Genomic DNA, 47,614 nt, shown 5'->3' on the forward strand with positions numbered 1-47,614 from the left:
GGCTGGACCGGGTCCAGGCCAGGCCCGCGATGCAGGGCGACATCTGAGTCCGGCGCGGCGCTGGGCCTGCCGTCACCAGCCCCAGCAGGTGCCCGCCGCGGGCTTGCCGCAAGCGCGGTAATTGACCGCGAACCACAGCTTGCCGGCGCCGCGCGGCGTGAGGTCGGACGTCTTGACGTCGTCGCGCGGCAGCTCTTCGAGCGTGTCGCGCGCGGCCTTGGTGGGCGAGCCGCTGGCGGCGCCCGCAACCAGCGCGATCCGCCCCAGGCTGGCCGCATCGCGGTCTTCGAACACGATGTCGGCGTCGTTCAGCGCGCTCATCTTCAGCGACGCGTCGCGCACGGCGGCCGCATAGCTGTCGGCGGATCCGGTGGGGGCAAGGCTGCTGTTCAGCGTGCTGACGGCCAGGATCTGCGCGGGCGTGGCCGGCGCCTGCATCTTGTATTGGTCCAGCCCCTGCAGCTGGCCGGCGGCGGCCTGGCGGCGCAGCCAGTCGCCCCACAGGAACTCGGCGAATTCGGGCAGGTTGCCGTTGCTGTAGGCGATGTCCCGGGTGAAGTACACCAGCGAGCGGTAGCGGTCTTCCTGCATGCCGCCCGGCTCCTGCGCGCTGGGCAGGCCCAGGCGCGCGGGCAACTGGTCCACGGTGATGGGCTGATTCTGGCCGTCGCGCAACCAGGCGCGGCGCTCGTCGACCATGCGCTGCCAGAAGGCGGCGGCAGTCGTCAGGTCGCTGTAGTTGGCGTCCACCTTCACCCAGACCGGCAGCTTGGGACCGCCGTCGGCGATCTCGCGCAGCGACGAGAACGTGTGGTGGCCGTCGGTCAGGTACAGGTTGCCGTCCCAGCCCACGACCACCGTCTTCAGGTTGGCGGTGTTCGTGCCCGGCGCGTCCAGGCAGGTAAAGGTGTCGGGTTGGTCCAGGCGCGCGGCGCGCGCCTCCGCGATGCTCTGGAATTTCTGCGTGCGCTCGGCGCCGCCCACGTCTTCGCAGTAGTCGTCGAACTTCTTGCCGACGGTGCGGTTCAGGTAGTCCAGCTGCAGCACGGGGTCGGCGGCCCAGGTGGCGCGGTCGAAGTCGCCTTGCCAGCGGCCGAGCTTGTAGTAGATCTGGTCGTAGCCGATGGCGGCCTGGGTGGGATGCAGTTCCTCGATGCGGACCTGGATGACGTCGCCCGGCTTGGCCTGCAGGTAAGCCGTGTTGCGCGACGGCGTTTCGGGTTCGGGCGCCGGCGTTTCCGGCTGGGGGGCGGGGGTTTCCGCGACGGGCGGCTGGACATCGTCATCGTCGTCGCCGCCGCCGTTGCAGGCGGCCAGCGCCAGCGGCAGCAAGGCCAGCGCGCAAGCGCGCATCAGGCGTGAAGGGCGGACGAAGGAAGGAAGCTCGGAAGCGAAACGAGTAGGCATGGCAGTTCTTGGGGGCTGCGATCAGTAAGGGAGGCCGATCATGCCGGACGCTTGTTTCCTGCGCATTGCACTGCACCGCGGACTGGGCCGAGCTTAGGTCGGCGCGACGCCGGCCGCAAGGAGATAATGGCGGCGCGCCCGGCCGGCGGTTCGCCGCAGCGGCACGGGCATGTGGAAAATGACAAGGAGGCTGCAGGGAATGGCTTACATCAACTTCTGGCGGGCCTGCGTCGTGCTGGCGCTGTCCGCAGTCGGCTTCGGCGCCGCCGCGGGCGACCGCGCCGCCCAACTGCTCGAGGCGTCGGGCAAGGGCGACACCGCGCGCGTGCGCGAACTGCTGGCCCAGGGCGCGCCGCTGGAAGCGCGCGATGCGCAGGGCAACACGCCGCTGCTGCGCGCCACCCAGGGCAATCATGCGCAGGCCGCCGGCGCGCTCATCGAGGCCGGCGCGGACGTGAACGCCCAGAACCGCATGCAGGACAGCGCCTACCTGCTGGCGGGGGCGCAAGGCTATCTGGATATCCTGGAACTGACGCTGCGCCATGGCGCAGACCTGAAAAGCACCAATCGCTACGGCGGCACGGCGCTGATTCCCGCGTGCGAGCGGGGCCACGTCGACGTGGTGAAGCGCCTGCTGCAGGCGGGCGTGGATCCCGACCACGTCAACCGGCTGGGCTGGACGGGGTTGCTCGAGGCCATCATCCTCAGCGATGGCGGGCCGCGCCATCAGGCCATCGTGGCGCTGCTGATCGAGGGCGGGGCGGATGTGAACCTGGCCGACGGCGACGGCCGCAGCCCCTTGTTGCATGCGCGCCAGCGCGCACAGACCGAAATCGTCCGACTGCTGGAGCGCGCCCAGGCCCGCTGACAGACCTGGGCGGCAAAGCAAGCCGGCGCCGCATGGCGGGCCGGCATTGCATCCGCTTAGAACTGGTGGCGGATGCCCACGCCGGCGGCCGTGCTCTTCAGGCCGTCGATGAACGCGTAGTCCGTGCCGTACGAACCATAGGCGTACAGGTTGGTGCGCTTGGACAGGTCGTAGGTGTAGCCCACGCTGTAGACGTTCATGTTCTCATCGCCGCCCGTCAGCTTGTCGTTGGACGGGGCCACGTGCTGCCACGAGGCGAACAGGCTGCTGGAGCCGCCGACCGGCAGGGTCGCGCCCAGCATGTAGGAGTTCGCCTTGAAGCCGTCCACGAAGCGGTTGGTGCCGAACTCATCGCTGAAGGGCGTGCCGGCGGGCAGGTCCTGGCCCACGAACCAGCCGTCGGTGGTGCGGCCGTAGGCGGCGGCAAGCTTGACCACTTCCAGGTCGTAGGACACGCCCAGGGCGTACTGGCGCGGCGTGGCGCCATTGTCGATCGAGCTGCGGTTGGCGCCGTTCAACTGGTCGTAGGTCAGCGCGATGTTCAGCGGACCCTGCACGTAGCGCAGGCCGGCGGTGATGCCGCGCGTGTTGTCGGCGGTGCGAAAGCCCGTCTGGTCCGTGGTGGTGTCGTCGGCATTGAACGAATAGCCCACGCCGAGTTCGAAGCCGTTCACTGACGGGGTGCGGTACATGACCATGTTGTCCCAGCGCATGGTGTTGGCCGCGCTGAAACCCAGGCCCAGGTTGGATTGGGTGTAGCTGGTGTAGAAGGGGTCGATGTCGGCCAGGTAGTTCGAGCCGACCGTGGCCTGGCGGCCGAATTCCAGCGAGCCCCACGCGTCGTTGGCCAGGCCGATGGTGGCCTGCCGGCCGAACAGGCGGCCCGATTGGCCGCGCTGGCCGTTGGCGGAGTCGAAGCCGCTTTCCAGTTTGAAGACGGCGCGCAGGCCGTCGCCCAGATCTTCGGATCCGCGCAGGCCCCAGCGGGAGCCGGCCTGGATGCCGTTGATCATGCCGAGCTTGGAGCCGTTGTAGCCGTCGCCCTTGATCTTGTTGTAGCCGAGGCCGGTGTCGATGACACCATAAAGAGTGACTGACGGTTCTGCCTGGGCAATGCCTGCAAACGAAGCCAGCATTGCGGCGGCGAGCAGCGTCTTTTTCATCCGGGAAACTCCTGGGATATGGGTTGGAAAAAACAAAAGGAACAGCACGCCTAGCATCAATCCGGCGGTGTTCCTTGGGCTGCATTGTAGAACAATGCGTTATTTTCCGTTAACGAGCGTCAATTTCAGGCTATCTTTGATAATTCTCGTGCCTTCAATTCTGGTCGCAGGGCGTTGCCCCCTGTCTCCTCCAAACGTGCGATCCGACCGGCGGATTGACCGGCGGGCGTCATAGTGGCATCTTGCCCCGAAGCCAATCCTGTCGAACCGCCCGTGGACTTTCCCAATCCCCTCGTCACCGTCGACGCCGTCCTGCTCACCCTGCGCGACGGCGGCCTGGAGATCGCGCTGCACCAGCGCGACCGCGAGCCCTTCAAGGGCGCCATGGCGTTGCCGGGCGGCGTGGTGCATGCGGACGAGGACACGTCCACCGAAGACAGCATCCGGCGCGTGCTGCGGGACAAGACCGGGTTCGAGCCGCGTTACCTGGAGCAGCTCCAGGTGTTCTCGGGGCAGGACCGCGATCCGCGCCAGTGGTCGCTTTCCGTGGCCTATGTGGCGCTGGTGCCGGCGGCCGAACTGGAGGCGGCCAGGCGCGCGGAATTCCGCTTTGTCAGCGTGGACGCCTTGCCGCCCCTGGCGTTCGATCACGCCGCCATCGTCGGGGCGGCCGTCAAGCGCCTGCGCGGCAAATCCAGCTATTCCACGCTGCCGTTCTTCCTGCTGCCCGAAAGCTTCACGCTGACCCAGCTGCAGCACACCTATGAAGCCATCCTGCAGACCCGCCTCGAAAAATCGAACTTCCGCCGCAAGATGGAAGCCTGGGACGTGCTGGAGCCCACCGGCGGGCAGGTCGGGGGCGCCCAGCGGCCGGCGCGCCTGTACCGCCTGAAGGATTTCACCCTGTTCGACCGCAGCGTCGCCTGAGCGCGGCCGGCCGATGCGGCGAAACTCCTTAATAGTTGCAAAACAACAATAAGTAGGCTTATACTGGCGCCACTTAGTTTTGAAATGCCACTAAGGGATGACCATGTTCACCATCACTGCGCTAGTAGAAGGACAACGCCACAGCGATACGCCGGCCGCGTTCACGTTCCCGGGCGGCGAATGCCAGGTCACGATTCCGGCCGGCTTGCGGCGCCAAGCGGACGCCGCCAGCGAATTCCGCATCCACGCCCTGCTGAAGTCGGCGGACGACGTCATGCGGCTGCTGATGCTGACGGACGCGTTGCGTCGCCTGAACCCGGCCGCGCCGGTGCACCTGGACATGCCCTACGTCCCGTATGCGCGCCAGGACCGCGTCTGCAATCCCGGCGAGGCGCTGGGCGCTGCCGTGTTCTGCAAGCTGATCAATGACCAGCAATACGCCACCGTGACCATCGTGGAGCCGCACAGCGACGTCACGCCCGCGCTGCTGCAGCGCGTGCGCGTCGTCGATGCCGCCGCCTTCCTGCAAAAGGCGCTGGCCGCCCCGATGTTTGCTCGGGGCGTCACGCTGATGGCGCCGGACGCCGGCGCCCGCAAGCGGGTGCAGGCCCTGGCCCGCAAGCTCGGCGTGAGCGATGTTCGCTACGCGGAAAAAGTGCGCGACCCGCAAACCGGCCGCATCACGGAAACCCGCGTGCCCGACGATATTCCCGCGCAGCCCGTGCTGGTCGTCGACGACATCTGCGACGGTGGCCGCACGTTCCTGGAACTGGCGGCCGCCCTGCGCGACAAGACGACGCAGCCGCTGTGCCTGTACGTCACCCACGGCATCTTCAGCAAAGGCCTGGCCGAACTGAACGCCCGCTATGCCGCCGTTTTCACCGCCTGGGACTGGACCGCCGCCGAAGGCGCCGGCGCTCCCGTGCTGGTCAACTAAGAACGAAGAACTAAGAAGGAACCCGCCATGAATGCCCCCGACTCCCTGGCCCCCGCCGTCAAGAACGGCCTCAATCCCTTCCTGCAGGCGGATTTCTACAAGACCGGCCACCCGTTCCAGTATCCGGAAGGCACCAACAGGATCCTGGCCAACTTCACGCCGCGTTCGGCCCGGCTGGCGCCGGTGCTGCCGGAATTGTTCGACGACAAGATCGTCTGGTTCGGGCTGCAGGGCTTCATCAAGGAGATCCTGATCGGCCTGTTCGACCGCGAGTTCTTCGCCAGGCCGGCGGACGACGTCGTGCGCCAGTACCAGCGCCGCGTCGACAACGCGCTGGGCAAGGGCGCGGTCACGGTGGACCACTTGCGCGCCCTGCACGAGCTGGGCTACCTGCCGCTGGAAATCCGGTCGGTGCCGGAAGGCGCGCGCGTCGACATCCGGGTGCCCCCGGTCACCTTCATCAATACGCGGCCGGAATTCGCCTGGCTGGTGACCTATATAGAGACCCTGTTCAGCTGCGAGTGCTGGAAGCCGTCGACGGTTGCGACCATCGCCTTCGAATACCGCAAGCTGCTGACCTACTACGCGCGGCTGACGGGCAGTCCGATGGACTTCGTGAACTGGCAGGGCCACGACTTCTCCATGCGCGGCATGGCCGGCCTGTACGACGCGCGCAAGTGCGGCGCGGGCCACCTGCTGTCGTTCACCGGCACCGACACCATTCCCGCGATCGACTACCTGGAGGACATCTACGGCGCCGACTCCGACCGCGAACTCATCGGCGGCTCCGTGCCGGCGACCGAACACTCGGTAATGTGCCTGGGCAGCAAGGAAGGCGAGATCGAAACCATCCGCCGCCTGGTCACGCAGGTCTACCCCGCCGGTATCGTGTCGGTGGTGTCGGACACCTGGGATTTCTGGCAGGTCGTGACGGACTTCGCCGCGGCGCTCAAGGCCGAGATCCTGGGCCGCGGACCGGATGCCTACGGCAACGCCAAGGTCGTATTCCGTCCGGATTCCGGCGATCCCGTGAAGATCCTCACCGGCTACTTCTGCACCGACGTGCCCCGCGTGGCCGACCGCGCCGCGATGGCGCAGGCGCTGGAGGGCGGCTTCGAGGCCGTGCGCGATGCCGAGACCGGCGCGTACTGGCTGCTGGGCGAAGGCGCCTGCGCGGCGCAGGCGCTGCGGCCCGAAGAAGTGAAGGGCGCGGTCCAATGCCTGTGGGACACCTTCGGCGGGACCGAGACGGAGCGCGGCTACAAGCTGCTGGATTCGCACGTCGGCCTGATCTACGGCGACTCGATCACCCTGACCCGGGCGCGCGACATCCTGGTGCGCCTGGCGCGCAAGGGGTTCGCCTCGGGCAACGTGGTGCTGGGCATCGGCTCCTACACCTATCAATACCTGACCCGCGACACCTTCGGCTGGGCCCTGAAGGCCACCTATGCCGAGGTCAACGGCGAACCGCAGGAATTGGTGAAGGACCCGGTCACGGATTCGGGCGTGAAGCGTTCGGCCAAGGGCCTGTTGCGGGTGGACGAGACGCCGGCCGGCTATGTGCTGCGCGATCAGCAGACGCCCGAACAGGCGGCGGGCGGGGCGCTGGTGCCGGTGTTCCGCGACGGCTGCCTGCTGGTCGAGCAGAACCTGGCCCAGATCCGCGAACGGCTGCAGGGATCCTGGGTGTGCCCGGAACCCGGCAGCATCCGCTGGCCGGGCCAGTAAGGCGGGCCGCTCCCGCCGGCTGCAAAAAAATGCGGCGCCCGAAGGGGCGCCGCATTTCTTCAACCCGGCCGGACCGGTTCAGGGCTTGTTGCGCGCGCGCTTTTCCTCGCGCACGAAAACCGCCACGCCCACGATCACCATCAGCGCCAGCGCGTACCAGGTGATGGCGTAGACCAGGTGGTTGTTCGGAAAGCTGAGCACCGTCAGCCCCCCGACGGGCGCCTTGGCCGGATTGCGTTCCGGGCTGGACGCCGCATCGGCATCGATGAAGAACGGCGCCACATCGGTCAGGCCGCGCGCGGTGGCGATGGCCGGAAGATCGCGTGAATACCAGAGGTTGGCGGCGGGGTCGTTGTTGCGCAGGAAGCCGCTGCCGGGTTCGCCCATGCGCAGCAGGCCGGTGACCTGCCCGGGCGCGGGCGGCTGGGCGATCTGCGCCTGGGCCTTGCGCCATTCCGGCAGCACGAAGCCGCGGTTGACCAGCACCGTGCCGCCATCGGGCAGTTCCAGGGGCGTCATGACCCAGTAGCCGCTGCCCAGTTCGGTGGCGGCCTGCACCAGCGTCTGCTGGTCGAACTTGTAGGTGCCGGACGCCGACACGTGGCGGTATTCGGCGTTGTCGGACGTGAGCGCGGGCCAGTTGGCCTTGGCCGGAGCCGGCGTGGCCGGCGCGTGGGCGCGCTGGTCGACCTGCGCGATCAGGGCGCGTTTCCAGGCCAGCCGGTGCACCTGCCAGGTACCCAGGGCGCAAAGCCCGGCGAACACGGCGGCAGCAAGCAGCCCCAGGATGACCAGGGTTGCCTTGCTGCGCGGATTACGGGAGGTGTCGCGTGAAGAAGTGTCTTTTACTGCTGACATCAGGGCATTTTCCGCATGTCGTGGGTGGACATGGGCATCATGTTGGAGTTCAGGTGATACATGATCCAGATGGATCCGCTGAGCGTGATTACGACCAGCACCAGCGTGAATATTAACGCCAACATATTCCAGCCGCTTTCGGACTTGGTGTCCATGTGCAGGAAATAGATGATGTGGACCACGATCTGCACCACGGCGAAGGCCAGGATCACCAGCCCGGTGACGCGCGAGCTGTCGATCACCCGGTCCATGACCAGCCAGAACGGGATGGCGGTCAGGATGGCCGCCAGCACGAAGCCGGTCAGGTAGCTCTTGAGGGTGCCGTGGGCGGCGCCGTCGTCATCGTCGTGGTGGTCGTGGCCATGATGCCCGCCGTGCCCGGTGTCGGCCAGATTGTCCATGTGCGAGCTCATGGCAGCACTCCCATCAGATACACGAAGGTGAACACGCCCACCCAGATCAGGTCCAGAAAGTGCCAGAACATCGACAGGCACATCAGGCGGCGGCGGTTTTCGGGGATGAGGCCGTGCATGCGCACCTGAAGCATCAACGTCACCAGCCAGACGATGCCGAACGTGACGTGCAGCCCGTGCGTGCCGACCAGCGTGAAGAAGGCCGACAGGAAGGCGCTGCGCTGCGGTCCGGCGCCCTGGTGGATCAGGTGCGAGAACTCGTACAGTTCCAGCGACAGGAAGCCCACCCCCAGGATGCCGGTCACGGCAAGCCAGGCCTGGGTGGCGCCGATGCGGTTGCGCCGCATCTCCAGCATGGCGAAGCCATAGGTGATGGACGACAGCAGCAGCAGCGCCGTGTTCACCGCCACGAGCTGCAGGTCGAACAGGTCGGCGCCGGACGGGCCGGCGGCGAAGTTGCGGCCCAGCACGCCATAGACCGCGAACAGGCAGGCGAAGATGAGGCAGTCGCTCATCAGGTAGACCCAGAACCCGAGCAGCGTGCCGTTCTTGGGATGGTGTTCGCCAGGAACGTAGAAGACGGGCTCGTGGGACGGCGCGGCGCCGCCGGGCAGGGTGGGGGCGTAGGTATCAGACATGTTGCGCTAGCAGCCTCGTGCGGGCGTCTTCCGTGGCCACGACCTCTTCGGTCGGGACGTAGTAGTCGCGCTTGTAGTTGAAGGTATGGATGATCGACACCAGGATCAGCGCCGCGAACGCCAGCACGGTCAGCGGCCACATGTGCCAGATCAGCGCAAAGCCCATCACCACGCTGATTCCCGCCAGCACGATGCCCGCCCAGGTGTTGCGGGGCATGTGGATCGGAATGAAGCCCAGGCGCGGGCGCTGGTAGCCGTGCTGCTTCATCTGCCACCAGGCGTCCAGGTCATGCACGCGCGGCGTGAACGCGAAGTTGTAGTTGGGCGGCGGCGACGACGTGGACCATTCCAGCGTGCGGCCGTCCCAGGGGTCGCCCGTGGTGTCGCGAAGCTGGTCGCGGCGGCGGTAGCTGACCACGAGCTGGATGATGAAGCTGGCGATGCCGCAGGCGATGAGCAGCGCGCCGAACGCCGCCACCTGGAACCAGATCTGCAGCGACATGTCTTCAAAGTGGTTCACGCGGCGCGTCACGCCCATCAGCCCCAGCACATAAAGCGGCATGAAGGCCACGTAGAAACCCACCAGCCAGAACCAGAACGAACACTTGCCCCAGAACGGATCCAGCTTGTAGCCAAAGGCCTTGGGAAACCAGTAGGTGATGCCGGCCATCAGCCCGAACAGCACGCCGCCGATGATCACGTTGTGGAAGTGGGCGATCAGGAACAGGCTGTTGTGCAGCGCGAAGTCGGCGGGCGGCACCGCCAGCAGCACCCCGGTCATGCCGCCGATCACGAAGGTGACCATGAAGCCCAGGGTCCACAGCATGGGGACCTCGAAGCGGATGCGCCCGCGGTACATGGTGAACAGCCAGTTGAAGATCTTGGCGCCCGTTGGTATCGAAATGATCATTGTCGTGATCCCGAAGAACGAGTTCACGCTGGCGCCGGACCCCATGGTGAAGAAGTGATGCAGCCAGACCAGGTACGACAGCACCGTGATCACGACGGTCGCGTAGACCATGGACGCATAGCCGAATAGGCGCTTTCGGCAGTACGTGGACACCACTTCCGAGAAAATGCCGAAGGCCGGCAGGATCAGGATGTAGACCTCGGGGTGGCCCCAGATCCAGATCAGGTTTACGTACATCATGGCGTTGCCGCCGAAGTCCGCGGTGAAGAAGTTCGTGCCCACGTAGCGGTCCATGGACAACAGCGCCAGCACCGCGGTCAGGACGGGGAAGGCCGCCACGATGAGCACGTTGGTGCACAGGGCGGTCCAGGTGAAGATGGGCATGCGCATCATGGTCATGCCGGGGGCGCGCATCTTCACGATGGTGACCAGCAGGTTGATGCCGGACAGCAGCGTGCCCACCCCCGCTATCTGCAAGGCCCAGATGTAGTAGTCCACCCCGACGTCAGGACTGTGCGCAATGCCCGATAAAGGCGGATACGCCAGCCAGCCGGTGCGCGCGAACTCGCCCACGAACAGCGACATCATCACGAGGATCACGCCGCCCGTGGTCATCCAGAAGCTGAAGTTGTTCAGGAAGGGGAAGGCGACGTCGCGCGCTCCGATCTGCAGCGGCACGATGTAGTTCATCAGCCCCGTGACCAGCGGCATGGCCACGAAGAAGATCATGATCACGCCGTGCGCGGTGAAGATCTGGTCATAGTGGTGCGGGGGCAGGTAGCCGGCGGAGTCGCCGAACGCCACCGCCTGCTGCAGGCGCATCATGATGGCGTCGGCGAAGCCGCGCAGCAGCATCACGATGCCCAGGATGACGTACATGATGCCGATCTTCTTGTGGTCGATGCTGGTGAACCATTCGTGCCACAGGTAGCCCCACTTCTTGTAGTAGGTAATGGAGCCCAGCACCACGATGCCGCCGGCCGCCACCATGAAGAACGTGATCAGCAGGATGGGCTCGTGGAAGGGAATGGCGTCCCAGGTCAGGCGGCCGAAGATCAGCTTGGTGAGGTCAGGTTGATCAGGCATCTCGATTCCCGCAAAAAGACCGCGATTTCATGAGGCCCGTGGCGTGCCGCACGGGCCGCCCGTGCTACAGCACCAGCCCTTCGGTGGCCGTGCACATGGCGCCCACGTACTTGCGCGGCGGCGTTCCCGTCAGCCCCAGGCGCTCGCGCATCTGGGGGTCCATGGTGGCGATGTTGCGCGCGCCCGGGATGCCGGCGCCGCCTTGCGCGTCGATGGCCATCGCAACGCGCATGCACATGCGGTTGGGTTCGACGCAGCGGTTGACGATGGCGTCGAACAGGCCGGGCGCGACCGACGCGAAGTGCTGGACCGGATTGCGCTCGCTGGGCTGCTCGAGCTTCAGGTAGGTTTCGCGGCTGAGCGCGGACGCGGACTTGCGCGCCTGCGCGACCCAGTTATCGAAGCCCTGCTGGTCCAGTCCATGAAACTTGAAGCGCATGCCGGAAAAGCCCGAGCCACTGTAGTTGGCGGACAGGCCCTCGTATTCGCCGGGGTGGTTGATCACGGCGTGCAGCGTGGTCTGCATGCCGGGCATGGCGTAGATCTGGCCGGCCAGCGCGGGCACGAAGAAGGAATTCATCACCGACGACGAGGTGATCTTGAACTGGATGGGGCGGTCGACGGGCGCGGCCATTTCGTTCACGGCCGCGACGCCCTGCTCGGGGTAGAGGAACAGCCATTTCCAGTCGAGCGCGACCACTTCGACCACCAGCGGCTTGGTGCCCGCGGGCACCTCGCGGCCTTCGGACAGGCGCGCCAGCGGACGGTAGGGATCGAGCTGGTGGGTGCTGACCCAGGTGAGCGCGCCCAGCGCGATGATGATCAGCAGCGGGGCGGCCCAGATCAGGAGCTCCAGCATGGTGGAGTGGTTCCAGTCGGGGTCGTAGTGCGCTTCCTTGTTGCTGGCGCGGTAGCGCCATGCGAACAGCAGCGTGAGGATGATCACCGGCACGATGATGATGAGCATCAAGCCGGTGGAAATGATGATCAGGTTGCGCTGCTGCACGGCCACGTCGCCTGATGGCGAGAGCAGGACCGCATTGCACCCCGCAAGCAATGGCAGGGCGGCAAACAGGATCAATCCGCGGAGCCTTGGGAAGGACGACATGGTCATACCCCGAAACGTAACCGTGGGAAGTAAACGAAACACTACGCTGGAAGCCGCGAAAAATCTAGGGTAAAAAGAGCAAAAGTATGCACGGGAACGCGTGCGGGGCAGTCCTGGGCTTTGGGGCTTGCGGCTCCCGGCGTTATGGGCGTACCGTGGCACAGGTGTGTTGCAAGATCGTAGACAAGGCGTATCCAGAACCTTCTTTTGCGAGCGAACCCATGTCGACCACCACGCAATATCCCGGTCATCCCTCTCCCTTGCCGGGGCCCGGGGCGATCAGCGGCGGGGCCAGCCATGCCAAGGTGGCTCCTGGTGAAATCGCGGTGGGCGTGGTGGTGGGACGCGCCTCCGAATACTTCGATTTCTTCGTCTTCGGCATCGCTTGCGTGCTGGTTTTTCCGAAGGTGTTCTTTCCCTTCGAAGCACCATTGGAAGGCACGCTCTGGGCCTTCGTCATCTTTTCCTTCGCGTTCATCATGCGCCCGATCGGCACCGCCCTGTCCATGGCGATCCAGCGGCGCTTCGGCCGCGCGACCAAACTGACCGTCGCGCTGTTCGTGCTTGGAACGGCCACGGTGGGCATGGCGTTCCTGCCCGGCTATTCCTCCATCGGCGTGCACGCCATCACCTTGCTGGCGGTGTTCCGCTGCCTGCAGGGGCTGGCGTTCGGCGGTTCGTGGGACGGCCTGCCTTCGCTGCTGGCGCTGAATGCGCCGCCCAACCGCCGCGGCTGGTATTCAATGATGGGCCAGCTGGGCGCGCCCGTGGGCTTCATGGTGGCCAGCGCGCTGTTCCTGTACCTGCACCTGACGTTGACGCAGGCCGACTTCCTGGATTGGGGCTGGCGCTATCCGTTCTTTGTGGCGTTCGCCATCAACGTGGTGGCGCTGTTCGCGCGCCTGCGCCTGGTGGTCACCGAGGAATACACCCAGCTCCTGGAAGAGGGCGAACTGGAACCCATCAGCATCCGCGAAATCGTCAGCCAGCAGGGCTACAACCTGTTCATCGGCGCCTTTGCGGCGCTGGCCAGCTACGCGCTGTTCCACCTGGTGACGGTGTTTCCGCTGTCATGGATCGCGGTCAGCGGCACGCAGCAGATTTCCGACGTGCTGATCGTGCAGATCATCGGCGCGGTGCTGGGCATCCTGGGCACCATCGCGTCGGGCTGGCTGGCCGACCGCATCGGCCGGCGCACCACGCTGGGCCTGCTGGCGTTGCTGATCGGCATATTCGCGGTGGTGGCTCCGTGGCTGCTGGGCGGCGGCCCCAAGGCGCAAGACGCGTTCATCCTGATCGGTTTCGCGCTGCTTGGCCTGTCGTACGGACAGGCGTCCGGCACGGTCACGGCCAACTTCACGCGCCGCTTCCGCTATACCGGCGCCGCGCTGACGTCCGACATGGCGTGGCTGGTCGGCGCGGCGTTCGCGCCGCTGGTGGCGCTGGGCCTGTCGGCGCGCTTCGGGCTGGTGGCCGTCAGCGTCTACCTGTTGTCCGGCGTGGCGTGCACGCTGCTGGCGCTGCGCATCAACAAGGTGCTGGAAACGCGCGACTGACCCGTTGCACGGCGCTCAGCCCGCGTAGCCTTCCAGCACGTTCGCCACGTTGATGCCGACGTCGGCGACGGCGTAGCCGCCTTCCATCGTGAACACCGCGGGCAGGCCCAGGCCTGCCAGCATGCGTCCGACCTGAAGATAGTCCACGCTTTTCAGCTTGAACTTCGAGATCGGGTCGCCTTCGTAGGTATCCACGCCCAGCGCGATCACCAGCGCGTCCGCCTTGAAGGCGCGGACCGCGTCCAACCCCTGTTCCAGCGCCTGCGTCCAGGCGGCGAAATCGCTGCCCGCGACCAGCGGCAGGTTCAGGTTGCAGCCCTGGCCCGCGCCCTGGCCGCGTTCGTCGGCATAGCCCAGGTAGAAGGGGTACTCGGTCGTCGGATCGCCATGCACCGATACGGTCAGCACGTCGCCGCGTTCGTAGAAGATGCTTTGCGTGCCGTTGCCGTGGTGATAGTCCACGTCCAGCACGGCAACGCGCTGCGCGCCCGCGTCGCGCAGCGCTTGCGCCGCGAGCGCGGCATTGTTCAGGAAGCAGTAGCCGCCGAAGAAGTCCGCGCCGGCGTGATGGCCGGGCGGGCGCGTCAGCGCCATGGCGGCGCGCGGCCCGTGGCCGCCTGAAAGGGCGCGCGCCGCTTCGATGGCGCACGCGGCCCCGGCGGTGGCCGCTTCCCAGGTGCCGGCGGTCAGCGGACAGCCGCTGTCGAACGAGAACAGGCCGACGCGCGCGGCGAAGTTGGTGGGTTCCACGTCGTGGCGAAAGCCGCGTACGGGCCAGATCGAGGGCAGCACGTCCAGTTCGGCATTGGCGGGGTCCAGCGCGATCCATTCACGCCAGGCGCTTTCCAGGAAGTCCACATAGCGCGGGGTGTGCACACGCTTGATCAGATCCATGTCCGGCGCCGAGGGCGCGCGCAGTTCGCCGATGCCGCGCTGGTCCAGCGCTTGCAGCACGTACTCCAGGCGCGCCGGCGTTTCGTGGCACGGCACCAGTTTGCCGCGGAACATCTCCTGGCGGCCGCTGTGTTTGTCATGGACGGGGTTGTGGAAGATCAGCACGATGGATGGGTCCTGGAATGGTCTGTGCGGTTTGCGAAAGGCGCGGCTACAGCGGCCGGAAAATATACAGCGTCACGGCGGGCGGTTCGCGGAAGGCTGGCTAGTTCCGCTTCGGAAAGGGAAAGTCGAACTCGACCTGGTTCGAGTAAAGCGGTTCCCGAAGATTGCCAGGATCGGTCACGACGGCGGTCATGCGGTAATGGCCCGCCGCAAGATCGGGGACGACAGGGACGTAGTCCGCCTCGTTGATCCGGATCATGTAGGCAGGCTTGCCGTCGTCGTCCGTACGCCACAGCACCGGCGCGTCCACCAGTCCGATGCCGCTGTCCGGGGCCTGCGACCCCGCCCGTCCCAGCGTGATGGCGTCGGCCTGGAGCAGGGGGTGGACGATGCGGTCGCCCTGCGCGTTGATCAGCAGCAGCCAGATCCGCGGCGTCGGAAGTTCGACCGGCGCGGTACCGTGATTGTCCAGGCCCAGCGTGAAGCGGCCGCCGGATTCTTCGTCGTCCCAGGCGTCCAGATAGTTGAACAGGTTGAGTTCCAGTCCATTTTCGTTCGGTGGCGCGGACTGGTAGCGGTGCTTGTCGACGCGCAGCTCGCCGTAGCGCGCCCATTTCAACGCGCCGCCGCCGGTGCGCACCTGCAGCCAGCCGCGAGGTTGCAGCGCAACCACCGCCAGGCGCTCGCCCTCGGATACGGTCATGGAGGGTCGTCCGTTGACGTCGGGCGCGTCGTAGAGATCCAGCTTGCCGACCTGCACGATGCCGCCTTCCAGCGGCGAGCCTTCGCCCTCGATGTCGATGCTGTCGAGCGAGCCGTCCTCGCGGAAGCGCCAGGTCAGTTCAGCCTGCGCGGTTTCCAGGGGGAACAGCGCTTGCTTGGTCCATGAGGTGGCGCGGGCCGTGCCGTCCGGGCGCAGCACGTATTCCTCGACACCGTTGCTGCCGGCGCCATAGCGGCAGCCGACGCTGAAGGCGGGAAGCGTGGCGTCGAAGGCCGGATTGACGAAGCCGTGGCAGGGGCTGGCGTCCCCGCCGGGATGCGGAATTTCCTGGAAGCCGCCATGGGCGGGGCGGTACAGGAACAGCCGGCTCACGACCTGCGAGCCGCCGCCGCTCTGGCCCAGGACCAGGTCCTGGTAGCCGTCGTGGTCGATGTCGACGGCCTGCATCTGGTCGATTTCCTCGTCGAATTCGCCCAGCAGCTGCGCGGGGCCGTTGCCCACGCGCACGGTGGCGCGCTCCGGGGCGCCGCCGCTGGTCGTCACGGTGGCGGGCAGGCCCGCCTTGATCGGGTAGGGAAAATCGCGCGCCCAGGCGCTTTGTCCCAGCGTCGCCAGCATGGCGGCAAGCAGAATGCCTTTCACCCGTTCATCCTCCCAGTCGGATCAGGCAGGCATTATGCCCCACGGGTTTGCGGGTAAACGAGCAGTGCGCGGCCGCGGACGCTCGGTCATCCTGGTTAGAATCCGTAGACAGGCATTGCCCGCGCTATCGTGTCCCGCGCACCGTCCCCATGAACGTCCCGTTTCCCATCCGCCAAGAATGCCCGCCCGGCGCCTGTGTGTGCGACCGCGAGCGGCTGCTGGCCAATCCGGCCTCGGACCTGCGCGTCCTGCGATTGACCCGGGACGAGGAAAAGCGCCTGGTGGCGCGGCTGGAGAATCTGTCCAGCCTGGAAGACCTGCGGGCGATGCAGGGGCGCATCCAGGCGCAGTTGGGCATCGTGATCCACATCGTCCCCAGCGACAACGAAGTGCGCACCTCGCGCGGCATCGCCATCCAGCTCGAAGAACTGCCCGGTCTGTGCCGCAAGACGCGGGCGTCGCTGCCCGCTGCGATCCGGCGCGGCTTCGACAACCGGCCCGAGATCGTCTATGCGCTGCTCAACGAGCGCGACCTGCTGAGCGGAACCTGAGCGCGTTCAGGATTTCCTGCCGGCGGGCGGGCAGGGGGCCAGCGGCACGACGTCCGCGGGCGAGCGTCCGGCTTCCGGCCGGGTGGCGTCGCGTTTCTTGGCCGCGCGCGCGGGATAGATCAGCAGCACGGCGCTGCCTTGCTCCAGCCTGGGGCTTTGCGCGGTGCCATAGGCTACCGTCCAGCCGCGCAGGGCCAGTGGCGCCAGCGTGTACTGCAGCGCTGATCCGGGCGACACGTGCGCGACCTTGCCCGCGTACAGCTCCTGCTGCGGCGTGTCCACCCCGTTGATCTTCCGGTAGGTCGCGATGCTGACGAGCGCGGCCGATTCGCCGTGGCGCGCCAGCACGGCCGTCTTGTACTTGCCGGGAGGAATGTCGGTCAGGCTGACGTCGATGCTGCCGCTGCCCTGGCCGCTGGCGCTCAGCTGCACGCCGACGACATCGGCCTGTGAAAGAGGCGCCGAGCCCGTGTTGCGCACGCGCACGCTGTACTGTCCCGACGTGCCCGTCACCGTGCAGACGTCCACCCCGTAGGCCGCCGGCGACGCCTGCGCGTTGGCCATCGCGGCGCCGGCTATCAGCGCCGCCAGGGGAAGAAATAGGGCACGGGGAGATCGAGAAGGCACGGCACGCTCCTGTTGAGGGCAGCGTGCCGGAGCTGGCGCGTCGCCAGCCCCTTTTTTACACCACCTGGCGGCCGGGGGCCGCGTCGCGCTCGCGCTTGCCCGCGAGCCAGTGCAGGATGAGCGCCAGCACCAGCAGGCCGGCCATGATGAATCCCCAGCAGATCCAGCCCAGCACGGAGATCAGCGTGCCGAGGCTGCCGGCAAAGGGCAGCACCTGGTTCAGGCCCTGCGCCGCCCAGACCAGGCCCGCCTGCAGCGATTGCAGCCACGCGGGATCGACCCAGGCGGCCGCCCAGGCGGGGGCGACCCACTGCGAGGTGTCGATCGCGCTGCCCGGCACCTGGGCCGTGGCGATGGTGGCCAGCACCCAGTCGGTCAGCTGCAGCGTCAGCGCCACCAGCCCGGTCCAGAGCGCCGCGAGGACGGCGAAAGCGAGCCAGATGATTTTCTTCATTGAAGTGGTACTCCGATATTCCGAAAAAAAAGAATAGCCACGATAAAGCGGATTTTATTTCTGAAAAACCAGAGTGGATGTGACAAACATTAAGATAAAACCGAAGCTTTAACCTGCGCCAGGATTTGCCGGACCAGCGGATGGTGCTGGCCGCGGCGGTTGCGGATGGCGTGGATTTCCTCGTGGACGTCATCGCAGCGGGCCAGGGGCCGCAGTCCGCGCAGCAGCGCGATGTCGTCCCCGCCCAGCCGGCTGAGGGGGAAGACCCCCAGTCCGCGGGCGGCGAACACCGACATCAGCGCGCTGTCCTCGAATTCGCCCACCACGTTCGGATACACGCCTTGCTCGCCGAACCAGCGGTCCAGGGTCTGGCGCAGCACGGAATGGCCGGTGGGCAGCAGAACGGGCAGGCGTTCCAGGCAGCGGGGAAAGACCAGCGTATCCGATTTGCGCACGAGCTTGGCGGGGCCATACCAGTCGACCGGGGACGAAACCAGGCGGTCGCTGGTGAGCCGCAGGTTGGGGTTGGCCGGGGCGCCCTGGCCGGCCAGCACCAGGTCCAGGTGATGCCGCGCCAGTTCTCCCAGCAATTCCTCGACCTCGCCTTCGTGGCAGGTCAGGTGCAGGTCCGGGGTGTGGAGCACGGGGCCCAGCAGGGCATGCGCCGCGAGCTTCGAGATGCCGTCGGACAGCCCCACCGACAGCCGTACGACGGGCTTGGTGGCGGCGGCGCGCACTTCCTGGGGCAGAACCTGCCCGATCTGGAATATTTCCTCGGCGCGGGCGAAGGCGGCCTCGCCCGCATCGGTCAGCGCCACCCCCCGTCCGGCCGGCTTGAGCAGCTGGTGGCCCAGGTTCTTCTCCAGTTCGCGCACCTGGGCGCTGATGGTCTGGATGGCCATGTCCAGGCGCTCGGCGGCGCGGGAAAACCCGCCCTCCTTGGCGACCATCCAGAAGTAATACAGGTGGCGGTAGTTCAGCATCGGTGTCGGCTCACTTCGGTTTTTTCGAACCTTAACTCACTTTCAGGCTGATTTCTCCATCCGGGCGGGATCCGGATCATGGGCACCTTCGAATCTAGCGGGGCACTCATGGACACTTTGATCACCTTCTTCAACGCCGATTTCCTCGGCACGCCAGCCTGGAGCTGGCTGCTGTTCATCGGCATCGTCGTCAGCCTGCTGGCCTTTGACCTGGGCGTGCTGCACAAGGAAGACCGCGAGATCGGCGTGCGCGAGAGCCTGCTGCTTTCCGCCGGCTACATCACGGCGGCCGTGCTGTTCGGCGGCTGGGTCTGGTGGCACATGGGCCCGGCCAGCGGCATGGCCTATTACACGGGCTTCATGATCGAGAAGTCGCTGTCGATGGACAACGTCTTCGTGATCGCCCTGATCTTCAGCTTCTTCGCGATTCCGCGCCAGTACCAGCACCGCGTGCTGTTCTGGGGCATCCTGGGCGTGATTGTGCTGCGCGCCACCATGATCGGCCTGGGCGCCGCGCTGGTCAGCAACTTCGGCTGGCTGCTGTACCTGTTCGGCGCGTTCCTGGTGTTCACGGGCATCAAGATGTGGATGATCGCGGACCAGACGCCGGACATCGCCACCAACCCGATCCTGAAGTTCCTCAAGCGCCACATGCGCGTCACGGAAGGGCTGCGCGGCAATGCCTTCATGGTGACCGAGACCGATCCGGCGACGTCGAAGAAGGTGCGTTTCGCGACGCCGCTGCTGCTGGCGCTGGTGCTGATCGAGTTCGTGGACCTGGTGTTCGCGGTGGATTCGGTCCCGGCCATCTTCGCCATCACGACGGATCCGTTCATCGTCTACACCAGCAACATCTTCGCGATCCTGGGCCTGCGTGCGCTGTACTTCGCGCTGGCGGCGATGATCCACCGCTTCCACTACCTGAAGTACGCGCTGGCCCTGGTCCTGGTGTTCATCGGCACGAAGATCTTCCTGGTCGGTTTCATCGGCAAGGTGCCCCCGGCGATTTCGCTGGGCGTGACCTTCAGCCTGATTCTTGGCGGCGTGCTGTTTTCGCTGTGGAAAACCCGCTCGGATGAATTGAAGCCCCAGTAACCCCCGGCGTTTGCCGTGACCGCCCGCCCTTCGGCATCCGCCTGGGGCGGGCGAATCGTTTGGGGCTTGCCATATCTCCAGGATATGGATGGGTGGCTGGATATGAATTTGTCATATGAATGCGCCAGGCGTACAGTCGGCGGCTATCACGTCGCCACGCAAGGAACAAACATGACAAGCTGGTCCGCCAAGCAGTACACCGCCTTTGAAAACGAACGCACCCGTCCGGTGCGGGATCTGGTCGCCGCGCTGCCGAACCAGGACGTCAGGCGCGCGGTGGACCTGGGCTGCGGCCCCGGCAATTCCACCGAGGTGCTGGCCAGCCGCTACCCGGATGCGGAAGTCACCGGCATGGACAGTTCCGAGGACATGATCGCGGCCGCGCGCAAGCGCCTGCCGGCACTTTCCTTCGAGCTGGCCGACATCGCCACCTGGAATCCCGCGCAGCCCTATGACGTGATCCTGGCCAACGCCGCGCTGCAATGGGTGCCCGACCACGAAACCCTGTATCCGTCGCTGGTGGCCAAGCTGGCTCCCGGCGGCAGCCTGGCGGTGCAGACGCCGGACAACCTGGAAGAACCCGCGCACCGCCTGGCGCGCCAGGTCGCGGGCGAGGCGCCCTGGGCCGCCAAGACGGGCGAGGTCAAGCATCCCCCGCGCCACAGCGCCGCCTGGTACTACGAACTGCTCAAGCCGCATTGCGGGACGCTGGACGTGTGGCGCACGACCTATCACCATCCGCTGGCCGGCGCGGCGGCGGTGGTGGAGTGGTTCAAGGGGACGGCGCTGCGACCCTACCTGGACAGGCTGGACGCGGACGAACAGGCCGGTTTCCTGGCGCGCTACCAGTCGCTGATCGAAGCGGCCTATCCGGCGCTGGCGGACGGCACGGTGCTGCTGCCGTTCCCGCGGCTGTTCATCGTGGCCGGGCCGAAGTGACGGCGCCAGCCGGGGCGCGTCATGGCGCGGCGGACTGCCCGTCCGACTTGTCCGCGAAGTAGCGGGCGGGCGTCTTGCCCAGCGTCTTCTTGAACATGGTGATGAAGGCGCTGACGGATTCGTAGCCCAGGTCTTCGGCGGTGCGCTGCACGGAAACGCCCGCGGAAAGCCGCTGCAAGGCCAGGATGATGTGCAGTTGCTGGCGCCAGCGGCCGAAGCTCATGCCGACCTCCTGCTGCACCAGCCGCGCCAGCGTGCGCTCGCTCATTGCGACGCGCTTGCCCCACTGCGCCACGGTGCTGCGGTCGGCCGGATCCGCATTCAGCGCGCCGGCGATCTCGCGCAGCCGCGGGTGGTCGGAGATCGGCAGGTGCAGATGCTCGGTGGGCATGTGCGCCAGCTGTTCGACCAGCACCTCGGCAAGCTTGCGGTTGGCGGGGGTCGCGCTGTCCGCCGGCGGCAGGTCGGCCAGATGCGTCACCAGCTCGCGCACCAGCGGCGTGATCGCCAGCGTGCAGCAGGCGGCGGGCAGGCGCGGCGCGTCGGCCGGAACGAACAGGAAGCAGACGCGCCCGTTGGCGGTGACGCGATTGCTGTGCGGCACGCCGCCCGGAATCCAGACCGCGCACTGCGGCGGCACCATCCACAGCCCCTGCGGCACCGAGCAGGTCACCGCGCCCCGCAGCGACAGCACGAGCTGGCCCATGTGGTGGCGGTGCGTCGGGGACTCGCTGTCGCGTTCGGCCGCATGCACGGGCATGGCAAAGGTCCATTGCGCCGGCGAGTCGGGGTCCAAGGGCGCGGGCGGGGTGTGGGGCGTGAGCATGCAGGTGGCCTCACCGCGGCATCGCGGCAGGCAGTTTGGCCGAATTCAGGGATAGTTTGTCATTGTCTCGAAAGTCGGTAAAGCGCGGCCTGCATAAGCTTATGGTCGATGGAATGCCGCTTGCGTGCGTTCCCGAACTGATTCTGCAGGTTGCCTTCCATGTCGCATGTCCCGTCTTCCAACCCGTCCGGCAGCCGCCCGCTGCTGCTGATCGCGGGCATCCTGTGCATCGCCATGGCCTTGCGCGCGCCGTTTACCGGCGTGCCGCCGCTCATCGGCATGATCCGCGAGCAGCTGGGGCTGTCGTCGGCCGCCGCAGGCATGCTGATCACCTTGCCGCTGCTGGCGTTCGCGGTGGTGTCGCTGTTCGCGGCGGGGCTGGCGCGCCGTTTCGGGCTGGAACGCACGCTGTTCGCGGCGATGCTGCTGGTCGCCGCCGGCATCGTCGTGCGCACGCTGGGCGGGGCCGCCGGGCTGTATGCGGGCACGGCCATCGTCGGCGCGGGCATCGCCCTGGGCAACGTGCTGCTGCCCAGCCTGCTCAAGCGCGATTTTCCCCAGCGCGTGGCGAGCCTGACCTCCGCCTACGTGCTGACCATGGGCCTGGCGGCGGGCCTGGCGTCGGCCATCGCGATTCCGCTGGCCAATCTGGCTGGCGGCGGCTGGCGGTTCTCTACCCTGTGCATGCTGGCCCTGCCGCTCGTCAGCCTGCTGTTGTGGCTGCCGCAGCTGGCCAACCATACGCCGCCGGCGTCGACCACCGCGCACGCGCCGCACGGCGTGCGCCTGTGGCGTTCTCCGCTGGCCTGGCAGGTCACGCTGTACCTGGGCATCAATTCTTTCGTGTTCTATGTCGGGGTCAGCTGGCTGCCCGCCATTCTGCGCGACGCGGGCTTTTCGGCCGAGCGCGCGGGATCGCTGCACGGGCTGATGCAGCTGACATCGGCGGCGCCCGCGCTGTTCCTGGCGCCGATGTTGCGCCGCCTGAAGGACCAGCGGGCCGCGGCCTTCTGCGCGGCGGCGGCTTCCTTCGTGGCCTACGCGGGCCTGATCGCCGCGCCCGCGTGGGGCACGCTGTGGATCATGCTGCTGGGGCTGGGCACGGGCGCGGGCATCATCCTGGGCCTGGCGTTCGTGGGTCTGCGCGCCAGCCACGCGCAACAGGCCGCGGCGCTGTCGGGCATGGCGCAGTGCGTCGGCTACCTCTTTGCCGCGACGGGGCCCGCGCTGGTGGGCGCGCTGCACGACCGGTCGGACGGCTGGGGCATTGCGCTGGGCGTGTGCGCCGCGCTGTGCCTGGCGATGGCGGTGGCGGGCCTGTATGCCGGACGGTCTATCCAGATTGGCCGGCCTGGCTCTTCCACAGGCGGACCAGGGTATCCGGCGCATCCGCCTCGGGCACGTCAAAGCTGATCTGCGTCGTTTCCGCGCCTTCGTAAATGACTTCCACGTGGAAGTAGCGCTGGTCGCCGCCGCCGTCGGCGGCAGGAACGGCCTTGGGCGCCGCGTGCCGCAGGGCGTCGCAGACTTCCTGGCGCACACCCGGCGGGCAGGTATTCAGGTCGATGCGGCGGGGCTCGGCCAGGCCGGGCAGATAGGCCAGGCCGCCCTCGCGGGTCAGGCGCACGAGCTGAGCCAGGTCGAGCGAAGGCAGTTCTATCATGGCAGCACTCCCACGGCTTTCCAGGCCTGTTCGACCGCGCGGCGCACGGCCGCGTCGGCATTGGCGCCCGCGACCTCCAGGGTCAGGCTGGCGAACGCCTTGAAGTCGGCGTCGTGGCGCAGGCGCTTGTCGCACAGTGTGTCGTACCAGACGCGTCCCGCGCCGTTCCAGGCGTTGCCTTCCAGGGCGGTGGCCGCCAGATAAAAGGCCCGGTTCGGAATGCCCGAATTGATGTGCACGCCGCCGTTGTCCCGCGGCGTGTCGACATAGGCCTTCATGTGCGCGGGCTGCGGGTCCTTGCCCAGCACGGGGTCGTCGTAGGCGGTGCCCGGTTCGGCCATGGAGCGCAGGGCGCGGGCCTTCACCTTGGGCGTGAACAGGCCCTGGCCCACCAGCCAGTCGGCCTCGCGGGCCGTCTGCCCCAGCGAATACTGCTTGACCAGCGCGCCGAACACGTCGCACAGCGATTCATTCAGCGCGCCGGACTGGCCCTGGTAGAGCAGCGCGGCCTCGGTGTCGATCACGCCGTGGGTGAGTTCGTGGCCGATGATGTCGACGGCGATGGTGAAGCGGTTGAACACCTGGCCATCGCCGTCGCCAAATACCATCTGCGCGCCGTTCCAGAAGGCGTTTTCGTAGTCCTCTCCGTAGTGCACGGTGCCCACCAGGGGCAGTCCGTGGGCGTCGATGGAATGGCGCTTGTACACGTTCCAGAACAGCTTGTAGGTGGAGCCCAGATGCGCGTAGGCCTCGTCCACCGCGGCGTCGCCGCTGGCGCGCGCACCTTCGGCCCTTATCAGCTTGCCGGGCAGGGTCGTGCTGTTGGCGGCGTCGTGGATGGCGCGCTGGGGTGAACCTGGCGGCGCCGCGTGCTGCGCGGGCGCAAGCGTGGCGCGCGGCGGCTGTTCGGCCATCTCGCGCAGGCTGCGCTGCTGCTGATCGATGATCAACGTCTTGACGGCGGGCATGCTGACGCGCGCATCGGCGTGTTGCGCCAGGCGGTCCAGCATGTACGGCGGGACCACTCCGATCAGGGGAGCGGACTCGGAAGGACGTGGCATGGTCGGTCTCCGTCGTGGGCGCCGGATGCAAGCCTCGGCGCAAGGCCTGGTTAAGGTAGCAGAAGGGCGTTGGGGCCCGGGTAACAGGATGCGGCGCGATGCGGCCGCCGGCCCGGGCGCCTCGACAGCAGGACGCCGTTCCGGTAGTTTCGTGCGCTTTCCATTTTCCGCCGGACCGCCGCATGACGCCCGTTGACTACCGCATCGCCTCCATCGCGCTGAACGACACGCACCTCATCCTGACGCTGGCCGATGGCCGGCGGATCGAGGAACCGATCAGGCGCCACATCCGCCTGCACGAGGCGTCGCCGGCCCAGCGCGAACAATGGCAACTGGTGGACGACGGACATGGCGTGGTGTGGCCCGCCTTGCTGGCGCCTTCGGCGCAGGGCATGCTGAACGTGCACGACCTGCTGTGGGACCAGCGTTATGAGCAGGCCATGGCGGCGCTGCAGGCCGCCGACTGGAAGCTTGACCGCCTGTCGGGCACGGACCGCGAGCTGGTGGCGCTGTGGCGCATGGAAGCCGACATCAACAACGGCGGCTTCATGCAGTTTCTCTGCAACTGGGGGGACGAGACCTGCCAACTGGCCCTGCGGGCGCTGCGCAGGATCGGGGCGGTGCACATGCTGGACGTGCTGTCGCGCATGCGCGGATTGATCGACCGGTTCGAGGCCTCGCCCGAGGTGGTCCAGCTGAACGATATCTACGGCGCGATGACCGAGGAAGAGCAGCAGGAAATGGAGGAGCTGGACCACGCATTCTGGGAGTATCCGGACGCCTTGTCGCGCCTGGGACTGCGCTGCTACGGCGCCTGATTCTCCCGAATTCCGCTCCGTCGAAACGTCCGGAAACGTATCGGAACATTCCGTCGGCAAGCGCGCGCCGCGGGCCTGGCCGTGCGGGATAGAATCCGGACCTTCTTTCCCGGGGGGGACGCGCGATGAGGTATTTCCTGATCTTGGTGGGGGCGGCCGTGGTCGCCTATCTGCTGGCTCGCGGCATCGCGGCGGTGCTCTCGGACCGTAAACGAACAAGAACAGACAGGGATTCGAAATGAAGCCGACGGACATCCAGATGGTCAAGACAATCGGCGCGGTCAAGCCGCGCAGCATCAAGGTCGCCGTCGGCACCGGGATACTGTTTCTCCTGATCCTGTTCATCGCCTTCGGCTCGTGGTTCCAGGTCGACCAGGGCGAGCGCGGCGTGGTGCTGCGCAACGGCAAGCTGGTGCGCGTGTCCGAGCCGGGCCTGGACTTCAAGACGCCTTTCATCGACAACGTGATGACGGTGTCCGTGCGCGACCACACCTTCGTGTTTGAAAAGCTCGAGGCCTACAGCTACGACCAGCAGCCCGCGACGCTGCGCGTGTCCGTCACGTACCGCGTGCCGCCCGAGCACGTGGCCGAGCTCTATTCCGAATACGGCACCATCTCCAATCTGCAAATGCGCGTGCTGGAGCGCAAGACGCCGGACGCGGTGAAGAACGTGTTCGGGCAGTACACCGCCGTGCGCGCCATCCAGGAACGCCAGAAGCTGGGCCTGGACGTGAACAACGCGGTGCTCAAGACGATGGAAGGCGCGCCGGTGCAGGTGGTGGGCGTGCAGATCGAGGAAGTGGGCTTCTCGCAGGCCTACGAGCATTCGATCGAACAGCGCATGCTGGCTCAGGTGCAGATCGAGACCACGCGCCAGCAGAAGGAAACGGCGATGATCAACGCCGAGATCCAGGTGGTCAAGGCCAAGGCCGAAGCCGACGCGCGCCGCCAGCAGTTCACGGCCGAGGCCGACGGCATCCGCATGCGCGGCGAGGCGGAAGCGGCGTCCATCCGCGCCAAGGCCGAGGCGCTGGCCGCCAACACCAACCTGGTGAGCCTGAACGCCGTCGAAAAGTGGGACGGCGTGCTGCCGGCCACGCAAGTGCCTGGCGCGGCGATGCCGTTCATCGGCATCAAGTAGCCGCGGCGCCCGCGGGATGCGCCGGCGCGGCAGGCATCTGCTGCCGCCGCCGCGCGAATTCCACGATGTGTTCGCCGGGTATCGCCTTGCTGTAGTACCAGCCCTGCACGATGATCTCGGCGCTGGACGCCAGCGCCGACAGCTGCCCGTCCGTTTCCACGCCTTCGACGATGATCTGCAGGTTCAGCGCCTCGCAGAACCGCAGCAGGCCGCTCATGACCAGCGCGCCCCGGTCGTGGCTCTGCGCCAGCACGAAACTGCGGTCGATCTTGACGGCGTCGATCTGGAACTGGTGCAGGTAGCTCAGCGCCGAATAGCCCGTGCCGAAGTCGTCGATGTACACGCGCGCGCCGATGCCGTGCAAGCGGGAAAACGCCGTGTGCAGCACCTGCGCGTCCTCGACCAGCGCGTCTTCCGTGAGTTCCACCGAAACCTGGCCCTGCGCCTGCGCCAGGATATCGATCAGCTTGTCCAGGAAGGACGGCGTGGTCAGCGTGCCGCTGGTGACGTTGATGGTCATCGGCAGGGTGAAGCCCTGCGCGCGCCACGCCAGGCATTGGCGCACCGCCTGCCGGGCGACCCACAGGTCCACTTCGCGCATCAGGTCCGCCTGCGCCAGCCAGCGCAGGAATTCCAGCGGCGCCTGCTGCGTGCCTTCCGGGCCGGTTGCCCGCAGCAGGGCCTCGCAGCCGGTGCACAGGCCGGTCCTCAGCGACACCTGCGGCTGGAATTCCAGGTAGAAGTCGTATTCGCTGATGGCGCGGATGCGAGAGACCTCGGCCCGCCGCCGCGCGCGGTTCGCGTACGACGTCGCCAGGGGGTCGTGCGCATACAGCAGGGATTCTTCCTGGAGCTGCGGGAAGGTGGTGTCCAGCGACCTGAAATGGATCGTGGCGTCGGCCTTGCGCTGGCGTTCCAGCGCGATCACGCAGGGCGAGTACAGGCAGGCCCCCAGCGCCACCAGCATCAGCTGCAGCACGATGCCGCCCAGGTGTTCGCCGGCGCCGATGTAGGCATTGAACAGCACGGGAGACGTCAGCGGCAGCGCGACCGTCGCCGGTTGGAGCCAGCCAAGCTGCACGACCGCGACGGCGATGAGGACATTGGCGACCGGCGCAAGCACGAACGGGAGCAGCAGCCGAGGATTGAGGATCAGCGGCAGGCCGAACAGCAGCATCTCGTTGACGTTCAGCAGCGATACCGGAATGCTGGCCAGCGCCAGCAGCCGCAGCGATTCGCTGCGCGAAAAGAGCAGGATGGCCGCGACCAGGGAAAGCGTGGCGCCCGATCCGCCGATGAAGGCAAACGCGCCCAGCAGGGTGCCGTTCAGCGCGTAGACGCTTTCATAGCCGGCCGCCGCGGTGGTCGCGTTGAGCTGGGTGGCCTGGTCCAGCACATCCATGATGGGCGCCATGGCCTGGGCGCCATGGATGCCGAAGAACCACAGCAGGGAGTTCAATGCGGCGATCAGGGCGCCGGACGCGAACGGGTTGTCCAGCGACGCGACGCTGAGCGGGATGTCGAACTGTGCGACGGCGGGGATGCGCAGGGCGCAGGAAAGCAGCGCGATGACCAGGCCCGCCGTCAGCAGGCCGGGCACGATCATGTTCAGCGAGTCCCGGACGTTTTCGCCAATGAGTCCGTCCGGCGCAAGCTGGGTCCAGCGGCGGCGATGCAGCCACGCCATCAGCGGCACGGTCGCCAGCGGCGAGACGATGGCGATGAAGAGCATCAGGGTGGACGCCGCCCGCGGATAGGGCGCCAGCAGGCTTTCGGCGATGACCACGTACGACAGGCAGAGCAGCGCCGTGGGCAGGTGAGGCAGGCGGTGGCGGATGGACAGCATGTAGCCGATCGACATGCCGGCAAGCAGCGGCATGATGGCCGAGAGCTTGCGGTGCGCGCCCGCCAGCAGGTCGGCGATGTCGTCGGGAAGGCCCAGCAGCCGGGCACAGACGGACAGGATGAGGAACAGCGCCGAGACCAGCAGGCAGGGCAGGGTCCACAGCAGGCCTTCGCGGATCGCGCGCAGGGCATTGGCGCTTGCCAGGGCGGCCAGCCGATCTTTCGGGTATCGCAGGAAGACCGATTTCGGCATGGCCGTCGCATTCCCGGTTGGCCGGCGCATTGCTCCGCCTCCTGGGGTTGAAAAAAACGTTGCCGCATCCTAGCGCCTGCAATCGTGCTTTAGCAATCCGGGTTGCCAGGGATGCTTAGGGATTCCCCTCTGTCAAGAATCAAAAATACCGACGGTTTGAGGCAGGACAACCGGATCGGGACGCTATACGATCAGGCATACATAACGCCGCCCCTGCGCGGATGGCGCGCGCAAGAGCATAAGCTTCACCAAGAAGGAGACACGGATGTCTCAGTTGGATTGGACGCCCGGCGATACCGCGCCGGACCGTCAGGGCTATTACGAAACGCGGCTGGATACGGGCCACACCGCGATATCGCTCTACAGCGTGCTGGGCTGGATGCCGGTCAAGACACCGGGCAATCTCGTCAGTTGGCGCGCACTGCCGCCCGCCCTGGAACGCGAAGAGGCCGAACGCCACCTGCAGGAGATCCGGACCGCGCAAAGCCATGTCCCAATGGACTATTAGCGTCCGGCGGCACGCAGCGTCCTCCCGGCGCGGCGCCTTGCAAAGACAAAAACCGCATCTATAATTGCGAATCATTTTCATTTTGTCTTGATCTCTGGCGGCGACGCCGGGCCGGGTCGTCATGCCATCCTCTTTCATCGCCTCTCGCGCAGAGGTGCAGTCCGTCTATCTGGCTCATCACCATTGGCTGCGCGGCCTGCTGCAACGCAAGCTCGGAAATGCCTCCGACGCGGCGGACCTGGCGCACGACACGTTCGAGCGGCTGATCCGCGCCAACGTCCGCGAACCGCTGAACGAACCCCGCGCCTATCTGCGCACCATCGCCACGCGCCTCTTGATCGGCCGGGCGCGGCGCGCGGCGCTCGAGGCCGCCTATGCCGAGACGCTGGCGCTGCAGCCGGCGCCCACCGAGCCTTCCGTGGAAGCGCGCGCCTTGATCCTGGAAGCGCTGGAACAGGTCTGCGAGCTGCTCGACGCCTTGCCGATGACCAGCCGCAGGATCTTCCTGATGGCCCAGATCGACGGCCTGTCCTACGCCGAGATCGGCCAGCAGCTGGGCCTGACGCCCAACGCCGTGCAAAAGTCGCTGGCGCGGGCGCTGGTGCACTGCTACACGGCCGTGTACGGCTGAGCCGACGCTTCATGGACAACGCCAAGCTGCTGCGGCCGCACGCGCCTGAAGCCGGCGCCATCGACCCCAAGGTGATCCGGCAGGCCGCCGACTGGTGGGCGCGCCTGCGCGAGGACGCAAGCCCCGCCGCGCGGGATCGTTTCGAACGATGGCGGCGGGAGGAACCCGCGCACGAGCTGGCGTGGCAGCGTCTTGGCGCATTGACGCGCGACGTGGCTGCGGGGGTGGCGCAGGCCGGGCCGGCGGTGGCTTCGCGAACCCTGCTGCAGGCGCCGCTGATCCAGTCGCGGCGCGCTGCGATCCGGCTGATGGCGGCGGCGGTCGGCGTGGGCCTGGGCGCATGGGCGGTGGGCGAGCGCGACATGATCCGCCGCCTGTCGGCGGACCTGCGCACCGGCACCGGCGAACGCCGGTCGCTGACGCTGCCCGACGGCACGCAAGTGGCGCTGAATGCCGGCAGCGCGGTGGATCTGCGCTATACCGCCAGCCTGCGCGAACTGGTGTTGCTGCAAGGCGAGATCCTGGTCACGACCGCCCGCGACCCCATGGGGCGGCCGTTTGCCGTGCGCACACGCGGCGGCGTGCTGACGCCGGTGGGCACGCGCTTTCTGGTGCGCGATCTGGAAGCGGGCCGCATGCGCGTGGCGGTGCTCGAGGGCGCGGTGGACGTGCGTGGCCTTGCGCAGGATGCCGTGCCGCGACGCGTGCAGGCCGGCGAGCAGGCGGAATTCACCCTTGGCGGCGGATTCGTCGCGGCGCCCTTGCAGGCGGGCGTATCGGCCTGGCTGGAGGGCATGCTGATCGCCGACGAAATGCCCTTGTCGGACTTTTTGGACGAACTGGGACGCTACCGCCCCGGCGTGCTGAACTGCACCGGCGCGGCGGCCGGCCTGCGTGTGGTGGGCGCCTTCCCGCTGGCCGACACCGACAAGGTGCTGGCCATGCTTCAGGAGATCCTGCCCGTGCGGGTGCGTCGCTACACCCGCTACTGGGTGACCGTGGGCCTCGCCTGATCGCTGCCGGCCCCGCCGCCGGCCTTTTTTGTAACAGCAACGGCGGATATCCCGATCTCGCGCTTCATGTAGAAAAAGCAGCCCGGCCTCGAGGCTGCTCCGACCTTCATGAGCCTGGGAACCCTTTCATGTCATCTCGTCCTGTCCGCGCCGCGAGCGCCGCGGTGTTTGCCCGCCTTCCCCTGCGCCGCACGGCGTTGAGCGCCGCATTGCGTTGCGCCGCGCCCCTGGCCATGGCTTCCCTGCTGTGGCCGGCCGCGGTGCATGCCCAGGCGCAGGCGCCGCGCGCCGTCGCCTTCAGCATTCCCGCCGGGCCCCTCAGCGCGGCGCTGGGCGCATTCGGTGTGCAGGCTGGCGTGATGGTGGCATCCGATCCCGCTCTGACGGCCGGCGCCACGACCCGCGGCGTGTCGGGCACCCATACCGTCGATGCGGCGCTTGAGCGCCTGCTTGCGGGCACGGGCCTGCAGGCCGTGGCGCGCGCCGAGGGCGGATACCGCCTGCGGCAGGCGTCCGCCGACCAGGCCGCGACGCTGGCGCCCGTCACGGTGACGGGCAGCTACCAGACCACGACCGAAGGCACGGGTTCGTACACGTCGCCGGCGGTCACCATCGGCAAGACGCCGCAGGCGCTGAAGGACATTCCGCAATCCATCACCGTCCTGACGCGCCAGCGCATGGACGATCAGGACATGACCAGCCTGCCCGATGCCGTCAACAACACGGTCGGCATGGTGGGCGTGCAGGGCGTGGGCGCCGGCGTGGCGATCAATTCGCGCGGCTTCCCCGTGGATCTGCTGCAGTACGACGGCGTGTCCCTGCTGCGCAACAGCTATAGCCTGGGCAACTGGGAACAGGATTCGCTGGTGTTCTATGACCGCGTGGAAATCCTGCGCGGCGCGGCCGGCCTGCTGCAAGGCGCGGGCAGCCCGGGGGGCGCGATCAATCTGGTGCGCAAGCGGGGTGGGGCGGAGCCGTCCGTGGTGGTGACGGGCAAGGCCGGGTCCTGGGATCACTACGGCCTGACGCTGGACGCCGGCGGTCCCTTGAACGAAGCGGGCACGCTGCGCGGACGCATGGTGCTGGATGAGGACCAAAGCCATTCCTTCATCGACTATGTGTGGGACAAGACCCGCAACATGTACGCCGCGCTGGACTATGACATCACCGATAACACCACGGTGGGCCTGGGCATCAGCAACCGGTACAGCCGCTCGCGGCCCATGTTCGTGGGCTATCCCCGCTTTGAAGACGGTGGCAGCATCGACCTGCCCCGATCGACCTACACGGGCTCCACCTGGAACCGCGCGAAGAATGACCAGACCATCTTCAACGCGGACGTGACGCATCGCTTCAACGAGGCCTGGCGCTTCAGGCTGGCCGGCGTCGCGATGAACGAGAAGAATACGACCGTGCACCAGCGCGTCACCGGCCCGGTGCAGCGTGACGGCAGCGAGATTTCCTACGGCAATTTTGGCGTCGACTTCAAGAGCAAGCAGCGCGGACTGGATATGTCGGTCGCCGGCAACTTCACCGGCTGGGGCATGGAGCAGGAAGTGGTGGTGGGCGCCAATTATTCCAAGCTGACCACGAGCGACCGCTTCACGCGCGCCTGGGAGGACGGCGGCAATATCTTCGACATCGACCATCACCGCCCCTGGCAGGACATCGATTCCATCGCCGCGGCCAGCGGCTACGATTCGCGCAGTTCCTACGACATCCGGCAGAAGGGCATCTACGGCACGTGGCGCGTCAAGCCCACCGAGTCCCTGGCGCTGATCGGCGGCGGACGCCTGGGCTGGTACGACTACAGCTATAGCGGCGGCGGCAGCACCACGACGTCCACCACCACGGGCCGCTTCATCCCCTACGCCGGCATCGTGTATTCGGTGAACGAAAACTGGTCGGTCTACACCAGCTACACCACGGTGTTCGAACCGCAGACCGAGCGCACCGTGTCGGGCAGCCTGCTCAAGCCGATCGAGGGCAACAATTACGAGGTGGGCGTCAAGGGCGAGCTGGCGGACGGCCGCGTCAATACCACGCTGGCCGTGTTCCGCTACGACCACAAGAACCGCGCCGTCAATGACTACGACGCGGGCTTTGCATGCGGCGGTTGGTATTGCTCGCGCGCGGCCGGCAAGGTGCGCAGCCAGGGTGTGGAAGCCGAGATTTCCGGCGAGGTGGTCAGGGGCCTGGAGCTGTATGCCGGCTACACCTACAACACGACCAAATTCCTGCAGGATCCCGACAACCAGGGCCAGGTCTTCAATACCTGGACGCCCAAGCACATGCTGCGCCTGTGGGCCAATTACAGGCTGCCGGGCGCGTGGAACCGCCTGAGCGTGGGCGCCGGCGTCAATGCGCAGACGCAGACGATCAGCTCGGACCGTGAATTCAAGCTGGCCGGGTTCACGATCTGGAACGCGCGCGTGGGCTATCAGGCCACGCCGGAACTGAGCTTCGCGCTGAACCTGAACAACGTGTTCGACAAGAAGTACTACGTGCCGTCCTACAACACGCTATCCAGCAACAACTACTACGGCGAGCCCCGCAATGTGATGCTCACCGTGCGCTACGCGCCCAAGCTGTAGGGCGGCTCGTGTATAAATTCCCCAACGGCGCCGCCGACGCGCGCCGTCTGGGGAGATGAACTTGCGGGAGTTCGTGACGACATTTCTGGACGCGGGCGTGCTGGTGCTGGCGGTGCTGGCTTTCCTGCTGCCGGCGCTGTCCGCGCTGGCGCTGCTGCTGCGCGCCAGGCCCCGCAAATTCCCGCGCTGGAACACGCCCGGCTGGCGTCGGACCGGCATCGCGGTGCTATGGCTGCCGTTTTTCGTCATGGCGGTATATGGGGGCACCGCATGGTGGGCGGCCAGCGCCTATGACCGGTATTATTTCTTTGGCCTCTTGATCTGTTTTGTCTATTTGCTGTTCGCCATGCTGGTGTCCGGGGCTGGCCTGTTCTGGATCTGGGCGTCGGGGCGCGGGCCGGACAGCTGAGCGCGCAACAGCGCATGCACGTGACGCGCGAGGTCCTCGAGGGCGTAGGGTTTGGGCAACACCGGATCGGCGGCGTCCGCTCCGTTGGCGCCTTGCGCATTGGCGCCATAGCCTGAAATGAACAGCACCTTCAGCCCGGGCCGCAGCGCCTGGGCCGCTTCGGCCACCTGGCGCCCGTTCATGCCACCGGGCAGGCCCAGGTCGCAGATCAGCAGATCCAGCCTGATGTCGCTGGAAATCCGCTTCAGGGCGCTGGCGCCGTCCGCGGCCTCGATGACCGCATAACCCAATTCCCTGAGCGCTTCGGCGGTGACGGCGCGAACCGAGGGTTCGTCTTCCGCAACCAGCACGGTCTGTCCCAATTCGGCGCGCGGCGGTTCGTTGCGGGCCGCGGATTCGGTCGCGCTTACTTTGCCGCGATGCCGGGGAAAGTAGAGCGTCATGACCGTGCCTTTGCCTGGCTGCGACTGCACCTGCACCTGTCCGCCGGACTGGCGCACGAAGCCGTAGAGTATCGAGAGGCCGAGCCCGGTTCCCTGGCCCGCCGATTTGGTCGTGAAGAAAGGATCGAAGATGCGTTGCGCCGTTTCCGGCGACATGCCGCAGCCCGTGTCCGTGACGCGCAGCAGCAGATAGTCGCCGGCGTCCAGTCCGCGCTCGCGGGCCGGGCCGGCGGGCAGGCTGAGGTTGCGCGTTTCGATGCCCAGCGTGCCGTGGGAGGCCATGGCATCCGTGGCATTCAGGCACAGGTTGAGCAGGGCGTTTTCCAGTTGATGGGGGTCTACCCAGGCTGGCCAGAGGTCCGGCGCGCATGCGATGTCCAGCGTGACGGCGGGGCCGGCGCTGCGGCGGATCAGGTCCTCCATGCCGCGGATCAGCTGATTGATGTCGACGGCCTTGGGGTCCAGGGGCTGGCGGCGCGCAAACTCGAGCAGTCGGCGGGTGAGGGCGGCTGCCTTGTTGGTCCCGCCCTGCGCCGCATCGATGTGCCGCTGCAGGTTGTCGTGGCGTTTTTGCGCCAGGCGCCGGTTCAGCAGTTCCAGGCTTCCGGAAATGCCCATGAGCAGGTTGTTGAAGTCGTGCGCCAAACCGCCCGCCAACTGGCCCACGGCTTCCATCTTCTGGCTTTGCCGCAGCGTGTCTTCGGCCTGGCGCAGGGCCTCGGCCTGGGCGCGCTCGGCGCTGACTCTCGCCGTGGTCTCGATGACCGTGTCGATCATGCCCGCGACGTTTCCGTGCTCGTCGCGCACCGGGCTGTAGCAGAAGGTGAAGTTCGCCATTTCCGCGCGGCCGTAGCGGTGGATTTCCAGCGGAAAGTCTTCGATGAAGGTCGCCTCGCCGGCGTATGCGCGCGCGGCGATGGGACCGATCTGCGGCCAGGCTTCGCTCCAGATGTGGCTGAAGGATCGGCCCAGGGCGTCCGGCTTGGCGCCCAGGATGGGCGCGAAGGCGTCGTTGTAGATGGTGATCAGTCCGGGACCCCAGACCAGGCAGCAGGGGAACCGGGACGACAGCACCATGCTGGCGGCGATGCGCAGCGCGGCGGGCCATGCGTCGATGGGACCCAGCGGCGTGGCCGCCCAATCGTGGCGCGCCACCCGCGCAGCCATGTCGCCGCCGCCGGCTAGAAACAGGGGCACGGACGGATCATTCTGCATGGTGGTCGGGGAGGTAGCCGGAGACGATCGATTCTATCCCGGCGCCTTGGCCGTGGTAATCGGGCGGCGCTTGCGGCTCCCCGGCCGGAGTTCATATAAAATAATAACAATTCCTATTTGCAATAGATCTCGAGGTGCGCCTTGCCTGCGCCGGAATCTCCCCCCGCGGACACCGTCACGACGCTATATCGTGAACACCATGGCTGGCTGTCGATGTGGCTGCGCAAGAAGCTGGGCAGCTCCTTCGACGCCGCCGACCTGGCGCACGACACCTTCGTGCGGCTGATGGCCGGCCGCCGCCGCGAGCACGCGGGCGCCGAGCCGCGCGCGCTGCTTGCGCACATCGCGAAGGGCCTGGTGGTGGACCATTGGCGCCGCCGCGCGCTGGAAGACGCCTACCTGGCCGCCATCGCGCAGCTGCCCGCGGCCGAGGCGCCGTCGCCGGAGGCGCGGGCGCTGATCCTGGAGACGCTGCACGCCATCGATGCCGCCCTGCGGTCGCTGCCCGCCAGGACGCGCGAGATCTTCGTGCTGTCGCAGTTCGACGGCCTGGGCTATGACGACATCGCGCTGCGCCAGCGCGTGTCGCTGTCCACCGTCAAGCGCCACATGCAGGCCGCGCTGACCGCCTGCCTGATGGCCTACCAGGCCGACGCGCCGTGAGCGCCGCCATCGATCCGGCCATCCTGAAGGAAGCCGCCGGCTGGCTGGTCCGCTTCCAGTCCGAGGCCCTGTCGGCGTCGGACCGGGCGGCGTTTGACGGCTGGCGCGGCCGCAGCGCCGCGCACGAGGCCGCCTGGCGGCGCGCCGAGGAAATGCTGCGCGGGTTCGGGCAGGTGCCGCCCGCCGTCGGGGGCCAGGCGTTGCGCCGGGCGGACCGCGCCGGACGCCTGCAGGCCCTGCTCGGGCTGGCCGGACTGCTGGCGCTGGGGCCGGCCGCGTGGCTGGGCTGGCGCGAGCTGCCCTGGCGCGAGTGGAGCGCGGACCTGCGCACCGCGACCGGCGAGCAGCGCCGCATGGCGCTGGCCGACGGCACGCAGCTGGTGCTGAACACGTCCAGCGCCGTCGACATCGACTACACGCCGCAGCAGCGCCTGCTGTGGTTGCGGGCCGGCGAGATCCTGCTGACGACGGGACGCGACCCCGCGCCGGTCTATCGTCCGTTCATCGTCCGGACCACGCACGGATCCCTGCGCGCGCTGGGCACACGTTTCATGGTGCGCGACGAGGGCGGCAGCGTGCGCATCGCGGTATTCGACGGCGCGGTCGAGGTCCGGCCCGCGGTGCAAGGCGCCGCGCCGCTGGTGCTGCAGGCGGGGCAGCAGACCGTCTTCACGTCGCGCGAAGCGGCGCCGCCGGCCGCCGCCGATGCGTCGTCGGCCTCCTGGGCGGACGGCATGCTTGCCGCGCGGAACTGGCGCCTGGCGGACCTGGTGGATGAGCTGGGCCGGTACCGGCGCGGCGTGCTGCGCTGCGACCCCGCCGTCGCCGGGCTGCGGGTGTCGGGCGCGTTCCCGCTGAACGACATCGACGCCAGCCTGCATCTCCTGGAAAAGACCCTGCCGGTGCGGGTGAGCCGGGTGACGCCGTTGTGGACCGCCATCCTGCCGCGCGCCGCGGTTACAAATTAATCGCGGACCGGCTGACACTTTTTTCCGCTTCGTCCGGTGTACCGGGTGAACCGTCGCGACATGCGCGCGCCACCCAGACTCCAACGAAGGATCGTTTCATGGTTTCCCGACTCTCCCGTTCGCCGCGCCCGTCCCGTGGCATCGCCGCCGTGTTGCCCGTCGCGGCGCTGGTCCGCGCCGCGGGCCTGGGCCTGCCGTTGCTGGCCCAGGCAGCCGTCCCGGGGCTGGCCGCCGCCGCCGAAGTGGTCGAAGCCGGCGCGCGCAAGCCCTACGCCATCGCGGGCGGTCCGCTGGGCGACGTGCTGGCCGGCTTTGCCGCGGCCGCCGGCGTGCCGCTGTCATTCGATCCGGCCATGGTGCAGGGACGCCACAGCGACGGGTTGAATGGCGCCTACACGGTGCGCGAGGGGTTTGATCGCCTGCTCGCCGGCTCGGGCTATGCCCTGTCGGAACAGGGCGGCGGCGCCTATACGCTGCGCAAGCTGCCGTCCGCGTCCGGCGACGCCACGACCGTGCTGCCGGCGGTGACCGTCGACGGCGCCGGCGTGAGCCCGTCGGCGCTGCCGCCGGTGTTCGCCGGCGGACAGGTGGCAAGCGGCGCGCGGCTGGGCCTCTTGGGCAACCGCGACGTGATGGATACGCCGTTCAACGTCACCAGCTATACGTCCGAGCTGCTGCAAAACCGGCAGGCGGTGACGCTGGCCGATGCGCTGAACGTCGAGCCGTCGGTACGCTTCACCGGCCAGATCGGCGGCGTGACGGATTCGTTCTACATCCGCGGCTTTCCCATCGGCGAAGGCAACCTGGGCGAGATCGCGTTCGACGGGGTCTATGGCGTGGCGCCCAACTACCACGTCTTCACGGACTACATCGAGCGGGTCGAGGTACTGAAGGGGCCGGCGGCGCTGCTGTACGGCATGTCGCCCAACAGCGGCGTGGGCGGGGTGATCAACATGGTGCCCAAGCGGTCGCTGCCCGAAGACCTGACCCGCCTGTCGGCCGACTATGTGGGCGATTCGCAGTTCGGCGGCCGGGTGGACCTGAGCCGCCGGTTCGGCAACGAGGGCGAATGGGGCGTGCGGATCAACGGCATGCACCGGCAGGGCGACACGCCGCTGGACAACATGTATTCGCGCACGGACATCGGCGCGCTGTCGCTGGACTACCAGGGCGAACGGCTGCGCGCGTCGCTGGACCTGCTGACCCAGAACGAAAAGATCGATGCGCCGACGCGGCCCTTCCTGGTTGCGGCGGGCATCGACGTGCCCCGCGCGCCCGACGGCCGCCGCAACGCCACGCAGCCGTGGGGCTGGTGGAAGTCGGACGGCCAGTCCGCGCTGCTGCGCGTGGAATACGACATCAGCGACCGCCTGACGGTGTTCGCGGACGCGGGCGGCTCGGACACGTCCGTCTCGCGCCTGTCCGACCAGACGCCCACCATCGTCAACGAAGCCGGCGACACGGTCGTGACGCCGAACAATTTCAGGTTCGAGGTCAACCGCGCCACCTACAACGCGGGATTGCGCGCGAAGCTGGACACCGGGCCGGTGCGCCATTCGGTGAACTTCATGGGCAGCCTGTACAGCGACCGCAATCTGCAGGCCAGCGTGAACGGCACGCCGCTGACGTCCAACATCTACCGGCCGATCACGCGGCCGGAGCAGCACATCCCGGCGCCGGCCAATGTGCCCAAGGTGTCGTCGTCCGACCTGTCGGGGCTGGCGCTGGCCGACACGATGAGCATCCTGGACGACCGCGCGCAGCTTACGCTGGGCGTGCGCCACCAGCGCATCGAGTCGCGCAACTTCAACGGCACGACCGGGGTGCGCACCGTCAGCTACGACGAAAGCGCGACCACGCCGCTGGCGGGTCTGGTGGTCAAGCCGTGGAGCAACGTGTCGTTCTACGCGAACTACATCGAAGGCCTGAGCAAGGGCGACGTGGCGCCGGCCACCGCGTCCAACGCGGGCGAGGTCTTCAAGCCGTACAAGGCCAAACAGAAGGAAGTGGGCGTGAAGGTGGAGCTGGACAACGCCATGGTGACCCTGAGCGCGTTCGAGATCACCAAGCCCAGCGGTCAGCTGACCAACGGCGTGTACGGCGCGGACAGCGAACAGCGCAACCGCGGGCTGGAGCTGAACGTGTCGGGCGAGCCGCTGCGCGGCCTGCGCCTGTTGGGCGGCGTGACCTTCCTGGACGCGGAGCTTACGCGCACCAACAGCCGCGCCACGCTGGGCAACCGGCCCGTGGGCGTGCCCAAGGTGTCGGTCAACCTGGGGGCGGAATGGGATACGCCGTGGGTGCCGGGGCTGACGCTGACGGGCGGCATGGTCCACACCGGCAGCGAATACATCAACCAGGCCAACACGCAGTCCGTGCCGTCGTGGACGACGTTCGACGTGGGCGCGCGCTACGCGGTCAAGGTGCAGGGCAAGGACGTCGTGCTGCGCGCCAATGTCGTGAACGTGACCAATCGCGCCTACTGGTCGGGCGTGGCGTCCTACGGCACGATTTCGCAGGGCGTGCCGCGCACGCTGATGCTGTCGGCGTCGATGGATTTCTGACGCCGGCGCTCAGGCCTGGCGGCGGGCGAACACCATGCACACCGGGCTGCCGATGCGCAGTTCGTAGCCGTCGCGCACCAGCGTGCCGTCGGCCGGGTTGACGTGGAAGCGCTGCAGGGTGTCGCTGTCTTCGTTCAGCGCGAAGAGGAAACGGCCGTCGGGCGACAGCGTGAAAAACCGGGGCGTCTTGCCGTGGGTGTGGACGTGCTGCAGCGGGGCCAGCCTGCCGCTGGCCGGATCCACGCGGAATACGGCGATGCTGTCGTCGCCGCGGTTCGACGCATAGAGGTGCAGGCCGTGCCGGTCCATGGCGATGCCGGCGGCCCGGCTGTTGCCGGTACAGGTGTCGGGCAGGGTGGTCAGCACCTGGAAGGGGCGCAGCGCGCCTGCCTCCAGCGTGTAGGCGGCGACGGTGTTGTCCAGTTCATTGACCACGTACAGCCAGCGCCCCGAAGGGTGGAAGGCGGCGTGGCGCGGCCCCGCGCCCTCGCGCGTGGCTGCGACGCAGGCTGGTTCCGCGCTGACGCCGTCCGCGTCCAGCCCATACAGGAAGACGCGATCCAGGCCCTTGTCCGGCACCACCACGTAGCGGCCGGATGGATCGACCAGGTTGTAGTGCGGCTTGGCGTGAGGCTGTTCCTTGCGGTGCGGGCCGGGTTCGCCGGCCAGCGCGACCGTCTGCGACACGGGCGCGAGCGAGCCGTCGGGGGCGACGGGCAGCACGGCCAGGGCGCCGGTCAGGTGGTTGGACACCATCAGGTAGCGGGCCGAGGGTCCGAGCGCCAGGTGCACCGGATTGCGGCCCTCGCAGGCCTGCATGCGCCACGGCTTCAGGGCGCCGTCGCGCATGTCGCGATGCAGCGCGCTGACTTCGCCGCTGTCGCCGTGCACGGTGTACAGCACGGGCAGCGTCGGGTGAGGCAGCAGATAGGACGGGTTGAGCAGGCCGCCCACCACCTGCCTGAGCGTCAGCGACCCGGTGTCGGGCGCGTAGTCGAACACGCTGATGCCGTCGCCGCGGGCGTTGCGTTCCCGGGTGGTGCGGGAGCCGATGTAGACGTGCATGGCGCAAACCTCTTCTTGTCGATGGGGAAAAGGCCGCGTCGCGCGGCCTAGGAAGCCAGGATGCCGCTGATGCGGGCCAGGTTGTCCAGCGTGCTGCGCAGATGGCTGGCCAGCGCCTCGGCCGCCTCTTCGTTGCGCTCGCGTTCCAGTAGGTCAAGGATGGCCAGATGCTGGTCGCAATGCTGCTTGTAGCGGCTGCGATCCTGCATGGACCGGTATGACAGCAGGCGGCGCACGCGGTTGACGCGCTTGATCGTGTCGATGAAGAACGGATTGCCGGACGCTTCCACCAGCGACTCGTGGAAGCGCACGCCGCGGTCGTGGAGCTGATCGGCCGTATCGGTGGCGATGCCGCCTTCCAGCAGGTGCATTTCCGCCGCGCGGCAGCGCGCCAGCACGTGCTTTTCGATGCGGAATCCCGGTTCGAGCAGCGCGGCCGGTTCCAGCGCCAGGCGCAGCCGATAGGACTGCAGCAGGCTGTCGGGCGTGGTCATCATGGACGAGAATTCCCAGCCGTAGCCGGGCCGTCGCTGCGCCCAGCCTTCGTTCGAGATGCGCGCGAGCAGGGCCTGGGCCTGCGCGTTGGTCAGCGCGTAGCGCGTCCGCAGCTGGGCTTCGCTGCATTGCATGGGCAGCGCGCCACGCAGCAGCTCGTCGGCCAGCCTGAAATAGCTTTGCGTCACGATGTCGTCCGCCGCCGGGGGCGCGAGGTCGGCGGGGGCCTGATCCATCGCGTCGAAATCCCGCAGCAGGAAATAGCCGCGATTGGGCTTGCGCGCCACGACGCCGTGCTGCTCCAGGATGCCCAGCGCATCATTGACCGGCGAGCGCGACAGCCGCAGCCGGTCGGCGATCTGCTGCGCCCGGAGGTGGGCGCCTTCGGGCAGGCGGTCTTCCTGGATCAGCTCGAGGATTTTCGTGACGGTATTGGTTTGCGCGCTCATGGGCGATGGACGGCCGAGGACAGGGTGTCCGACAGGATAGCGGGAATGACGCCGCCCATCCGCAACAGCCGGATCTCCAGACCTGTCTCGACGGCGGCGGTCGCGCTCAGCGCCTCGATGCCGCCGGCGGCGCGCAGGATGCGCACCGGCACCCCGGCGCGGGGAGTCAGCGCCGCGGCCTGGGCATCGATCTCGATCCGGTCGCCCGGAGCCAGCTGCAAGGTGGCGGGCGTGACGCCGGCCGGCAGGCGCAGCGGCAGGATGCCCATGCCGATCAGGTTGGACCGGTGGATGCGTTCGAAGCTGACCGCCAGCACCGCGCGGATGCCCAGCAGGCGCTGGCCCTTGGCCGCCCAGTCGCGCGACGAGCCGGTGCCGAAGCGTTCGCCGGCCACCAGCACGACGGGTTGCGACGCCTGGGCATAGTGCGCCGCGGCTTCCCAGATCGGCTCCAGCGCGCCGCTGGGCGCGTGCAGCGTGTGGCCCACGGGGGCGTCCGGGCACAGCAGGTTGCGCAGGCTCTTGCTGTAGAAGGCGGCGCGCATCATGACCTGCCAGTTGCCGCGGCGCGACGCGAACACGTTCAGGTCGTTGCGGTCGTCGCCGCGCTCGACCAGGAAGTCCGCGATCAGGCTGTCGGGCGGAATGGCGCTGGCGGGCGAGAGGTGGTCGGTGGTCACGTCGTCGCCCAGCACCAGCAGCGGATGCGCGACGTAGCGGCCAAGCTGGCTGCCCGCGTCGATGCTGGCGAACGGCGGCCGGCGCAGGGCGGTGGACGCGTCGTCCCACGGAAACCGCGCCGAGTCCGGGGATTGCAAGGCCTGCCATGCGGGGTTGGCGCTGGCGATCTTGAAGGCCGCGCGGTAATCGCCGGGCCGCAGCCCCGCCGCCAGCGCCGCGTCGATGTCCGCGTCGGCGGGCCACAGGTCGCTCAGGTAGACGGCGCGGCCGTCGGGGGCGACCTGCACCGGCTCGCGGCTCAGGTCCTTTTCGGCGTCGCCGGCCAGCGCGAAGGCGACCACCAGGGGCGGCGACATCAGGAAGCCCAGGTCCAGGTCGGGGTGGATGCGCCCGGTGAAGTTGCGGTTGCCGGAAAGCACCGCGACGGGGTGGACGGCCCCGGCGGCCATGGCGTCGCGCACGGCGTCGGGCAGCGGCCCCGAATTGCCGATGCAGGTGGTGCAGCCGTACCCAACGATATCGAAGCCCACCGCGGCCAGGTCGTCCAGGAGGCCGGCGCGCGCCAGGTAATCGGCGGCGGCCGGCGAACCGGGACCCAGCGAGGTCTTGACCCATGGCGCCGCCCGCAGGCCCGCCTGGCGCGCGTTGCGGGCAAGCAGCCCGGCCGCCATCAGCAGGCGCGGGTCGGACGTGTTGGTGCAGCTGGTGATCGCGGCGATGGCGATGGCGTGCCGGGGCAGCGCGCAGGGCGTGCGGGGCGTGAAGGCGAGGCCTGCCAGGATGGAACGGGTGTCGCCGTACGGATGCAGGTCCTGCGGCCGCCGGGGGCCGGCCACGTGCATCTGCACCGCGTCCAGCGCGATGTCGACCACGCGGCTGTAGCGGGGTTCGGCGGCCGGGTCCAGGGCGATGCCGGTCCGCGCGGCGTAGGCCTGGACCCGCGCGATGTGCGCCTCGGGCCTGCCCGTCTGGCGCAGGTAGGCCAGGGTTTCGCCGTCGATCGGGAAGTAGCCGGTGGTGGCCCCGTATTCGGGCGCCATGTTGGCCACCACGCAGCGGCTGCCCGCCGGCAGCGTGGCGGCGCCGGGGCCGAAGAACTCCACGAACTCGCCCGCTACCTGGATGGCGCGCAGGCGCTGCGTCACGGTCAGGGCCAGGTCGGTCGCGGTGACGCCCGGCCCGAGCGCACCGGTCAGCCGGACGCCGATGACGTCCGGGATGCGCAGCATCGTGGGCATGCCGAACATGACGGTCTGCGCTTCCAGGCCGCCCACGCCCCAGCCCAGCACGCCGACGCCGTTGATCATCGGCGTATGGCTGTCGGTGCCGATCATCATGTCGGGATAGAGGGCGACGCCGTCGGGGCCGGGCTGCTGGCAGACCAGCGTGGCCAGCTGCTCGAGGTTGATGGTGTGCATGATGCCGGTGCCCGGCGGATGGATGCGCACGTTGGTCAGGGCCTTGGACGCCCAGCGCAGGAAGCGGTAGCGCTCGGTGTTGCGGCGCAGTTCCAGGTCCAGGTTGAGGGACGCCGCGTCGGCGCGGGCATAGGTCTCGACCGCCAGCGAATGGTCCACCGACACGTCCACCGGCAGCACGGGATTGAGGACTGCCGGGTCCACGCCGGCCTCGGCCAGCGCGTCGCGCATCGCGGCGATGTCGACCAGCGCGGGCGTGCTGGTGGTGTCGTGCATCAGCACGCGCCCCGGCTGGAACGCGATCTCGGCTTCGCTGGTGCCGTGCTCCAGCCAGCCGAACAGCGCGGCGACGGCCGCGTCGCGCTCCGCGCCCCGCATGTTGCGCAGGGCGTTTTCCAGCAGCAGGCGCAGCACGACGGGCAGCCGGAAATAGTCCGCGCCGTACCGGGCGGGCAGGTCCGGACAGGTGTAGCGCACGCCGTCCAGGACGAAGCTGGCGCGGGGCAGCGGGGCATTGGTGTTTTCCATAGCTGCCAGTTTTGCATATTGCATCTATAAAATGCAATTAAGTAAAAACCCGGCCGTCAACGAAACCGGCCGCACTGGAGAGAGACATGTCCCCCATCCGTACCCTCGCCGCCGCCGCGGTCCTGGCGCTTGCCGCTTCCCCGCTCTATGCCGCGGACCCGCCTTCGGGCCGCCCCGTCACCCTGATCGTGCCCTTTGCCGCCGGCGGCGGCGTGGACGGCATGGGCCGGCTGCTGGCCGAGCGCCTGCGCGGTGAACTGCCGCAGGGCGTGGTGGTGGAGAACAAGCCGGGCGCCAGCGGCATGCTGGGCGCGCAGGCGGTCGTACGGTCGGCGCCGGACGGCGCGACGCTGCTGCTGGGCTCCGCCGGCGAAACGGCCATCAACCCCCTGGTCTTCAAGGGCAAGATGCAGTACCAGCCGGACAAGGACCTGGCGCCGATCGCGCTGATCGCCCGCGTGCCCAATGTGCTGGTCGCCAATCCCAAGCTGCCGGTGGCCAATGTGGAGCAGCTGGTGGCCTATGGCCGCGCCAATCCGGACAAGCTGACCTACGCGACCAGCGGCGTGGGCAATCCGCAGCACCTGAACGGCGAACTGCTGCAGTCCCTGGCCGGGATCAAGATGGTGCACGTGCCGTACAAGGGCGCATCGGCCCAGCTGGTTGATGTGGCCGCGGGCAGCGTGGACCTGACCTTCGTCAGCCTGGCGGGCGCCTTGCCGTTCATCAAGAGCGGGAAGGTCAAGCCGCTGGCGGTCACGTCCGCAAAGCGCGCCTCGTTCGCGCCGGACATCCCGGCCCTGGCGGAGTACGCGCCGCTCAAGGACTATGCGCTGGAGAACTGGTTTGGCGTGTTCGTGCCGGCGGCGACCCCGGCCGACGTGCAGCAGAAGCTGGCCGCGGCGATCGGGCGCAGCCTGAAGGACGAGAAGTTCGTGGCCAGCATCCGCGAACTGGGCGGCGAAGTGCAGCCCATGAGCCAGGATGAGTTCCGCGCCTTCATCAAGGCGCAGACGGACGTCTTCGCCAAGGTCGTGGCCGACGGCCACATCACGGCGGAAAACTGATCGGGGCGCTGGCGCTACGGGCCGTCATGCAGCATCAATTCCAGCCCGACGCGCTCGCCGCCGCGCACGCGGCTGACCGCCTGGCGGTCTGTCACGCGATACAGGCCTTGCGCGCCCTGGACGGGCCGGTGCGATGTCGCGATCACCGCCGCATCGCCCAATTGCAGGGGCAGGACCATCGGGCGCGATTGCATGCGCGGGCGTTGCTCGGTCATCACGACCTCGCCGCCCGTGTAGTCCTGGCCGGGTTCCGACAGCAGGGCGATCAGCCGCAGCGGAAACACGCAGTCGCCGTCGGCGTGCATCAGCAGGGGCTGGTAATCGTCGGCGCGCAGCCGTTGGATGGCGGACAGCGCGCGGCGTTGGCCTGCCTGGATGTTCCATTGCGTGTAGGTGTCGAGGTCGTCGGGATAGGACGTGTCCGCACCCAGCGCCTTCGCCCAGGCCCTTGCGACCGGAAGCAGGCGGCGGTACAGGTCGGCGCGCACCTGACGCAGCGGCGCGGGCAGGGGATCGGGCAGCGCGTAATGGTCGCCGTGGCCCGCCTGCGCGGGCGCCCGGCGCGCGGCGGCAATCGCGTCCCGCGCCCAGCGGCGCGCCTCGCGGGGGTCGATCAGGCCGGGCAGCAACGCCCAGCCCTGGGCATCCAGCTCGTGCGCGATGCGGGGCCAGTCATAGGTGTCCAGCGGCTGGAAGGAGAGCGTGGCCATGGTCAAGGTGCGAAATGCGCGGCCTTGCAGCCTAGCGCAAGGCCGCGCGCCGCCGCACTCCGCTGCTTGCTGCCGGACCGCCTGTCCGCCAGGGGCGGCAGCGGGCTTGAAGTATGCTTGTCCGCTTCATGGATATTCCCGATGCTTCCCGCAATGACTGATTTTCCCTTTGACGCCGTGCTGTTCGACTGCGACGGCGTCCTGGTCGATTCCGAACCCATCACCAGCCGCGTGCTGACCGACATGCTCAACGAATTGGGCTGGGCCATCACGCACACGGAGACCATGCAGATTTTCACCGGAAAGGCGGTCAAGGATGAGCTGCCCCTGATCGAGGCGCGCACCGGCGCCACGATCACGCAGGACTGGTTCGACCAGTTCCGCCAGCGCCGCAACGATGCGCTGGACCGCGACCTGCTTGAAATCCCCGGCGCGCCGGACGCCGTGCGCGCCCTGCACGAGGTGCTGGACGGCCGCATCGCGGTGGCCTCGGGCGCCGACCGCCGCAAGGTGGAACTGCAGCTGGCCAAGGTGGGCATCGCCGACTGCTTCGGCGGCCGGGTGTTCAGCGGCCACGAAATGCCGCGCAGCAAGCCGTTCCCGGACGTGTACCTGGCCGCCGCGCAGGCGCTGGGCGTGGATCCGCGGCGCTGCGCCATCGTCGAAGACACGGTGACCGGCGCCACGGCGGGCGTGGCGGCGGGCGCGACGGTGTTCGGCTACAGCCCGGACGCCAATGGCCACAGCGGCGCGCAGGCGCTGCGCAGCGTGGGCGTGTCGCACGTCTTTACCGACATGCGCCAGTTGCCGGCGCTGCTGGCGGGCTGGCAGGCGGCCGCCGCCTGACGCCAGCCGGCCGCCGCGGGCGTCAGCGCCCGTGCGCGGCGTATTGCTCGCCGCCGTCGTGGTCGATCTCGGTGCCGCTCAGGTAGGCGGCGCGCGGCGCCGAGCCCGCCATGCCGATGATGTTGGCGATGACGCCGCCGCCGGCTTCGCGCATCTTCGGGTAGTAGTGGCGCGCCAGGCTGATGTAGCCGTGCACCTTCAGTTCCCATCCGGCGCGCCAGCGCTCGTCCTGCACCTGGTCCAGCGCGCCGCCTGGCACGGCGCCTGCGTTGTTCACCAGGATGTCGACGGGGCCGGCCTGCTTGCACAGGCGTTCGGCGGCGCCGGGCTGCGCCAGGTCCAGCGTGACGGCGTCGGCCTCGCGGCCGGTCTGTTAGCGGATCGCCGCCGTGGCGCCGTGCAGCGCCGCGTCGTCGCGCGCCACCAGGATCGGCTCGGCGCCTTCGCGCGCGAAGGCGACCGCGCAGGCCAGGCCTATACCCTTGGAAGCGCCCGTGATGAGCACGCGTTTACCCGTCAACTGCAAGTCCATGTGGAGCTCCTGTCGATGCGCGCCGGATGGCGCGGGCCTATCCAGGTTTGTAAACCAGATGGCCCGCGCCGTGCGGCGCGAGATGCGACAGAATCAGACAGGCGCGACGTCGACGCGATGGCCGCGCGAGCTCGGGGCGTGGCGGATGGACACGGGCAGGAACCGTTCGATGACGCTGGCATTGGTGAGCGTGTGGCCCGTGAGCTCGCTGCACGTGAAGTGCGCGGGCGCGCCGCTGTCGCGCACGGCCAGGGCCAGCAGCAGCAGCCACTGGTCGGCCAGGTGCGGCCCCAGCGCGCCGTCGCTGCCGAGATACTCGCGCACTTCGCGGGCCAGGCTGCGCGCCACGGTTTCCGCGGTGACGCCCTTGGCGCCGAAGGCGGTGAAGACTTCGGTCAGCTCCGCGTATTCCAGCACGGCCGCCAGCGCGTTGCCGGGGCCTTCGTTCTGGCGGCCGTCCACGATGCGCAGCTGCGCGGGCGCCCAGCCCAGCGCATCCCCCAGCGTGTCCAGCTCGCGGCGGGCCACGCTGCGC

General features: G+C 68.0%; 43 protein-coding genes and 1 pseudogene. 21 read left to right on the forward strand and 23 right to left on the reverse strand.

Annotated elements, in window-relative coordinates; all coding sequences use genetic code 11:
* Positions 1-72 precede the first annotated feature (72 nt).
* Positions 73-1,407, reverse strand: a complete 1,335-nt coding sequence (locus ABE485_RS23445) for a ParB/Srx family N-terminal domain-containing protein (RefSeq protein ID WP_346517645.1) — start codon at positions 1,405-1,407, stop codon at positions 73-75.
* Between the two features lie 199 nt (positions 1,408-1,606).
* Here ABE485_RS23445 and ABE485_RS23450 point away from each other — a divergent pair, with 199 nt between their 5' ends.
* On the forward strand, positions 1,607-2,275 hold the full coding sequence (locus ABE485_RS23450) for an ankyrin repeat domain-containing protein (protein ID WP_346517646.1): 669 nt from the start codon (positions 1,607-1,609) through the stop codon (positions 2,273-2,275).
* Between the two features lie 56 nt (positions 2,276-2,331).
* On the opposite strand, the gene ABE485_RS23455 is transcribed toward ABE485_RS23450, so the two are convergent.
* Entirely contained in the window at positions 2,332-3,438 is a 1,107-nt protein-coding gene (locus ABE485_RS23455; protein WP_346517647.1) for a porin, read from the reverse strand.
* Positions 3,439-3,711: 273 nt separating this feature from the next.
* On the opposite strand from ABE485_RS23455, the gene ABE485_RS23460 reads away from it, so the two are divergent.
* The 3 genes from ABE485_RS23460 (at position 3,712) to ABE485_RS23470 (ending at position 7,030) form a co-directional block, all read left to right on the forward strand.
* Entirely contained in the window at positions 3,712-4,365 is a 654-nt protein-coding gene (locus ABE485_RS23460; RefSeq protein ID WP_346517648.1) for an NUDIX hydrolase, read from the forward strand.
* Between the two features lie 103 nt (positions 4,366-4,468).
* The gene (gene prs, locus ABE485_RS23465; protein WP_346517649.1) at positions 4,469-5,302 is read left to right on the forward strand and encodes a ribose-phosphate diphosphokinase; all 834 of its coding nucleotides are present in this window, start codon (positions 4,469-4,471) and stop codon (positions 5,300-5,302) included.
* 27 nt (positions 5,303-5,329) lie between these two features.
* Positions 5,330-7,030 (forward strand): nicotinate phosphoribosyltransferase, encoded by a 1,701-nt coding sequence (locus ABE485_RS23470; RefSeq protein ID WP_346517650.1) that lies wholly within the window; start codon positions 5,330-5,332, stop codon positions 7,028-7,030.
* Positions 7,031-7,108: 78 nt separating this feature from the next.
* Here ABE485_RS23470 and ABE485_RS23475 read toward each other — a convergent pair whose 3' ends face one another.
* The 5 genes from ABE485_RS23475 to cyoA form a co-directional block, all read right to left on the reverse strand.
* Entirely contained in the window at positions 7,109-7,888 is a 780-nt protein-coding gene (locus tag ABE485_RS23475) for an SURF1 family protein (RefSeq protein ID WP_346517651.1), read from the reverse strand.
* The gene (gene cyoD / locus ABE485_RS23480; protein WP_346517652.1) at positions 7,888-8,301 is read right to left on the reverse strand and encodes a cytochrome o ubiquinol oxidase subunit IV; all 414 of its coding nucleotides are present in this window, start codon (positions 8,299-8,301) and stop codon (positions 7,888-7,890) included. The genes ABE485_RS23475 and cyoD overlap by 1 nt, the downstream gene beginning before the upstream one ends.
* Positions 8,298-8,939 (reverse strand): cytochrome o ubiquinol oxidase subunit III, encoded by a 642-nt coding sequence (gene cyoC / locus ABE485_RS23485; RefSeq protein WP_346517653.1) that lies wholly within the window; start codon positions 8,937-8,939, stop codon positions 8,298-8,300. Before cyoC ends, cyoD begins: the two co-directional genes overlap by 4 nt.
* Positions 8,932-10,935: a cytochrome o ubiquinol oxidase subunit I gene (gene cyoB, locus ABE485_RS23490; RefSeq protein ID WP_346517654.1), complete on the reverse strand. Its 2,004-nt coding sequence runs from the start codon at positions 10,933-10,935 to the stop codon at positions 8,932-8,934. Before cyoB ends, cyoC begins: the two co-directional genes overlap by 8 nt.
* Positions 10,936-10,999: 64 nt before the next feature.
* On the reverse strand, positions 11,000-12,043 hold the full coding sequence (gene cyoA, locus ABE485_RS23495; protein WP_346517655.1) for a ubiquinol oxidase subunit II: 1,044 nt from the start codon (positions 12,041-12,043) through the stop codon (positions 11,000-11,002).
* 221 nt (positions 12,044-12,264) lie between these two features.
* Between cyoA and ABE485_RS23500 the strand changes: the two genes are divergently transcribed.
* The gene (locus ABE485_RS23500; protein WP_346517656.1) at positions 12,265-13,599 is read left to right on the forward strand and encodes an MFS transporter; all 1,335 of its coding nucleotides are present in this window, start codon (positions 12,265-12,267) and stop codon (positions 13,597-13,599) included.
* A gap of 15 nt (positions 13,600-13,614) precedes the next feature.
* On the opposite strand, the gene ABE485_RS23505 is transcribed toward ABE485_RS23500, so the two are convergent.
* Together ABE485_RS23505 and ABE485_RS23510 are read right to left on the reverse strand one after the other, a co-directional pair.
* Positions 13,615-14,658 (reverse strand): histone deacetylase family protein, encoded by a 1,044-nt coding sequence (locus tag ABE485_RS23505; RefSeq protein ID WP_346517657.1) that lies wholly within the window; start codon positions 14,656-14,658, stop codon positions 13,615-13,617.
* A 100-nt stretch (positions 14,659-14,758) separates the two neighbouring features.
* The gene (locus tag ABE485_RS23510) at positions 14,759-16,024 is read right to left on the reverse strand and encodes an SH3 domain-containing protein (protein WP_346517658.1); all 1,266 of its coding nucleotides are present in this window, start codon (positions 16,022-16,024) and stop codon (positions 14,759-14,761) included.
* Between the two features lie 149 nt (positions 16,025-16,173).
* Here ABE485_RS23510 and ABE485_RS23515 point away from each other — a divergent pair, with 149 nt between their 5' ends.
* Positions 16,174-16,575, forward strand: a complete 402-nt coding sequence (locus tag ABE485_RS23515) for a hypothetical protein (RefSeq protein WP_346517659.1) — start codon at positions 16,174-16,176, stop codon at positions 16,573-16,575.
* A 6-nt stretch (positions 16,576-16,581) separates the two neighbouring features.
* Here the strand turns inward: ABE485_RS23515 and ABE485_RS23520 are convergent, their stop codons facing one another.
* From ABE485_RS23520 to ABE485_RS23530, 3 genes are all read right to left on the reverse strand, one after another.
* Positions 16,582-17,202: a hypothetical protein gene (locus ABE485_RS23520; RefSeq protein WP_346517660.1), complete on the reverse strand. Its 621-nt coding sequence runs from the start codon at positions 17,200-17,202 to the stop codon at positions 16,582-16,584.
* A gap of 55 nt (positions 17,203-17,257) precedes the next feature.
* Positions 17,258-17,656, reverse strand: a complete 399-nt coding sequence (locus ABE485_RS23525) for a hypothetical protein (RefSeq protein ID WP_346517661.1) — start codon at positions 17,654-17,656, stop codon at positions 17,258-17,260.
* A gap of 89 nt (positions 17,657-17,745) precedes the next feature.
* Positions 17,746-18,639 carry a LysR family transcriptional regulator gene (locus ABE485_RS23530; protein ID WP_346517662.1) on the reverse strand — a complete coding sequence of 298 codons (894 nt, stop codon included), beginning with the start codon at positions 18,637-18,639 and terminating at the stop codon, positions 17,746-17,748.
* Between the two features lie 108 nt (positions 18,640-18,747).
* Here ABE485_RS23530 and ABE485_RS23535 point away from each other — a divergent pair, with 108 nt between their 5' ends.
* On the forward strand, positions 18,748-19,734 hold the full coding sequence (locus ABE485_RS23535) for a TerC family protein (protein WP_346517663.1): 987 nt from the start codon (positions 18,748-18,750) through the stop codon (positions 19,732-19,734).
* A 171-nt stretch (positions 19,735-19,905) separates the two neighbouring features.
* On the forward strand, positions 19,906-20,673 hold the full coding sequence (gene tam / locus ABE485_RS23540; protein ID WP_346517664.1) for a trans-aconitate 2-methyltransferase: 768 nt from the start codon (positions 19,906-19,908) through the stop codon (positions 20,671-20,673).
* Between the two features lie 19 nt (positions 20,674-20,692).
* On the opposite strand, the gene ABE485_RS23545 is transcribed toward tam, so the two are convergent.
* A complete protein-coding gene (locus tag ABE485_RS23545) occupies positions 20,693-21,499 on the reverse strand; it encodes an AraC family transcriptional regulator (RefSeq protein ID WP_346517665.1) in 807 nt (268 codons plus the stop codon).
* Positions 21,500-21,658: 159 nt separating this feature from the next.
* On the opposite strand from ABE485_RS23545, the gene ABE485_RS23550 reads away from it, so the two are divergent.
* Positions 21,659-22,912 (forward strand): MFS transporter, encoded by a 1,254-nt coding sequence (locus ABE485_RS23550; protein ID WP_346517666.1) that lies wholly within the window; start codon positions 21,659-21,661, stop codon positions 22,910-22,912.
* Here ABE485_RS23550 and ABE485_RS23555 read toward each other — a convergent pair.
* Positions 22,833-23,162, reverse strand: coding sequence for a protealysin inhibitor emfourin (locus tag ABE485_RS23555; RefSeq protein ID WP_346517667.1), 330 nt, complete (start codon positions 23,160-23,162; stop codon positions 22,833-22,835). The two genes, ABE485_RS23550 and ABE485_RS23555, sit on opposite strands and share 80 nt — an antisense overlap.
* Positions 23,159-24,223 carry a M4 family metallopeptidase gene (locus ABE485_RS23560; protein ID WP_346517668.1) on the reverse strand — a complete coding sequence of 355 codons (1,065 nt, stop codon included), beginning with the start codon at positions 24,221-24,223 and terminating at the stop codon, positions 23,159-23,161. The genes ABE485_RS23555 and ABE485_RS23560 overlap by 4 nt, the downstream gene beginning before the upstream one ends.
* 182 nt (positions 24,224-24,405) lie before the next feature.
* Between ABE485_RS23560 and ABE485_RS23565 the strand changes: the two genes are divergently transcribed.
* The gene (locus tag ABE485_RS23565) at positions 24,406-25,041 is read left to right on the forward strand and encodes a DMP19 family protein (protein WP_346517669.1); all 636 of its coding nucleotides are present in this window, start codon (positions 24,406-24,408) and stop codon (positions 25,039-25,041) included.
* Positions 25,042-25,279: 238 nt separating this feature from the next.
* Positions 25,280-26,182: a prohibitin family protein gene (locus ABE485_RS23570; RefSeq protein WP_346517670.1), complete on the forward strand. Its 903-nt coding sequence runs from the start codon at positions 25,280-25,282 to the stop codon at positions 26,180-26,182.
* Here the strand turns inward: ABE485_RS23570 and ABE485_RS23575 are convergent.
* The gene (locus tag ABE485_RS23575) at positions 26,175-28,280 is read right to left on the reverse strand and encodes a PTS sugar transporter subunit IIC/EAL domain-containing protein (protein WP_346517671.1); all 2,106 of its coding nucleotides are present in this window, start codon (positions 28,278-28,280) and stop codon (positions 26,175-26,177) included. The two genes, ABE485_RS23570 and ABE485_RS23575, sit on opposite strands and share 8 nt — an antisense overlap.
* A gap of 265 nt (positions 28,281-28,545) precedes the next feature.
* Between ABE485_RS23575 and ABE485_RS23580 the strand changes: the two genes are divergently transcribed.
* From ABE485_RS23580 to ABE485_RS23600, 5 genes are all read left to right on the forward strand, one after another.
* On the forward strand, positions 28,546-28,788 hold the full coding sequence (locus ABE485_RS23580) for a hypothetical protein (protein ID WP_346517672.1): 243 nt from the start codon (positions 28,546-28,548) through the stop codon (positions 28,786-28,788).
* 121 nt (positions 28,789-28,909) lie between these two features.
* On the forward strand, positions 28,910-29,419 hold the full coding sequence (locus tag ABE485_RS23585) for a sigma-70 family RNA polymerase sigma factor (protein ID WP_346517673.1): 510 nt from the start codon (positions 28,910-28,912) through the stop codon (positions 29,417-29,419).
* An 11-nt stretch (positions 29,420-29,430) separates the two neighbouring features.
* On the forward strand, positions 29,431-30,432 hold the full coding sequence (locus ABE485_RS23590; protein WP_346517674.1) for a FecR domain-containing protein: 1,002 nt from the start codon (positions 29,431-29,433) through the stop codon (positions 30,430-30,432).
* A gap of 128 nt (positions 30,433-30,560) precedes the next feature.
* A complete protein-coding gene (locus tag ABE485_RS23595; protein ID WP_346517675.1) occupies positions 30,561-33,026 on the forward strand; it encodes a TonB-dependent siderophore receptor in 2,466 nt (821 codons plus the stop codon).
* Between the two features lie 73 nt (positions 33,027-33,099).
* Complete coding sequence (locus ABE485_RS23600) at positions 33,100-33,435, forward strand: hypothetical protein (protein WP_346517676.1); 336 nt, start codon at positions 33,100-33,102, stop codon at positions 33,433-33,435.
* Here the strand turns inward: ABE485_RS23600 and ABE485_RS23605 are convergent.
* Positions 33,357-35,075, reverse strand: coding sequence for an ATP-binding protein (locus ABE485_RS23605; RefSeq protein WP_346517677.1), 1,719 nt, complete (start codon positions 35,073-35,075; stop codon positions 33,357-33,359). The two genes, ABE485_RS23600 and ABE485_RS23605, sit on opposite strands and share 79 nt — an antisense overlap.
* A gap of 159 nt (positions 35,076-35,234) precedes the next feature.
* Here ABE485_RS23605 and ABE485_RS23610 point away from each other — a divergent pair, with 159 nt between their 5' ends.
* From ABE485_RS23610 to ABE485_RS23620, 3 genes are all read left to right on the forward strand, one after another.
* On the forward strand, positions 35,235-35,756 hold the full coding sequence (locus ABE485_RS23610; protein WP_346517678.1) for a sigma-70 family RNA polymerase sigma factor: 522 nt from the start codon (positions 35,235-35,237) through the stop codon (positions 35,754-35,756).
* Positions 35,753-36,724 carry a FecR domain-containing protein gene (locus tag ABE485_RS23615; RefSeq protein ID WP_346517679.1) on the forward strand — a complete coding sequence of 324 codons (972 nt, stop codon included), beginning with the start codon at positions 35,753-35,755 and terminating at the stop codon, positions 36,722-36,724. The genes ABE485_RS23610 and ABE485_RS23615 overlap by 4 nt, the downstream gene beginning before the upstream one ends.
* Positions 36,725-36,822: 98 nt before the next feature.
* Positions 36,823-39,288 (forward strand): TonB-dependent receptor, encoded by a 2,466-nt coding sequence (locus tag ABE485_RS23620; RefSeq protein ID WP_346517680.1) that lies wholly within the window; start codon positions 36,823-36,825, stop codon positions 39,286-39,288.
* Between the two features lie 9 nt (positions 39,289-39,297).
* Here the strand turns inward: ABE485_RS23620 and ABE485_RS23625 are convergent, their stop codons facing one another.
* Genes ABE485_RS23625 through acnA form a run of 3 tightly spaced genes read right to left on the reverse strand, consistent with a single transcriptional unit; the run spans position 39,298 to position 43,924 of the window.
* On the reverse strand, positions 39,298-40,353 hold the full coding sequence (locus ABE485_RS23625; protein ID WP_346517681.1) for a lactonase family protein: 1,056 nt from the start codon (positions 40,351-40,353) through the stop codon (positions 39,298-39,300).
* Between the two features lie 47 nt (positions 40,354-40,400).
* Complete coding sequence (locus ABE485_RS23630) at positions 40,401-41,297, reverse strand: GntR family transcriptional regulator (RefSeq protein ID WP_346517682.1); 897 nt, start codon at positions 41,295-41,297, stop codon at positions 40,401-40,403.
* Positions 41,294-43,924, reverse strand: coding sequence for an aconitate hydratase AcnA (gene acnA / locus ABE485_RS23635; RefSeq protein WP_346517683.1), 2,631 nt, complete (start codon positions 43,922-43,924; stop codon positions 41,294-41,296). The genes ABE485_RS23630 and acnA overlap by 4 nt, the downstream gene beginning before the upstream one ends.
* Before the next feature lie 86 nt (positions 43,925-44,010).
* On the opposite strand from acnA, the gene ABE485_RS23640 reads away from it, so the two are divergent.
* Positions 44,011-44,991 (forward strand): Bug family tripartite tricarboxylate transporter substrate binding protein, encoded by a 981-nt coding sequence (locus ABE485_RS23640; protein ID WP_346517684.1) that lies wholly within the window; start codon positions 44,011-44,013, stop codon positions 44,989-44,991.
* A gap of 14 nt (positions 44,992-45,005) precedes the next feature.
* Here the strand turns inward: ABE485_RS23640 and ABE485_RS23645 are convergent, their stop codons facing one another.
* Entirely contained in the window at positions 45,006-45,701 is a 696-nt protein-coding gene (locus ABE485_RS23645; protein WP_346517685.1) for a 2OG-Fe(II) oxygenase, read from the reverse strand.
* 153 nt (positions 45,702-45,854) lie between these two features.
* On the opposite strand from ABE485_RS23645, the gene ABE485_RS23650 reads away from it, so the two are divergent.
* Positions 45,855-46,547, forward strand: a complete 693-nt coding sequence (locus ABE485_RS23650; protein WP_346517686.1) for an HAD family hydrolase — start codon at positions 45,855-45,857, stop codon at positions 46,545-46,547.
* 73 nt (positions 46,548-46,620) lie between these two features.
* Here ABE485_RS23650 and ABE485_RS23655 read toward each other — a convergent pair.
* A pseudogene (locus ABE485_RS23655) lies at positions 46,621-47,079 on the reverse strand (SDR family NAD(P)-dependent oxidoreductase); the annotation flags it as partial.
* Positions 47,080-47,172: 93 nt separating this feature from the next.
* Positions 47,173-47,614: RNA 3'-terminal phosphate cyclase (locus ABE485_RS23660; protein WP_346517687.1), on the reverse strand; the 442-nt coding region annotated here is incomplete at its 5' end.

Source organism: Achromobacter spanius (assembly GCF_039673305.1).
GTDB lineage: Bacteria > Pseudomonadota > Gammaproteobacteria > Burkholderiales > Burkholderiaceae_B > Achromobacter > Achromobacter spanius_F.

Bases quoted from the DNA above. Each gene is read 5' to 3' on its own strand.
- ABE485_RS23445 (WP_346517645.1), bottom strand. From the start codon at position 1,407: ATGCCTACTCGTTTCGCTTCCGAGCTTCCTTCCTTCGTCCGCCCTTCA.
- ABE485_RS23450 (WP_346517646.1), top strand. From the start codon at position 1,607: ATGGCTTACATCAACTTCTGGCGGGCCTGCGTCGTGCTGGCGCTGTCC.
- ABE485_RS23455 (WP_346517647.1), bottom strand. From the start codon at position 3,438: ATGAAAAAGACGCTGCTCGCCGCCGCAATGCTGGCTTCGTTTGCAGGC.
- prs (WP_346517649.1), top strand. From the start codon at position 4,469: ATGTTCACCATCACTGCGCTAGTAGAAGGACAACGCCACAGCGATACG.
- ABE485_RS23470 (WP_346517650.1), top strand. From the start codon at position 5,330: ATGAATGCCCCCGACTCCCTGGCCCCCGCCGTCAAGAACGGCCTCAAT.
- ABE485_RS23475 (WP_346517651.1), bottom strand. From the start codon at position 7,888: ATGTCAGCAGTAAAAGACACTTCTTCACGCGACACCTCCCGTAATCCG.
- cyoD (WP_346517652.1), bottom strand. From the start codon at position 8,301: ATGAGCTCGCACATGGACAATCTGGCCGACACCGGGCACGGCGGGCAT.
- cyoC (WP_346517653.1), bottom strand. From the start codon at position 8,939: ATGTCTGATACCTACGCCCCCACCCTGCCCGGCGGCGCCGCGCCGTCC.
- cyoB (WP_346517654.1), bottom strand. From the start codon at position 10,935: ATGCCTGATCAACCTGACCTCACCAAGCTGATCTTCGGCCGCCTGACC.
- cyoA (WP_346517655.1), bottom strand. From the start codon at position 12,043: ATGTCGTCCTTCCCAAGGCTCCGCGGATTGATCCTGTTTGCCGCCCTG.
- ABE485_RS23500 (WP_346517656.1), top strand. From the start codon at position 12,265: ATGTCGACCACCACGCAATATCCCGGTCATCCCTCTCCCTTGCCGGGG.
- ABE485_RS23515 (WP_346517659.1), top strand. From the start codon at position 16,174: ATGAACGTCCCGTTTCCCATCCGCCAAGAATGCCCGCCCGGCGCCTGT.
- ABE485_RS23525 (WP_346517661.1), bottom strand. From the start codon at position 17,656: ATGAAGAAAATCATCTGGCTCGCTTTCGCCGTCCTCGCGGCGCTCTGG.
- ABE485_RS23530 (WP_346517662.1), bottom strand. From the start codon at position 18,639: ATGCTGAACTACCGCCACCTGTATTACTTCTGGATGGTCGCCAAGGAG.
- ABE485_RS23535 (WP_346517663.1), top strand. From the start codon at position 18,748: ATGGACACTTTGATCACCTTCTTCAACGCCGATTTCCTCGGCACGCCA.
- tam (WP_346517664.1), top strand. From the start codon at position 19,906: ATGACAAGCTGGTCCGCCAAGCAGTACACCGCCTTTGAAAACGAACGC.
- ABE485_RS23545 (WP_346517665.1), bottom strand. From the start codon at position 21,499: ATGCTCACGCCCCACACCCCGCCCGCGCCCTTGGACCCCGACTCGCCG.
- ABE485_RS23550 (WP_346517666.1), top strand. From the start codon at position 21,659: ATGTCGCATGTCCCGTCTTCCAACCCGTCCGGCAGCCGCCCGCTGCTG.
- ABE485_RS23555 (WP_346517667.1), bottom strand. From the start codon at position 23,162: ATGATAGAACTGCCTTCGCTCGACCTGGCTCAGCTCGTGCGCCTGACC.
- ABE485_RS23560 (WP_346517668.1), bottom strand. From the start codon at position 24,223: ATGCCACGTCCTTCCGAGTCCGCTCCCCTGATCGGAGTGGTCCCGCCG.
- ABE485_RS23565 (WP_346517669.1), top strand. From the start codon at position 24,406: ATGACGCCCGTTGACTACCGCATCGCCTCCATCGCGCTGAACGACACG.
- ABE485_RS23570 (WP_346517670.1), top strand. From the start codon at position 25,280: ATGAAGCCGACGGACATCCAGATGGTCAAGACAATCGGCGCGGTCAAG.
- ABE485_RS23575 (WP_346517671.1), bottom strand. From the start codon at position 28,280: ATGCCGAAATCGGTCTTCCTGCGATACCCGAAAGATCGGCTGGCCGCC.
- ABE485_RS23580 (WP_346517672.1), top strand. From the start codon at position 28,546: ATGTCTCAGTTGGATTGGACGCCCGGCGATACCGCGCCGGACCGTCAG.
- ABE485_RS23585 (WP_346517673.1), top strand. From the start codon at position 28,910: ATGCCATCCTCTTTCATCGCCTCTCGCGCAGAGGTGCAGTCCGTCTAT.
- ABE485_RS23590 (WP_346517674.1), top strand. From the start codon at position 29,431: ATGGACAACGCCAAGCTGCTGCGGCCGCACGCGCCTGAAGCCGGCGCC.
- ABE485_RS23595 (WP_346517675.1), top strand. From the start codon at position 30,561: ATGTCATCTCGTCCTGTCCGCGCCGCGAGCGCCGCGGTGTTTGCCCGC.
- ABE485_RS23620 (WP_346517680.1), top strand. From the start codon at position 36,823: ATGGTTTCCCGACTCTCCCGTTCGCCGCGCCCGTCCCGTGGCATCGCC.
- ABE485_RS23625 (WP_346517681.1), bottom strand. From the start codon at position 40,353: ATGCACGTCTACATCGGCTCCCGCACCACCCGGGAACGCAACGCCCGC.
- ABE485_RS23630 (WP_346517682.1), bottom strand. From the start codon at position 41,297: ATGAGCGCGCAAACCAATACCGTCACGAAAATCCTCGAGCTGATCCAG.
- acnA (WP_346517683.1), bottom strand. From the start codon at position 43,924: ATGGAAAACACCAATGCCCCGCTGCCCCGCGCCAGCTTCGTCCTGGAC.
- ABE485_RS23640 (WP_346517684.1), top strand. From the start codon at position 44,011: ATGTCCCCCATCCGTACCCTCGCCGCCGCCGCGGTCCTGGCGCTTGCC.
- ABE485_RS23645 (WP_346517685.1), bottom strand. From the start codon at position 45,701: ATGGCCACGCTCTCCTTCCAGCCGCTGGACACCTATGACTGGCCCCGC.
- ABE485_RS23650 (WP_346517686.1), top strand. From the start codon at position 45,855: ATGACTGATTTTCCCTTTGACGCCGTGCTGTTCGACTGCGACGGCGTC.